The 53,720-nt window shown below is 72.5% G+C and carries 54 protein-coding genes, 6 tRNA genes and 1 pseudogene (2 of these 61 running past the window's edge); 35 read left to right on the forward strand and 26 right to left on the reverse strand.

What is annotated here, in order from left to right; translation table 11 throughout:
• A protein-coding gene (locus ACIRRH_RS25150) for a DUF350 domain-containing protein (RefSeq protein ID WP_403071479.1) crosses the window boundary here: on the forward strand, positions 1 to 164 show its 3' end. 259 nt of this gene lie to the left of the window's left edge; 164 of the gene's 423 nt are visible here — the last part of the coding sequence; its start codon lies beyond the left edge, outside the window; it ends in the stop codon at positions 162 to 164.
• Positions 165 to 224: 60 nt separating this feature from the next.
• On the opposite strand, the gene ACIRRH_RS25155 is transcribed toward ACIRRH_RS25150, so the two are convergent.
• Positions 225 to 572 carry a helix-turn-helix domain-containing protein gene (locus ACIRRH_RS25155; protein ID WP_224284731.1) on the reverse strand — a complete coding sequence of 116 codons (348 nt, stop codon included), beginning with the start codon at positions 570 to 572 and terminating at the stop codon, positions 225 to 227.
• Between the two features lie 106 nt (positions 573 to 678).
• Here ACIRRH_RS25155 and ACIRRH_RS25160 point away from each other — a divergent pair, with 106 nt between their 5' ends.
• The 5 genes from ACIRRH_RS25160 to ACIRRH_RS25180 all read left to right on the forward strand — a co-directional run bounded on the left by ACIRRH_RS25160 (position 679) and on the right by ACIRRH_RS25180 (position 5,379).
• On the forward strand, positions 679 to 1,569 hold the full coding sequence (locus ACIRRH_RS25160) for an NAD(P)-dependent oxidoreductase (RefSeq protein WP_403071482.1): 891 nt from the start codon (positions 679 to 681) through the stop codon (positions 1,567 to 1,569).
• 23 nt (positions 1,570 to 1,592) lie between these two features.
• A complete protein-coding gene (locus tag ACIRRH_RS25165; protein ID WP_403071485.1) occupies positions 1,593 to 2,162 on the forward strand; it encodes a GNAT family N-acetyltransferase in 570 nt (189 codons plus the stop codon).
• Positions 2,163 to 2,342: 180 nt separating this feature from the next.
• Entirely contained in the window at positions 2,343 to 3,305 is a 963-nt protein-coding gene (locus ACIRRH_RS25170) for a hypothetical protein (RefSeq protein WP_403071488.1), read from the forward strand.
• 127 nt (positions 3,306 to 3,432) lie between these two features.
• Positions 3,433 to 4,443, forward strand: a complete 1,011-nt coding sequence (locus tag ACIRRH_RS25175) for an NAD(P)/FAD-dependent oxidoreductase (protein ID WP_403071491.1) — start codon at positions 3,433 to 3,435, stop codon at positions 4,441 to 4,443.
• A 39-nt stretch (positions 4,444 to 4,482) separates the two neighbouring features.
• Positions 4,483 to 5,379 carry a class I SAM-dependent methyltransferase gene (locus ACIRRH_RS25180; RefSeq protein WP_403071494.1) on the forward strand — a complete coding sequence of 299 codons (897 nt, stop codon included), beginning with the start codon at positions 4,483 to 4,485 and terminating at the stop codon, positions 5,377 to 5,379.
• A 67-nt stretch (positions 5,380 to 5,446) separates the two neighbouring features.
• Here ACIRRH_RS25180 and ACIRRH_RS25185 read toward each other — a convergent pair whose 3' ends face one another.
• Positions 5,447 to 5,776, reverse strand: coding sequence for an alpha/beta fold hydrolase (locus ACIRRH_RS25185; protein WP_403071497.1), 330 nt, complete (start codon positions 5,774 to 5,776; stop codon positions 5,447 to 5,449).
• Between the two features lie 248 nt (positions 5,777 to 6,024).
• Between ACIRRH_RS25185 and cutA the strand changes: the two genes are divergently transcribed.
• Positions 6,025 to 6,381, forward strand: a complete 357-nt coding sequence (gene cutA, locus ACIRRH_RS25190) for a divalent-cation tolerance protein CutA (RefSeq protein WP_403071500.1) — start codon at positions 6,025 to 6,027, stop codon at positions 6,379 to 6,381.
• A gap of 1 nt (position 6,382) precedes the next feature.
• Here the strand turns inward: cutA and ACIRRH_RS25195 are convergent.
• Positions 6,383 to 6,868, reverse strand: a pseudogene (locus ACIRRH_RS25195) (LuxR C-terminal-related transcriptional regulator); the annotation flags it as partial.
• A gap of 17 nt (positions 6,869 to 6,885) precedes the next feature.
• Here ACIRRH_RS25195 and ACIRRH_RS25200 point away from each other — a divergent pair.
• Positions 6,886 to 7,086 carry a hypothetical protein gene (locus tag ACIRRH_RS25200; protein ID WP_403071502.1) on the forward strand — a complete coding sequence of 67 codons (201 nt, stop codon included), beginning with the start codon at positions 6,886 to 6,888 and terminating at the stop codon, positions 7,084 to 7,086.
• 73 nt (positions 7,087 to 7,159) lie between these two features.
• On the opposite strand, the gene metG is transcribed toward ACIRRH_RS25200, so the two are convergent.
• From metG to ACIRRH_RS25215, 3 genes are all read right to left on the reverse strand, one after another.
• Positions 7,160 to 8,893, reverse strand: coding sequence for a methionine--tRNA ligase (gene metG, locus ACIRRH_RS25205; protein ID WP_403071505.1), 1,734 nt, complete (start codon positions 8,891 to 8,893; stop codon positions 7,160 to 7,162).
• A 131-nt stretch (positions 8,894 to 9,024) separates the two neighbouring features.
• The gene (locus tag ACIRRH_RS25210) at positions 9,025 to 9,225 is read right to left on the reverse strand and encodes a DUF397 domain-containing protein (RefSeq protein WP_224280987.1); all 201 of its coding nucleotides are present in this window, start codon (positions 9,223 to 9,225) and stop codon (positions 9,025 to 9,027) included.
• Positions 9,222 to 10,070, reverse strand: a complete 849-nt coding sequence (locus ACIRRH_RS25215) for a helix-turn-helix domain-containing protein (RefSeq protein WP_403071508.1) — start codon at positions 10,068 to 10,070, stop codon at positions 9,222 to 9,224. The genes ACIRRH_RS25210 and ACIRRH_RS25215 overlap by 4 nt, the downstream gene beginning before the upstream one ends.
• Positions 10,071 to 10,416: 346 nt before the next feature.
• Here ACIRRH_RS25215 and ACIRRH_RS25220 point away from each other — a divergent pair, with 346 nt between their 5' ends.
• Entirely contained in the window at positions 10,417 to 10,572 is a 156-nt protein-coding gene (locus ACIRRH_RS25220; protein ID WP_403071511.1) for a hypothetical protein, read from the forward strand.
• Positions 10,573 to 10,597: 25 nt separating this feature from the next.
• Here ACIRRH_RS25220 and ACIRRH_RS25225 read toward each other — a convergent pair whose 3' ends face one another.
• Both ACIRRH_RS25225 and ACIRRH_RS25230 read right to left on the reverse strand, forming a co-directional pair.
• Positions 10,598 to 11,200 (reverse strand): GNAT family N-acetyltransferase, encoded by a 603-nt coding sequence (locus ACIRRH_RS25225; protein ID WP_403071514.1) that lies wholly within the window; start codon positions 11,198 to 11,200, stop codon positions 10,598 to 10,600.
• 127 nt (positions 11,201 to 11,327) lie between these two features.
• Positions 11,328 to 12,611, reverse strand: coding sequence for an adenylosuccinate synthase (locus tag ACIRRH_RS25230; RefSeq protein WP_363386656.1), 1,284 nt, complete (start codon positions 12,609 to 12,611; stop codon positions 11,328 to 11,330).
• Between the two features lie 126 nt (positions 12,612 to 12,737).
• Between ACIRRH_RS25230 and ACIRRH_RS25235 the strand changes: the two genes are divergently transcribed.
• From ACIRRH_RS25235 to purM, 3 genes are all read left to right on the forward strand, one after another.
• Entirely contained in the window at positions 12,738 to 13,583 is an 846-nt protein-coding gene (locus ACIRRH_RS25235) for a diacylglycerol kinase (protein WP_363386653.1), read from the forward strand.
• Between the two features lie 295 nt (positions 13,584 to 13,878).
• Entirely contained in the window at positions 13,879 to 15,462 is a 1,584-nt protein-coding gene (gene purF, locus ACIRRH_RS25240) for an amidophosphoribosyltransferase (protein ID WP_403071518.1), read from the forward strand.
• An 81-nt stretch (positions 15,463 to 15,543) separates the two neighbouring features.
• Positions 15,544 to 16,677: a phosphoribosylformylglycinamidine cyclo-ligase gene (gene purM, locus ACIRRH_RS25245; RefSeq protein ID WP_403071521.1), complete on the forward strand. Its 1,134-nt coding sequence runs from the start codon at positions 15,544 to 15,546 to the stop codon at positions 16,675 to 16,677.
• Between the two features lie 162 nt (positions 16,678 to 16,839).
• Here purM and ACIRRH_RS25250 read toward each other — a convergent pair whose 3' ends face one another.
• On the reverse strand, positions 16,840 to 17,097 hold the full coding sequence (locus ACIRRH_RS25250) for a DUF3073 domain-containing protein (protein WP_403071524.1): 258 nt from the start codon (positions 17,095 to 17,097) through the stop codon (positions 16,840 to 16,842).
• A gap of 384 nt (positions 17,098 to 17,481) precedes the next feature.
• Positions 17,482 to 18,639, reverse strand: coding sequence for a Glu/Leu/Phe/Val dehydrogenase dimerization domain-containing protein (locus tag ACIRRH_RS25255; RefSeq protein ID WP_403071527.1), 1,158 nt, complete (start codon positions 18,637 to 18,639; stop codon positions 17,482 to 17,484).
• Between the two features lie 198 nt (positions 18,640 to 18,837).
• On the opposite strand from ACIRRH_RS25255, the gene ACIRRH_RS25260 reads away from it, so the two are divergent.
• Both ACIRRH_RS25260 and bldC read left to right on the forward strand, forming a co-directional pair.
• On the forward strand, positions 18,838 to 19,770 hold the full coding sequence (locus tag ACIRRH_RS25260) for a hypothetical protein (protein ID WP_403071529.1): 933 nt from the start codon (positions 18,838 to 18,840) through the stop codon (positions 19,768 to 19,770).
• A 486-nt stretch (positions 19,771 to 20,256) separates the two neighbouring features.
• Positions 20,257 to 20,463, forward strand: a complete 207-nt coding sequence (bldC, locus tag ACIRRH_RS25265) for a developmental transcriptional regulator BldC (RefSeq protein ID WP_014137253.1) — start codon at positions 20,257 to 20,259, stop codon at positions 20,461 to 20,463.
• 358 nt (positions 20,464 to 20,821) lie between these two features.
• On the opposite strand, the gene ACIRRH_RS25270 is transcribed toward bldC, so the two are convergent.
• Together ACIRRH_RS25270 and hrpA are read right to left on the reverse strand one after the other, a co-directional pair.
• A tRNA-Asp gene (locus ACIRRH_RS25270) sits at positions 20,822 to 20,895 on the reverse strand.
• Positions 20,896 to 21,018: 123 nt separating this feature from the next.
• Entirely contained in the window at positions 21,019 to 25,023 is a 4,005-nt protein-coding gene (hrpA, locus tag ACIRRH_RS25275; RefSeq protein ID WP_403071531.1) for an ATP-dependent RNA helicase HrpA, read from the reverse strand.
• Between the two features lie 141 nt (positions 25,024 to 25,164).
• Between hrpA and ACIRRH_RS25280 the strand changes: the two genes are divergently transcribed.
• Both ACIRRH_RS25280 and ACIRRH_RS25285 read left to right on the forward strand, forming a co-directional pair.
• Positions 25,165 to 25,683 carry a SigE family RNA polymerase sigma factor gene (locus ACIRRH_RS25280; RefSeq protein WP_403071534.1) on the forward strand — a complete coding sequence of 173 codons (519 nt, stop codon included), beginning with the start codon at positions 25,165 to 25,167 and terminating at the stop codon, positions 25,681 to 25,683.
• Positions 25,680 to 26,582: a hypothetical protein gene (locus ACIRRH_RS25285; RefSeq protein ID WP_403071537.1), complete on the forward strand. Its 903-nt coding sequence runs from the start codon at positions 25,680 to 25,682 to the stop codon at positions 26,580 to 26,582. The genes ACIRRH_RS25280 and ACIRRH_RS25285 overlap by 4 nt, the downstream gene beginning before the upstream one ends.
• A 63-nt stretch (positions 26,583 to 26,645) precedes the next feature.
• On the opposite strand, the gene ACIRRH_RS25290 is transcribed toward ACIRRH_RS25285, so the two are convergent.
• Positions 26,646 to 27,602, reverse strand: coding sequence for a LysR family transcriptional regulator (locus ACIRRH_RS25290; RefSeq protein ID WP_403071540.1), 957 nt, complete (start codon positions 27,600 to 27,602; stop codon positions 26,646 to 26,648).
• A 212-nt stretch (positions 27,603 to 27,814) separates the two neighbouring features.
• Between ACIRRH_RS25290 and ACIRRH_RS25295 the strand changes: the two genes are divergently transcribed.
• Together ACIRRH_RS25295 and ACIRRH_RS25300 are read left to right on the forward strand one after the other, a co-directional pair.
• Positions 27,815 to 28,885 carry a zinc-binding dehydrogenase gene (locus tag ACIRRH_RS25295; protein ID WP_403071543.1) on the forward strand — a complete coding sequence of 357 codons (1,071 nt, stop codon included), beginning with the start codon at positions 27,815 to 27,817 and terminating at the stop codon, positions 28,883 to 28,885.
• On the forward strand, positions 28,774 to 29,856 hold the full coding sequence (locus tag ACIRRH_RS25300; RefSeq protein WP_403071546.1) for an alpha/beta hydrolase family protein: 1,083 nt from the start codon (positions 28,774 to 28,776) through the stop codon (positions 29,854 to 29,856). The genes ACIRRH_RS25295 and ACIRRH_RS25300 overlap by 112 nt, the downstream gene beginning before the upstream one ends.
• On the opposite strand, the gene ACIRRH_RS25305 is transcribed toward ACIRRH_RS25300, so the two are convergent.
• Both ACIRRH_RS25305 and ACIRRH_RS25310 read right to left on the reverse strand, forming a co-directional pair.
• Positions 29,810 to 30,295 (reverse strand): DUF3995 domain-containing protein, encoded by a 486-nt coding sequence (locus tag ACIRRH_RS25305; protein ID WP_403071548.1) that lies wholly within the window; start codon positions 30,293 to 30,295, stop codon positions 29,810 to 29,812. The two genes, ACIRRH_RS25300 and ACIRRH_RS25305, sit on opposite strands and share 47 nt — an antisense overlap.
• A gap of 226 nt (positions 30,296 to 30,521) precedes the next feature.
• Positions 30,522 to 30,598, reverse strand: a tRNA-Phe gene (locus tag ACIRRH_RS25310).
• A 172-nt stretch (positions 30,599 to 30,770) separates the two neighbouring features.
• Between ACIRRH_RS25310 and ACIRRH_RS25315 the strand changes: the two genes are divergently transcribed.
• Complete coding sequence (locus tag ACIRRH_RS25315; RefSeq protein WP_403071551.1) at positions 30,771 to 31,355, forward strand: hypothetical protein; 585 nt, start codon at positions 30,771 to 30,773, stop codon at positions 31,353 to 31,355.
• 83 nt (positions 31,356 to 31,438) lie between these two features.
• Here ACIRRH_RS25315 and ACIRRH_RS25320 read toward each other — a convergent pair whose 3' ends face one another.
• Positions 31,439 to 32,122 carry an HAD family hydrolase gene (locus ACIRRH_RS25320; protein WP_403071552.1) on the reverse strand — a complete coding sequence of 228 codons (684 nt, stop codon included), beginning with the start codon at positions 32,120 to 32,122 and terminating at the stop codon, positions 31,439 to 31,441.
• Positions 32,119 to 32,967: a GntR family transcriptional regulator gene (locus ACIRRH_RS25325; RefSeq protein ID WP_403071555.1), complete on the reverse strand. Its 849-nt coding sequence runs from the start codon at positions 32,965 to 32,967 to the stop codon at positions 32,119 to 32,121. The genes ACIRRH_RS25320 and ACIRRH_RS25325 overlap by 4 nt, the downstream gene beginning before the upstream one ends.
• A 216-nt stretch (positions 32,968 to 33,183) precedes the next feature.
• Between ACIRRH_RS25325 and ACIRRH_RS25330 the strand changes: the two genes are divergently transcribed.
• The 5 genes from ACIRRH_RS25330 to xerC all read left to right on the forward strand — a co-directional run bounded on the left by ACIRRH_RS25330 (position 33,184) and on the right by xerC (position 39,286).
• Entirely contained in the window at positions 33,184 to 34,071 is an 888-nt protein-coding gene (locus tag ACIRRH_RS25330; protein ID WP_403071558.1) for a hypothetical protein, read from the forward strand.
• A 617-nt stretch (positions 34,072 to 34,688) separates the two neighbouring features.
• Positions 34,689 to 35,360: a hypothetical protein gene (locus ACIRRH_RS25335; RefSeq protein WP_403071561.1), complete on the forward strand. Its 672-nt coding sequence runs from the start codon at positions 34,689 to 34,691 to the stop codon at positions 35,358 to 35,360.
• Positions 35,360 to 36,673, forward strand: coding sequence for a DUF3987 domain-containing protein (locus tag ACIRRH_RS25340; RefSeq protein ID WP_403071564.1), 1,314 nt, complete (start codon positions 35,360 to 35,362; stop codon positions 36,671 to 36,673). Before ACIRRH_RS25335 ends, ACIRRH_RS25340 begins: the two co-directional genes overlap by 1 nt.
• Before the next feature lie 1,222 nt (positions 36,674 to 37,895).
• Complete coding sequence (locus ACIRRH_RS25345) at positions 37,896 to 38,081, forward strand: helix-turn-helix domain-containing protein (RefSeq protein ID WP_403071566.1); 186 nt, start codon at positions 37,896 to 37,898, stop codon at positions 38,079 to 38,081.
• Positions 38,081 to 39,286 (forward strand): tyrosine recombinase XerC, encoded by a 1,206-nt coding sequence (xerC, locus tag ACIRRH_RS25350; protein WP_403071569.1) that lies wholly within the window; start codon positions 38,081 to 38,083, stop codon positions 39,284 to 39,286. Before ACIRRH_RS25345 ends, xerC begins: the two co-directional genes overlap by 1 nt.
• Before the next feature lie 88 nt (positions 39,287 to 39,374).
• On the opposite strand, the gene ACIRRH_RS25355 is transcribed toward xerC, so the two are convergent.
• The 4 genes from ACIRRH_RS25355 to ACIRRH_RS25370 all read right to left on the reverse strand — a co-directional run bounded on the left by ACIRRH_RS25355 (position 39,375) and on the right by ACIRRH_RS25370 (position 40,143).
• Positions 39,375 to 39,448: transfer RNA gene (locus ACIRRH_RS25355), tRNA-Phe, on the reverse strand.
• A 27-nt stretch (positions 39,449 to 39,475) separates the two neighbouring features.
• Positions 39,476 to 39,549: transfer RNA gene (locus tag ACIRRH_RS25360), tRNA-Asp, on the reverse strand.
• A gap of 54 nt (positions 39,550 to 39,603) precedes the next feature.
• Positions 39,604 to 39,676 (reverse strand) — tRNA-Glu (locus ACIRRH_RS25365).
• Between the two features lie 125 nt (positions 39,677 to 39,801).
• Complete coding sequence (locus tag ACIRRH_RS25370; protein ID WP_316523923.1) at positions 39,802 to 40,143, reverse strand: metallopeptidase family protein; 342 nt, start codon at positions 40,141 to 40,143, stop codon at positions 39,802 to 39,804.
• A 70-nt stretch (positions 40,144 to 40,213) separates the two neighbouring features.
• On the opposite strand from ACIRRH_RS25370, the gene crcB (ACIRRH_RS25375) reads away from it, so the two are divergent.
• From crcB (ACIRRH_RS25375) to ACIRRH_RS25400, 6 genes are all read left to right on the forward strand, one after another.
• Positions 40,214 to 40,732, forward strand: a complete 519-nt coding sequence (crcB, locus tag ACIRRH_RS25375; RefSeq protein ID WP_403071572.1) for a fluoride efflux transporter CrcB — start codon at positions 40,214 to 40,216, stop codon at positions 40,730 to 40,732.
• Positions 40,729 to 41,112, forward strand: coding sequence for a DUF190 domain-containing protein (locus ACIRRH_RS25380; protein ID WP_403071575.1), 384 nt, complete (start codon positions 40,729 to 40,731; stop codon positions 41,110 to 41,112). The genes crcB (ACIRRH_RS25375) and ACIRRH_RS25380 overlap by 4 nt, the downstream gene beginning before the upstream one ends.
• A complete protein-coding gene (gene crcB / locus ACIRRH_RS25385; protein WP_403071578.1) occupies positions 41,109 to 41,483 on the forward strand; it encodes a fluoride efflux transporter CrcB in 375 nt (124 codons plus the stop codon). Before ACIRRH_RS25380 ends, crcB (ACIRRH_RS25385) begins: the two co-directional genes overlap by 4 nt.
• A 136-nt stretch (positions 41,484 to 41,619) precedes the next feature.
• Entirely contained in the window at positions 41,620 to 42,342 is a 723-nt protein-coding gene (locus tag ACIRRH_RS25390) for a hypothetical protein (RefSeq protein ID WP_403071581.1), read from the forward strand.
• A 195-nt stretch (positions 42,343 to 42,537) separates the two neighbouring features.
• Positions 42,538 to 44,787 (forward strand): DEAD/DEAH box helicase, encoded by a 2,250-nt coding sequence (locus ACIRRH_RS25395; protein ID WP_403071584.1) that lies wholly within the window; start codon positions 42,538 to 42,540, stop codon positions 44,785 to 44,787.
• A gap of 187 nt (positions 44,788 to 44,974) precedes the next feature.
• On the forward strand, positions 44,975 to 45,808 hold the full coding sequence (locus tag ACIRRH_RS25400; RefSeq protein WP_403071587.1) for a TIGR02452 family protein: 834 nt from the start codon (positions 44,975 to 44,977) through the stop codon (positions 45,806 to 45,808).
• Positions 45,809 to 45,862: 54 nt separating this feature from the next.
• Here the strand turns inward: ACIRRH_RS25400 and ACIRRH_RS25405 are convergent, their stop codons facing one another.
• The gene (locus tag ACIRRH_RS25405; RefSeq protein ID WP_403071590.1) at positions 45,863 to 46,198 is read right to left on the reverse strand and encodes a hypothetical protein; all 336 of its coding nucleotides are present in this window, start codon (positions 46,196 to 46,198) and stop codon (positions 45,863 to 45,865) included.
• A 73-nt stretch (positions 46,199 to 46,271) separates the two neighbouring features.
• On the reverse strand, positions 46,272 to 47,366 hold the full coding sequence (locus tag ACIRRH_RS25410) for a hypothetical protein (protein ID WP_403071593.1): 1,095 nt from the start codon (positions 47,364 to 47,366) through the stop codon (positions 46,272 to 46,274).
• Positions 47,367 to 47,434: 68 nt separating this feature from the next.
• Between ACIRRH_RS25410 and ACIRRH_RS25415 the strand changes: the two genes are divergently transcribed.
• Positions 47,435 to 47,953, forward strand: a complete 519-nt coding sequence (locus tag ACIRRH_RS25415; protein ID WP_403071596.1) for an RICIN domain-containing protein — start codon at positions 47,435 to 47,437, stop codon at positions 47,951 to 47,953.
• Positions 47,954 to 47,960: 7 nt separating this feature from the next.
• On the opposite strand, the gene ACIRRH_RS25420 is transcribed toward ACIRRH_RS25415, so the two are convergent.
• Together ACIRRH_RS25420 and ACIRRH_RS25425 are read right to left on the reverse strand one after the other, a co-directional pair.
• A complete protein-coding gene (locus ACIRRH_RS25420) occupies positions 47,961 to 48,656 on the reverse strand; it encodes a tyrosine-protein phosphatase (protein WP_403071598.1) in 696 nt (231 codons plus the stop codon).
• A 204-nt stretch (positions 48,657 to 48,860) separates the two neighbouring features.
• A complete protein-coding gene (locus tag ACIRRH_RS25425) occupies positions 48,861 to 49,622 on the reverse strand; it encodes an SDR family oxidoreductase (protein ID WP_403071600.1) in 762 nt (253 codons plus the stop codon).
• 203 nt (positions 49,623 to 49,825) lie between these two features.
• On the opposite strand from ACIRRH_RS25425, the gene ACIRRH_RS25430 reads away from it, so the two are divergent.
• The 3 genes from ACIRRH_RS25430 to ACIRRH_RS25440 all read left to right on the forward strand — a co-directional run bounded on the left by ACIRRH_RS25430 (position 49,826) and on the right by ACIRRH_RS25440 (position 51,454).
• Positions 49,826 to 50,623, forward strand: coding sequence for a DNA polymerase beta superfamily protein (locus tag ACIRRH_RS25430; RefSeq protein ID WP_403071602.1), 798 nt, complete (start codon positions 49,826 to 49,828; stop codon positions 50,621 to 50,623).
• 45 nt (positions 50,624 to 50,668) lie between these two features.
• Positions 50,669 to 50,741, forward strand: a tRNA-Lys gene (locus tag ACIRRH_RS25435).
• A 329-nt stretch (positions 50,742 to 51,070) separates the two neighbouring features.
• The gene (locus tag ACIRRH_RS25440) at positions 51,071 to 51,454 is read left to right on the forward strand and encodes a hypothetical protein (RefSeq protein ID WP_403071604.1); all 384 of its coding nucleotides are present in this window, start codon (positions 51,071 to 51,073) and stop codon (positions 51,452 to 51,454) included.
• 25 nt (positions 51,455 to 51,479) lie between these two features.
• Here ACIRRH_RS25440 and ACIRRH_RS25445 read toward each other — a convergent pair whose 3' ends face one another.
• Positions 51,480 to 52,181 carry a hypothetical protein gene (locus tag ACIRRH_RS25445; protein ID WP_403071606.1) on the reverse strand — a complete coding sequence of 234 codons (702 nt, stop codon included), beginning with the start codon at positions 52,179 to 52,181 and terminating at the stop codon, positions 51,480 to 51,482.
• Positions 52,182 to 53,390: 1,209 nt separating this feature from the next.
• Between ACIRRH_RS25445 and ACIRRH_RS25450 the strand changes: the two genes are divergently transcribed.
• Positions 53,391 to 53,720, forward strand: the 5' portion of a protein-coding gene (locus ACIRRH_RS25450) for a family 1 glycosylhydrolase (protein WP_403071609.1). 1,065 nt of this gene lie beyond the right edge of the window; the window shows 330 of its 1,395 coding nt (coding positions 1-330); its start codon is at positions 53,391 to 53,393; the stop codon falls past the right edge of the window.

The raw sequence follows: 53,720 nt of genomic DNA on the forward strand, positions 1-53,720 counted from the left end.
TGCTCGGGCTGGTGCTGATGGCCGTCGCGTTCTGGCTGGTGGACCTGCTGACGCCGGGCAAGCTCGGCGAGATCCTGGTCGAGCCGGAGCCGCATCCGGCGGTGTGGGTGTCGGCCGCCTGCAACATCGCGGTGGCCGCGGTGGTGTCGGCCGCGATCGCCTAGGACGGTCCTCGGGGCACGGGTCGGCGGCGCTCGGGCCGGGCGTCGTCGGGTGGGGGCGCGCTACGCCGGGTACGGCGCCTTGCCCAGGACGTGCTCCCGCCCCCAGTCCCCCAGCGGCCCCAGCGCCGTGTTGAGGCGGCGCCCCGCCTCGGTCAGCGCGTACTCGACCCGCGGCGGCACCTCGTCGTACGCCTCCCGGTGCACGATGCCGTGCGCCTCCATCTCGCGCAGGTGCGCGGCCAGCACCTTCTCGGTGATCCCCGGCAGCAGCCTGCGCAGCTCGCCGAAGCGGCAGCGCGGGCGTTCGCCCAGGGCCCAGAGGATCGACACCTTCCACTTGCCGCCGATCACGTCCATCGCGGCGTCCGTCCCGCAGACGTACGCCCCCGGCCTCGGCACGATCGCCATGCCCACCCCTTCCGGCCCCGCCGACCTCGATGCTCACCCCAGGGTAACCACCCACTTCGAAGTGCGTACTTGATCGTTTCCGGGGCCGGCGCGGAGGCTGACTGCCATGGCAACCAACCCCGTTGAGAACACGTCCAAGACCCCGCTCACCCTGCTCGGCCTCGGCGCGATGGGCACCGCGCTGGCCGAGGCCTGGCTCGCCGCCGGGCACCCGCTGACCGTCTGGAACCGCACCGCCGCCCGCGCCGACGGGCTCGCCGCCCGCGGTGCCACCGTCGCCGCCACCGTCGCGCAGGCCGTCGCGGCGAACCGGCTGGTCGTCGTCTGCCTGCTCGACGACGCCTCCGTGCTGGAGGCGCTGGACGGCGTGGACCTGACCGGCAAGGACCTGGTCAACCTGGTCACCAGCACCCCCGGGCAGGCCCGCGCCCGCGCCGCCTGGGCGGAGCAGCGCGGGGCCCGCTACCTGGACGGCGGGATCATGGCCGTCCCGCCGATGATCGGCGTCCCGGCGGCAGGGGCGTACGTGTTCTACAGCGGCTCGGCCGAGCTGTTCGAGGAGCACGGGGGCACCCTGGCCGCCCCGGCCGGCACCCGGTACGTGGGCGCGGACGCCGGCTACGCGGCGCTGCACGACGTGGCGCTGCTCAGCGGGATGTACGGGATGTTCGCCGGGATCGCGCACGCCTTCGCGCTGGTCCGCGGCGAGGCCGTGGCGCCGAGCGAGCTGGCGCCGCTGCTGGGCGGCTGGCTCGCCGCGATGTCCGGCTCGGTGGCCAGGACGGCGGAGCAGCTGGAGAGCGGCGACTACGCCCAGGACGTGGTGTCCAACCTGGCTATGCAGGTGGCCGGCCAGGAGACGCTGCTGCGCACCGCCGAGGAGCAGCGGGTGAGCGCCGAACTCCTTCGGCCCTACTTCCGGCTGATGGAGCGTCGACTGGAGATCGGCGGTGGTGAGGAGGACCTGACCGGGGTCGTCGACCTGCTGCGACGGTGAGGTCCGGCCGGTAACGTACCGGCATGGAAGACCTCGAAGAACGCGCCACCGTCGTCGCGTCCGACTCGCGGCAGGCCGGGGCGGGGGTGGTGGTCCGACCGCGCCGCGCCGACGACCTCGCCGACTGCGTCCGGGTGCTGGGCGACGTCCACGCCGCCGACGGCTATCCCGCCGACTGGCCCGACCACCCCGCCGCCTGGCTGACCCCGGACGGCCTGCTCGCCGCCTGGATCGCCGAGGCGGACGGCCGGCTCGCCGGACACGTCGGCCTCGCCCGCAGCGCCCCGGGCGACCTCGCCCCCGCGCTGTGGAGCCACCGCACCGGAGGCCCCCCGGAGCTCACCACCACGGTCGGCCGCCTCTACGTCGCCCCCAGGGCGCGCGGCCACCTCATCGGCGCCCGGCTGCTGGCCTGTGCCGTGGCGCACGCGCGGGCGCTCGGCCTGCACCCGGTGCTCGACGTCCTCGCCACCGACACCGCCGCCGTGGCCCTCTACCGCCGCCTCGGCTGGACCAACCTCGGCAGCGGGGACCAGCAGTGGGCCTCCGGGCGCACCGTCACCGTCCACTGCTTCGCCGCCCCGAGGGGGTGAACCGCTGCCCCGCCCGGCCGAACCAGGCCGGGCGGCCTGCGCCTTGCCGGCGATCTCCTCGGGCGAGACCAGGAGCCGGAGCGTGCTCCAGCGCGAGTGGTGCCGGGTTCCCCCGGGCGGGGGAGCCGGATCACCGCACCGGGGGAGGAGTGGTGCGGGCGTGCGGGCGAGCCTGGCGGCATGGTGCGAAACGGGTGGGCGGTGACCGGCTGGGGCCTCGGGTGCGTGGGGTTCGGACTGGGGTGTGCGCTGAGCGGGACGGAACTGTTCGGCGCGGTCTGGCCGGGGTGGGTGGTCGCCGGCGTGGGGGCGGTCTCGGCCGCCGCCGGCCTGGCGGTGGTGCGGCGGAAGCCGGTGCGCCGGCTGCTGTGGCTGTTGTGCGGGTCGGCCGCGGTGGGGGCCTGGGGCCTGCTGATGGACGTGGTGACGCTGCTGTTCGGGCAGCGGGTGGACAGTGTCCCCGACACGGTGGAGCGCGCCCTGGCGGTGGTGGGGGCGGTGCTGCTGGCCTGCACCGCCCTGGGCCCGCGGCCGGGCGCCGGCGGAGGGCCGGACCGCCGGGCCGGACGGGCCGCGCCGGCGCCCACGGCGGCTCCGCCGATCGTCCAACTCGCCGCCTGGGCGGGGACCCTGGCGTTCGTGCCGTACGTGCTGATGAAGCTGGTCTGGGCGCTCGGCGGCAGCTTTGCCGGGATCGGTGGCGACCAGATGTACGCGAGCTACGTGCACAACGGCTCCTCCGGGCTCTGGCTCGCCCTGGAGCGCTGGGGGCTCGACGCCACCATGCTGCTGGCGCTGCTCGGGGTGTTCCTGCTCTGGGGGCTGGTCCGTCCGTGGGGGCAGGTCTTCCCGCGCTGGACCCTGCCGCTGAGCGGCCGTCGGGTGCCGCGCTGGCTGCCGCTCACCCCGGCCCTGCTGGGGGCGGCCACGCTGGCGCCGTACGGGCTGTTCGGGATGGGCTACCTGACGCTGTGCACCGCCGGGGTGACGCGGATCAGGCTGGGCGAGCTCGCCGGCGAGCAGAGCGCGCTGGAGATCGCCTGGGTCGGCATGTGCGGGTTCGCCGGGTACGGGGTCGCGCTGATGGTGGCCGCCCGGTCGTACTGGCGGCGGACGGGGGTGCGAGCCGCGGAGGCCCGCTGAGGCCGGGGTCTGCGGAGGCCGGGGTCTGCCGAGGTCGAGGTTTGCCGAGGTCGCGGTTTGCTGGGATGGCAACAAAGCTTGCCGATGTGGTGGAGCGGGTCGCATCCTGGCGGTGGAGGTGAGCGCCATGGGCGAGATGACCGGGACGACCGGGACCAGGAAGAGCGAGCGTTACGACGTGGTGGTGGTCGGCGCCGGAGCGGCGGGACTGAACGCCGCGCTGGTGCTGGGCCGGGCCCGGCGCCGGGTCGCGGTGGTGGATGCCGGGGAGCCGCGCAACGCGCCCGCCGCCCACATGCACGGCTACCTGAGCCGGGACGGCATGCCCCCGGCGGCGCTGCTGGCGGTCGGGCGGGAGGAGGTCGCCCGCTACGGGGTGGACCTGATCGACGCCCGGGTCGAGCACGTCGAGCACGTCGAGCACGTCGAGTCCGGCGAGGCCGGGCCTGCGGCGCCCGGTTTCGTGGTCCACCTGGCCGGCGGGCCGGTGCTGCACGCGCGCCGGGTGGTCATCGCCACCGGGCTGCGGGACGGACTGCCGGAGCTGCCCGGCCTGGCCGAGCGGTGGGGCCACGACGTGCTGCACTGCCCGTACTGCCACGCCTGGGAGGTCCGCGACCGGCCGCTCGGGGTGCTCGGCACCGCCCCGGGGGCGGTCAACCAGGCGCTGCTGCTGCGGCAGTGGTCGGCGGACGTGGTGCTGCTCGCGCACACCCTGGTGCTGACCGACGCCGAGCGGGAACGGCTCGCCGCCCGGGACGTCCGGGTGGTCGAGGGCCGGATCGTCCGCCTGGTGTCCGACGACGGGCGCCTGCGCGGGGTCGAGCTCGCCACCGGGCAGGTGGTGCCGCGCGAGGCGGTGTTCGTCTTCCCGCAGCCGGTGCCCCGGGACGCGCTGCTCTTCGGCCTCGACTGCGCCCGGGACGACAACGGCTGGGTCACCACCGACCGGACCGGCCGTACCAGCCACCCCGGCGTCTGGGCGGTCGGCAACGTCGCCGACCCGCGCGCCCAGGTGGTCACCGCCGCCGGGACGGGCGCGGCGGCCGCCTTCGCGCTCGACCACGACCTCGCGGCGGAGGAGGTCGACCGGGCGGTCGAGCGCTACCGCGCGTCCGGCGCCGCCCTGCCCGCCTGAGCGGGGAAGTTTTCGTCAACCCACGATCGGAGAATCCGGATGTCAGCGCACCAGCACGGCCACTCCCACTCCCACTCCCACGCCCACTCCCACGGGCATGTCCCCGCCGCCGACTTCGACTGGGACGCGCTCGCCGCGCACCTGGAGGTGGAGGCCGACCTGCGGGCCGACGCCGTCACCGAGGCCGGGCGGTGGCTGCTCGGCCTGCACGGCGAGGGCGCGGTACGGCGGGTCCTCGACGTCGGCAGCGGGCCCGGGGTGATCGCCGGACTGCTGGCGGAGGTCTTCCCCGCGGCCGAGGTGGTGGCCGTCGACCAGTCGGCCGCCCTGCTGGAGCGAGCCCGGACCCGCTCCGGCGGCCGACTCGACACCCGACAGGCCGACCTGCCCGCCGAGTTCGACAAGCTCGGCGAGGCCGACCTGATCTGGTCCGGCAACGCCATCCACCACCTGGGCGACCAGCAGGCCGCGCTCACCTCGCTCGCCGGGGTGCTGCGGCCCGGAGGCCTGCTCGCCGTCGCCGAACGCGGCCTTCCGGCGCGCTACCTGCCACGCGACTTCGGCCTCGGCCGGCCCGGCTTCCAGGCCCGGATGGACGCCGCCCACGAGGACGGCTTCAGCACCATGCGGGCCGAACTGCCCGACAGCACAGCGGAGATCGAGGACTGGCCGGCCATGCTCGCGCGGGCCGGGCTGACCCCGGCCGGCACCCGCACCTTCCTGGTCGACCACCCCGCCCCGCTCGCCGGCCCCATCCGCGGCTACCTGCACACCCGGCTGACCCGCCTGCGCGACCAGCTCGCCGACCAGCTCGACGCCGAGGACCGGGCCACGCTGGAAGCCCTGCTCGCCGAGGACGCCCCCACCGGCATCCTGCACCGCCCGGACGCCTTCTACCTCTCCGCGATGACCGTCCACACGGCCCGCCGGGACTGACCCGGCGGCTCCGTCGGCGTACGGCGGAAGGACAACGGCCCCTGTGACCGCCCCGGCGGGCGCCGGGTCAGGGCGCGAGGAAGTCGGCCACCGCGCGGGTGAAGGCGGCCGGGTCGTCCAGCCACGGGTAGTGGCCGGCCGCTGGCTGGAAGACGGCACGGGCGCGGCGGAACAGCGCGGCCGTGGCGCGGACCGCCCCGGGCCGCGGGTCGGGATCGTACTCGCCGGCCAACAGGAGGGCCGGGGAGGGGAGTTCGGCGACGCCGGCGCGGACGGCGGCGGGCCGGAAACCGCCGCCGTGGTACGCCGCCGCGGCCTCCGGGTGGCTCTGGGCGGCGCGGCCGGCCCCGTGGGCGCGGGCGGTGGCGTTCCAGTCGCCGTGGAAGAGCGGCGCCACGGCGCCGGGGTCGGCGGCGCCCCCGGTGAAGGCGGTGCGGACGGCGGCCAGGGCGGCCGGGTACCACTCCTCCCCGGCGGGGCCGCGGGCCTCGGCCGCCTCGCGGTGGTCGTCCTCGGTGGCGGTGCCGTTGAAGATCCGGAGGCTGGGGGTGACCAGTACCAGCCGCCCGGTGCGCCCGGGGTGCCGCAGATCGCCGATGTGAGCCGCAGCGGGTTCGCCGTCCGGCCCCGGGATACCGTCGGGGCATGACAGCGAGCGAGCAGCGCTTCGTCGTGGTGACCACGACCCACGAGAGCGAGGATCAGGCCCGGGCCCTGGCGTCCGCCGTGGTGCGGGAGCGGCTGGCGGCCTGCGCCCAGGTGTACCCCGTACGGTCGGTGTACTGGTGGGACGGCGAGGTGCAGGATGCCGGGGAGTGGCGGATCGACCTCAAGACCAGGGCCGAACTCGTGGACCGGCTGGGTGCGTTCGTGGCCGGGCTGCACTCCTACGGGACGCCCGAGCTGATCGCCGTACCGGTGACGGGCGGCAGCCCGGGCTACCTCGCCTGGGTGGCCGAGGAGACGGCGGCGGCAGCGCGCGCGGCGGATCCGGCGGAGTAGCTCAGGGCGCGACCTCCAGGAAGGCCAGCACGGCCAGCACCCGCCGGTGGTCCTCCTCCGAGGGCGGCAGGTCGAGCTTGAGGAAGATGTTGGCGGTGTGCTTCTTCACCGCCCGCTCGGTGATCACCATCCGCTCGGCGATCGCCGCGTTGGAGCGGCCCTCCGCCATCAGCTCCAGCACCTCGCGCTCACGCGGCGTCAGGCGGTCCAGCGGCTTGTTGCGTTCGGTGTTGCTGACCAGCATGGCGATCACCTGCGGGTCGAGCGCGGTGCCGCCGGACGCCACCCGGCGGACGGTCTCCACGAACTCGTCGGGGTCGAAGACCCGGTCCTTCAGCAGGTAGCCGATCGCACCGCTGCCGTCGGCGAGCAGTTCCTTGGCGTAGAGCTGCTCGACGTACTGGGAGAGCACGAGCACCGGCAGCCCGGGTATCCGCTTCCGTGCCTCCAGCGCCGCCTGGAGTCCCTCGTCGGCGCCTCCGGCGGGGGTGGGCCACCCCGCAGGTGCTCGGCGCCTTCCTCGACCGCTTCCTGCCCGCTGCCCCGGCGACGGCGGTCTGCACGGTGCTGGCCTGGCGCGGGCGCTGGTGGAACCTGTTCGGGCGGCTGCACTACACCGGGCTGACGCTGGCGGTGCTGCTCTTCCTGGTCCTCGCCGGGGCGTACGACCTCACCGGGACGGGCGCGCTGGACCTGATCGGCTGAGGGCGGGGGCACAACGGAGGCGGGGCCCGGGTTCACTCCCGGGCCCCGCCTCCTCACGTCCGCAGCGCGACCGCTACGCCGCCGAGCCGCCGAAGCGCGCCGTCCAGGCCGCCAGGTCCTCGTCCGTGATCTTGGCGAACAGCACCGGCGGCACCGTGAACGCCGTCCCGGCCGGCACCAGGTCCAGCGTCCGCGCCTCCTGCGGGCCGATCCAGTCGCGGGTGGCGGCCGGCGAGTCCTCGGGCAGCGCGAAGGCCCCGCGCATCGCCGCCGCCGTGGCCGGGATGAACGGTTCGGAGACCACCGCGTACAGGTGGATCAGGTTCATCGCGGTGCGCAGGGTCAGCGCCGCCGCTTCCGGGTCGGTCTTCACCTGGAGCCAGGGCGCCTTCTCGTCCAGGTACGCGTTGCCCGCACTCCACAGCGCGCGCAGGGCCTGCGCCGCCTTGCGGAAGTTGAGCGCGTCCAGCTGGCCCTCGTACTCGGCGAGCAGGGCGGCGATCTGCTCGCCGAGCCGCTGCTCGGCCTCGCCCGGCGCGTGACCGCCCGGGACGTCGTCGCCGAAGCGCCTGCGGCTGAAGGAGAGCACCCGGTTGACGAAGTTGCCGAGGGTGTCGGCGAGGTCCTTGTTGACCACCGAGGCGAAGAGGTCCCAGGTGAAGCTGGAGTCGTCCGACTCGGGCGCGTGCGCCATCATGAAGTAGCGCCAGTAGTCGGCGGGCAGCAGTTCCAGCGCGTCGTTGCCGAAGACGCCGCGCCTCTGGCTGGTGGAGAACTTCCCGCCGTAGTACGTCAGCCAGTTGAAGGCCTTGACGTAGTCGACCTTCTTCCACGGGCGGCGCGAGCCGAGCAGCGTGGCCGGGAACATCACGGTGTGGAACGGGACGTTGTCCTTGCCCATGAACTCGGTGTACCGGACGGTCTCGTCGGCCTCGTACCACCAGGACTTCCAGTCCCGCAGCTGCCCGGCCGGGGCCGCGTCCGCCCACTCCTTGGTGGCGCCGATGTACTCGATCGGGGCGTCGAACCAGACGTAGAACACCTTGCCCTCGGCGGCCAGTTCGGGCCACACGTCGGCCGGCACCGGGACGCCCCACTCCAGGTCGCGGGTGATCGAGCGGTCCTGGAGGCCCTCCGTCAGCCACTTGCGGGCGATCGAGGAGGCCAGCACCGGCCAGTCGTCGGCGTGGGTGGCGATCCAGTCCTCGACCTCCTCGGTGAGCTTGGACTGGAGCAGGAACAGGTGGCGGGTCTCGCGGACCTCCAGGTCGGAGCTGCCGCTGATCGCCGAGCGCGGCTCCAGCAGGTCCGTCGGGTCCAGCACCCGGGTGCAGTTCTCGCACTGGTCGCCACGGGCCTTGTCGTAACCGCAGTGCGGGCAGGTGCCGACGATGTAGCGGTCCGGCAGGAAGCGGCCGTCGGCGTTGGAGTACACCTGGCGGATCGCGCGCTCCTCGATGAAGCCGTTGCGCTGGAGCTCGCGGGCGATCTCCTGGGTGATCTCCCGGTTCTGCGGCGAGGAGCTGCGGCCGAAGTGGTCGAAGGAGAGCCCGAAGCCGTCGTACACCGCCCGCTGCGCGTCGTGCGCCCGGGCGCAGAACTCCGCGATCGGCAACCCGGCTTCCTGGGCAGCCAGTTCGGCGGGCGTGCCGTGCTCGTCGGTGGCGCAGATGAACAGCACCTCGTGCCCTCGTCGGCGCATGTAGCGGGCGTAGACGTCCGCCGGGAGCATGGACCCGACCATGTTGCCCAGGTGCTTGATCCCGTTGATGTAGGGAAGGGCGCTGGTGATCAGGTGCCGAGCCATCCTCGGATGCTCCGATTTCTCCCGCACGCGCACCCACCCGGAGTGCCGTGCCAGGCGCAGGGGTCCACTGTGGGCTGCAAGCCTAGGGCAAAGAGAAGGGCCCCGGCGTCCGCGGCGGGCCGGTCCGGAGGTCACGGCCGGGAGAAGTCACCGTACCGGTCGAACTCCCCGGACTTCACCCCGCGGACGAAGGCGGCCCACTTGCGCGGCGTGGTCTGCACGATGACCTCGGGCCGGTCCGACTCCCGGATCTCCACCAGCCCGCCCGCCGCTCTGACCTCGACGCAGTCGGTGCTCTCGCCGCTCGCCGAGGCCTTGCGCCACGTACTCATGCGAAGTCTTTCAGTAAGGCCCGGATGAAGTCCCGGGACTCGTCCGGGCCGAGCGAGATCGCCGCGGTCTCCTCCTTGATCCGGCGGTAGGAGGCCAGTTCGGCCTGGGTGTGCACGAATTTCGGCCCGTGGGAGAGATCGATCTGGACGGTGTCGAGCTCCGGAACCGGCCCGCGGGCGAGGTACAGGCTCTCCCCGGAGCCGGTGTAGGTGGGCACGCTGAACGGGATCACCCGGATCTCCACGCCGGGCCGTTCGGAATTCGCCAGCAGGCTCCGCAACTGGTCGCGCAGCACGTCCGGACCGCCGAACTGCATGCGCAGCGCGGACTCGTGCAGGAACGCGCTGTAGGGCTTCGGGTGGTCGACGAAGATCTGCTGGCGCCGGATCCGGAACGCCTTCCGGACGTCCGCCTCCTGCCGGTACTGCGGGGGCAGCCGCTCGAACACCGCGGCGGCGTACTCCGGGGTCTGCAGCAGACCGGGGATGAAGGTGCTGTTCAGGATGGATAGGGAGGCCGCGTGGTGCTCCATCTCCGCGATGTCGATGATCCCGTTCGGCAGCCGGCCGCGGTAGCCGTCCCACCAGTACTTGCGCCGGTCCTGCGTCATCGCCAACAGCGCGTCCAGGTAGGGGCCGTCCTCGCAGCCGCAGGTGCGCGCCCAGATCCGGAGCCGCTCGGCGCTGATCCCCGACTTCCCGTTCTCCATCTGGGAGATCTTGGGCAGATCGGTGCCGATGGTGGCGGCCAGGCTCTTGGGCGTGACGCCCACGCGTTCGCGCATCCTGCGCAGCTCGATCCCGAGGCGCTGCTGGCGGACGGTCGGCGACAGGCGGGGTGGCATGACTCTCTTCTCCGGGTCGCGGCTGGGTCGATGCTTCCGGTGAAGTGTGCCGCGCACACCTGGCCCTAGCTACCGAAACGGGGGATACACCACGATGGAGTGAACGTTCTCCCGCTCGGTAGCAACTCTGGCACCCTGACCCTATGGTCGTCCGTGTCACTCACTGACTTGTTGCCGCCTAAACAGTCGTCAAACAGTCGTCAATCGGCCGTCGATCGGCCGTAATGACACGCCAGATGCATGGTCGCGGCGCCCGAAATCACCGACCGGAGACAGCCATGCCCCTCTCCTCGCCCCTCGGCCCTCCGCGCCGGCCCCACCCTGCCCAGCGCATTTCCGCATCCCGGTGAATGCGCTTCTCGTCGCCGGATTGTCGGTGCTCCTGCTCGCCGTCCTGTTCGTCGGCTGGCTGGTCTGGCTGGTGAACGTCCAGGCGTACGAACCACGCCCGGCGAAGCAGGAGTTCGCGGTCGGCCGTTCCGCCCCCGGCGAGCGGAAGTAGCCGCCGCACTGCGCCGGTCCGCGGCTCAGCCCCGTGAAAGCCGCTCCGCCAGACGGGACTTGGCCGCCGGCCACTCGTCGGTGAGCATCGAGAAGTAGGCGCTGTCCCGCCAGGTGCCGTCGGGCCGGAGGCGGTCGCGGCGGTGGATGCCCTCGAACTGCGCGCCGAGGCGCTGGATGGCGGTGCGGGAGCGCTCGTTGCGGGCGTCGGTCTTCCAGAAGACGCGGCCCATGCCCAGGTCCTCGAAGGCGTGGGTGAGCAGCAGCAGCTTGGCCTCGGTGTTGACCGCCGTGCGCCAGACCGAGCGGGCGTACCAGGTGCCGCCGATCTCCAGGTACTCGTTCTCCGCGCTGAAGTCGTGGTATCCGGTGACGCCGACCGCCGTGCCGCTCGCGAGGTCGACGGCGGCGAAGTACACCGACTCCCCGCTCGCCGCCTCGGCGAGGCGGACGTCGAGCAGCGCGCCGAGGTCCTCCTTCGAGGCGGGCACGTGGACGGGGACCCAGCGCCAGACCTCGGGGTCGTGGCCGATGGAGTCCCAGAGGCCGGAGAGGTGGCGGCGCTCCAGCGGCTCCAGGCGGATGTGGCGGCCGGTGAGGGTGACGGGTGAGGGCAGCTTCGCGGTCATGATCCGAACGTAGCGGGGCTCTGCACTAGATGCAATAGATGCCTGTACTAGTGCAAACTGCCGCGCCGGGTACGGCGAAGGGCCCCGCGGAACGGATCCGCGGGGCCCTCGGAACGCGAGCTCGGGCTCAGATGAACGAGTTGATCTGGATCGTCTCGTCGCGGCCCGGGCCGACGCCGATGGCCGAGATCGGCGCGCCCGACATCTCCTCCAGCGCCTTCACGTAGGCCTGGGCGTTCTTCGGCAGCTCGGCGAAGGACTTCGCCTTGCTGATGTCCTCGTTCCAGCCCGGCAGGGTCTCGTAGACCGGCTTGGCGTGGTGGAAGTCCGACTGGTTGTAGGGGAGCTCCTCGACCCGCTTGCCGTCGATCTCGTACGCGACGCAGACCGGGATCTGCTCCCAGCCGGTCAGCACGTCCAGCTTGGTGAGGAAGAAGTCGGTGAGGCCGTTGACCCGGGTCGCGTAGCGCGCGATGACGGCGTCGAACCAGCCGCAGCGGCGGTCGCGGCCGGTGGTGACACCGCGCTCGCCACCGATCCGGCGCAGCGCCTCGCCGTCCGCGTCGAACAGCTCGGTCGGGAACGGGCCCGAGCCGACGCGGGTGGTGTAGGCCTTGAGGATGCCGATGACCCGGTCGATCTTGGTCGGGCCGATGCCGGCGCCGGTGCAGGCGCCGCCCGCGGTCGGGTTCGACGAGGTCACGAAGGGGTACGTGCCGTGGTCGACGTCGAGCAGGGTGCCCTGGCCGCCCTCCAGCAGGACGACCTTGTTCGCCTTCAGCGCCTCGTCCAGGACGAGGGTGGTGTCGGCGAGGAAGGGCCTGATCTTCTCCGCGTAGCCCAGGTACTCCTCGACCACCAGGTCGGCCGGGATGGTGCGGCGGTTGTACAGCTTGACCAGGATCTGGTTCTTGTCGTGCAGCGCCGCCTCGATCTTCTGGCGCAGGATCGACTCGTCGAACAGGTCCTGGACCCGGATGCCGACGCGGTTGATCTTGTCCGCGTAGGTCGGGCCGATGCCGCGGCCGGTGGTGCCGATCCGGCGCTTGCCGAGGAAGCGCTCGGTGACCTTGTCCAGGGTGCGGTGGTACGGCGTGATCAGGTGGGCGTTGCCCGAGACCAGCAGCTTGGAGGTGTCGATGCCGCGCTCGTTCAGGCCGGCCAGCTCGGAGAGCAGCACGGCCGGGTCGATCACGACGCCGTTGCCGATCACCGGCGTCACGTTCGGGCTGAGGATTCCGGAAGGCAGCAGGTGCAGGGCGTACTTCTGGTCGCCGATGACCACCGTGTGACCGGCGTTGTTGCCGCCCTGGTAGCGGACCACGTAGTCGACGGAGCCACCGAGGAGGTCGGTGGCCTTCCCCTTGCCCTCGTCTCCCCACTGAGCGCCAACGAGCACGAGTGCCGGCACAGGCGTACACCCCTTCCGGTTGGGGCATCCTGCGTAGGCCGCAGTCTGCCCCGAGATAGACGAAGCCCCTGGCGCAACGGCGCAAGGGGCTCTTGCACCGAGAGATTACCTGAGGAAGGACCGGTCGTGTCGTCCCTGTCCACGCCTGCTACCGGCGGCCCGGAGCCGCTCCTGCTGCTCCTCGACCCGGTGGCCCGGCAGACCGACGGCGAGTCGGTGCGGATCGCGAAGGACGTGCTCTGCGGGGGCGCGGACGCCAAGGTGGCCTTTCCGGAGAGTCCTTCCGAGCTCGACCGGGTGCTTTCGCACCGGGGCCGGAGGCGACCGGTGGTGATCGGTTCCGACCTTGCGCTGCAGCGGGTGCTCCAGGCCCTGCATCGGCAGCGTGAGCTGGGCGCAGAACCGGTGGGCATGGTTCCGGTCGGTCGCTCGGAGGAGCTGGCGGCGGCCCGCGCGCTCGGCGTGCCGGGGGAGCCGGTCCGGGCCGCGCGGGCCGTGCTGTCGGGCGCGCCGCGCCGGCTGGACCTGCTGGTGGACGACGGCGGCGGAGTGGCGCTGGGAGGGGTGCGGATCACCGGTGGGGGTGCGCGCAGGCCGGTGGGCCGTACGGGTGGCTGGCGTTCGCTATGGGCGAAACTGGCTGCGGCCGAGCAGGCGAACGCACTCACCCCGGACGGCGCCGACCACAGCTCCCGGGTCCGGGTCGAGGCCGACGGCCGGCTGCTCGCGGACGTCCACCGGCCGGTCCGGCTGGTCCAGGTCACGCTCCCGTCCGGCGCCTCGGACGGGACGGGCGAGATGGAGGTCGTGGTCGCCGCCTCCGGCGCCCTGGTGCGCGCCCGGGCGGCGAGCGTCTCGGTGGTCGGGCGCGGCTTCGGCTACGAGGCGGACGGCCACCCGGTCGGCCCGGTCCGGGCCCGGACCTGGACGGTGCACCCGGGGGCCTGGGGCCTGCTGCTGCCGGCGGCGTAGCGGCCCCCGGCGGCGTGGAACGGGCCGGGTCGCCGCGCAACCGTCCGCGTGACGGCCCGGTGAACGCCCGGGTGAGCAGGCTCACGTTCGTCCGCGCGCCGACCCCCGCCGCTGCGCACACGGAACTCCCCAACAGGCGCGAACCACAAGGCCAACCGCCACCCGCCGGAATTCCCCCCACGCGAAATCCCGGCCCCGTAAGGGGTTTTGTCTACGCGCGTTAACTCGTGATCAGCGGACAAACCCGCAGTCCCGGGTTCCGGAAGCCCGAGTCAGCTGCCCTAGACTCGAAGACGTGCCACGTGGTGACGGAAGACTCAACCACGATCTTCTTCCCGGTGAGAAAGGCCCCCAGGACGCGTGTGGCGTCTTCGGTGTCTGGGCTCCCGGCGAGGAGGTCGCCAAGCTCACGTTCTTCGGCCTTTACGCCCTGCAGCACCGCGGTCAGGAATCCGCGGGCATCGCAGTGAGCAACGGCTCCCAGATTCTCGTCTTCAAGGACATGGGACTCGTCTCCCAGGTCTTCGACGAGGCCTCGCTGGGGTCGTTGCACGGGCATATCGCCGTCGGACACGCCCGCTACTCGACCACCGGGTCCTCGGTCTGGGAGAACGCCCAGCCGACCTTCCGGGCGACCGTGAACGGTTCGCTGGCCCTCGGGCACAACGGAAACCTGGTGAACACCGCCGAACTGGCGGCCATGGTCGCCGAACTTCCCGGCGAGGAGCACGTCTCGCGCTCCGGCCGGACCGCCGCGACCAACGACACCGACCTGGTGACGGCCCTGCTCGCCGGCCACCCGGACCTCTCCATCGAGGAGACGGCCAAGGTCGTGCTGCCCAAGGTCAAGGGCGCGTTCTCGCTCGTCTTCATGGACGAGCACACCCTCTACGCCGCCCGCGACCCGCAGGGCATCCGCCCGCTGGTGCTCGGCCGGCTGGAGCGCGGCTGGGTGGTCGCCTCCGAGACGGCGGCGCTGGACATCTGCGGCGCCTCCTTCATCCGCGAGGTCGAGCCCGGCGAGCTCATCGCCATCGACGAGAACGGCATGCGCACCTCCCGGTTCGCCGAGGCCAAGCCCAAGGGCTGCGTCTTCGAGTACGTCTACCTGGCCCGCCCCGACACCACCATCGCCGGCCGCAACGTGCACCTCTCCCGTGTGGAGATGGGCCGCCGGCTCGCCAAGGAGGCCCCGGTCGAGGCCGACCTGGTGATAGCGACGCCCGAGTCCGGCACCCCCGCCGCGATCGGCTACGCCGAGGCCAGCGGCATCCCGTACGGCTCCGGCCTGGTGAAGAACGCCTACGTGGGCCGCACCTTCATCCAGCCCAGCCAGACGATCCGCCAGCTCGGCATCCGGCTCAAGCTCAACCCGCTGCGCGAGGTCATCCAGGGCAAGCGCCTGGTGGTCGTGGACGACTCGATCGTGCGCGGCAACACCCAGCGCGCGCTGGTGAAGATGCTGCGCGAGGCGGGCGCCGCCGAGGTGCACATCCGGATCTCCTCGCCGCCGGTGAAGTGGCCCTGCTTCTTCGGCATCGACTTCGCCACCCGCGCGGAGCTGATCGCCAACGGCATGACCATCGAGGAGATCGGCCGCACGCTCGGTGCCGACTCGCTCGCCTACATCTCGATCGACGGCATGATCGAGGCCACCAAGCAGCCCAAGGACAAGCTCTGCCGGGCCTGCTTCGACGGCGAGTACCCGATGGAGCTGCCGGACCCGGCGCTGCTCGGCAAGCTCCTGCTGGAGGCCGAGATCAAGGGCGGCCAGCAGCAGCCGGCCGTCCGTGGCAAGCCGACCAGTGGCAGTGACCTGGACGGCGTCCAGGCGCTGCTCGGCGGGGCGGGCGCGGCCGACGCGCTGCGCCGCCCGTAACGAACCCACGGTGGGGTCCCGCGAACCGGGGCCCCACCGCTGTTCCAACACCCCCACCTGACCCGAAAGGGCCGCACCGCAGTGACCAGCTCCCACCCGTCGCCCACCACCACCCACAACGGTGACGCTGCGCGTCGCCCCTCCGACGGCGCCACCTACGCCGCCGCCGGTGTCGACATCGAGGCGGGCGACCGCGCCGTCGAGCTCATGAAGCAGTGGGTGAAGAAGGCCAACCGCCCCGAGGTGGTCGGCGGTCTCGGCGGCTTCGCCGGCCTCTTCGACGTGTCCGCCTTCAAGGACTACGAGCGGCCGCTGCTGGCCTCGGCCACCGACGGCGTGGGGACCAAGGTGGCCATCGCCGCCGCCATGGACAAGCACGACACCATCGGCCACGATCTCGTCGGCATGGTCGTCGACGACCTGGTGGTGTGCGGCGCCGAGCCGCTGTTCATGACCGACTACATCTGCGTCGGCAAGGTCGTCCCGGAGCGGGTCGCCGCGATCGTCAAGGGCATCGCCGAGGGCTGCGCGCTGGCCGGCTGCGCCCTGGTGGGTGGCGAGACGGCCGAGCACCCGGGCCTGCTGGGCCCGGACGAGTACGACGTCGCGGGCGCCGGCACCGGTGTGGTGGAGGCCGACGCGCTGCTCGGCGCGGACCGGGTCCGGGCCGGCGACGTGGTGATCGCGATGGCCGCCTCCGGCCTGCACTCCAACGGCTACTCGCTGGTCCGCCACGTGCTGCTGAACGAGGCCGGCTGGAAGCTGGACCGCAAGGTCGAGGAGTTCGGCCGCACCCTCGGCGAGGAGCTGCTGGAGCCGACCCGGATCTACTCGCTGGACTGCCTGGCGCTCACCCGCGCCACCGAGGTGCACGCCTTCTCGCACGTCACCGGCGGCGGCCTGGCGGCCAACCTGGCCCGGGTGATCCCGGACGGCCTGCACGCCCGCCTGGACCGCGGTACCTGGACCCCGCTGCCGGTCTTCCGGACCGTCGCCGAGGTCGGCCGGGTAGCCACCCTGGAGATCGAGAAGACGCTGAACATGGGCGTCGGCATGGTCGCGGTCGTCCCGTCGCACTCGGTGGACGTCGTGCTGTCGATCCTGGAGGACCGCGGCGTGGAGGCCTGGCTGCTCGGCGACATCGTCGAGCGCACCGACGAGCACGAGGGCGGCGCGGCCCTCTACAACGCCTACGAGGGCTTCCGGGCGAACTGACCCGGACCGTGACGACGAGAGGGCCCCTCCGGTGCGCCGGAGGGGCCCTCTCGCGTGCGATGGAGGCCGTCGGCGGGCCGTGTGGAGCAACGCCGTCCGAGGGAACGCCGAAGACCGGCCCGGCGCACTGGGCGCCCGGACCGGCCGGCAGGACTGCTGTGGTTACGAGCGGCGGGAGGCCTGCGACGGCCCGGTGCCTGGCTCGTTGTCGTCCTCGTCATCGAGGTCGCCGTAGCGGGCTGCGTACTCCGCGTACGGGTCGTCGTCGTCCTCTTCCTCGATCGGCTCCGGCTCGATCGAGGCGGTGGACGGAGATACGCCCAGCTCGTTGGACAGACGGTTAGCGTCGAAGCCGCCGCTGTTGTACTTCAGCTGGCGGGCGACCTTCGTCTGCTTGGCCTTGGCCCGGCCGCGCCCCATGGGTCGACCCCCTCAACGGCGGGGCTCACGGCCCCGAGTCTGACACGTGTTCATGTTCGGGATCGGCCTGCCCGAAGTGGAGAAGCCGTCCCCTGAAGCATTAACGGTACCTGTTTCCGCCGCCGGACGGTACGTCGTCGGTGTGACGTGGCGCGCACCAACCGCGTCCGCGACCGGGTCTTCCCAGGTCAGCGGAGGTTTTGCGGCGGTTTGCGCGCTGTTCGGTGGTGGCTCGGCTCCGTCGTTCCGGGATCGATTATCCCCCCTACGGGGACCTCGGATCACCCGTTCGGGCGGAGAAGTGAGAATCCGGTTCCACATCGTGATGCGCGAGGGGCCGCTGTGGAGGCCCCCCGCGCATCACGAGGTCGGTTACCGGCCCGGTCAGGCGCGGCGGGCGCCGGGCAGCAGCACCGTGCGCAGGGCGCTGATCTCGCGCATCCGCTTCTCGGCCAGGCGGTCGGCGGCGACCGCCGGCGGGACGCCGTCGGTGGCGGCCCGGGTGAAGATCTCCAGGGTGGTGTCGAAGATCTTGGTCGCCTTGTTCTTGGCCCGCTCGAAGTTGAAGCCGTCGATCTCGTCGGCGACCTGGATGACGCCGCCGGAGTTCACCAGGTAGTCCGGCGCGTAGAGGATGCCGCGGTCGGCCAGGTCCTTCTCGACGCCCGGGTGGGCCAGCTGGTTGTTGGCCGCACCGCAGACGATCGAGGTGCCGAGCTCGCCCAGCGCCGCCACCGTGGCGTCGGTCAGTGCGCCGCCGAGGGCGCAGGGGGCGTAGACGTCCAGCTTGGCCTGGATCAGGGCGGCGGTGTCGGCGACCACCTCGACCTCCGGGTGAGCCGCGCGCACGCGGTTGACGGCGGCCTCGGAGACGTCGGTGACGACGACCGTGGCGCCGTCCGCGACCAGGTGGCCGACCAGGTAGTGGCCGACCTTGCCGACGCCCGCGACGCCGACCCGCTTGCCGCGCAGGGTCGGCTGGCCCCAGCGCGCCTGGGCGGTGGCGCGCATGCCCTGGAAGACGCCGAAGGCGGTCAGGATGGACGAGTCGCCGGCCCCGCCGTGCTCGGGCGAGCGGCCCGTCACGAACTCGGTCTCGCGGGCGATCACGTCCATGTCCTGGACGTAGGTGCCCACGTCGCAGGCGGTGATGTAGCGGCCGCGCAGGGACTCGACGAAGCGGCCGTAGGCCCGGAGCATCGCCTCGTTCTTGTCCTTGTTCGGGTCGCCGATGATGACGGCCTTGCCGCCGCCGAGGTCCAGTCCGGCCAGCGCGTTCTTGTAGGACATTCCGCGGGACAGGTTCAGCGCGTCCTCCAGCGCCGCCTCCTCGGAGGCGTACGGGAAGAAGCGCGTGCCGCCGAGGGCCGGGCCCAGGGCGGTCGAGTGGATGGCGATGATCGCCTTCAGGCCCGAGCTGCGGTCGTGGCAGAGGACGACCTGCTCGTGACCGTCGCCGGGGGCGCCGTCCTGTTCGGTACGGAAGATCCTGCTGAGCACGCCGGGTGCGGGGTGCGTGGCGGGGGTCTGTACGTCGGTCACTGTGGTGACTCCAGTATCGAAGGCCCGCTGCTGTGGTGCGGGCGCCTAAGGCGAAGCGTAGCCGCGTGCGCGCCGCCGATCCGCCGTCTCGTCCGAGCTGGGGCCAGTCGTCCGAAGGGTGAGACGGGAAGGGGTGCGGGGTGCGGGTGCGAACGGTTCGGGGGCGCGCTCTCCCGGGGCCCGGCGGCGCGTGCGACCATGCAGGACGTGACCGTCGTACGCACTTCCGTACAGCCGCCCTACGCCGCCCACCTGCGGGTGTACGAGCCGCTGGCCGCCTACCCGGAGGCCGAGCGGGCGCGCTGGCAGGCCTACGCGGCGGAGCACGGGCCGGACGCCGCGGAACCGGCGCAACCGGTGGCGGCGGCGGTGCTGGAGGAGCAGCGGGAGGCGCTCGCCGGGCTGGCCGCCCGCACGCCCCGGGCGCTGCCCGAGCGGGAGAGCGGACGGGCGTACCTGCGGGTGGTGGACGGCGTGCTGTACGTCTGCCCGTGGGCGACCAGACTGCGCAGCTGGCAGGCGCTGGAGGAGCTGCGGGCCGGGGCGCCGGTGGCGCTGCTGGACACCGCGCTGCCGCCGGCGACCCGGGAGGCCGCCGAGGCGGACCGGGAGCGCTGGCGGTCCGAGCACCCGGACGCCCGGCCGTGGATCCTGACCAGCAGGTGGGAGGTGCCGGTCCACTGGTTCCTGCCGTTCGGGGACGAGGACCGCTGCTTCGTGCCGGGCGGGGCCGGTCCGGTGGACGGACGGGGAGAGGGAGAGGAAGGGGAGGAGCGGGGGGACCGGCCGGCGGCGCTGTTCTACCTGGTGCCGATGGCGCAGGCGCGCCGGCGGGTGGCGCGGGCCTTCCGGGCGCTGCGCGAGGCGGTGCCGGACGGGGAGTTGACGCAGGGGGCGGAGCTGGTCGGGCGCTGGCTGGAGGAGTTCCACCCGCGCTCGCTGGTGGAACTGGACTACGGGGGCCTGGTGCATCTGCTGGGCCCGGAGCGGCTGCTGGCGGACCGTTCGGCGGGGGAGCTGGAGGAGGGGCTGCGCGCGCTGCGGGCGGGGGACACCGCGGAGGCGCTGCGCGTGTACGGGGAACTGACGGTGCGGTGGCGCCGGGTGCTGGCGCTGCGGCACGCGAACTGACGTCGGACCGCGCGTGTATGACTGTAAGAGTCCTAAGCACTGCGGGCCGATGACCAAGGTCCTGGTTCGGGTCAATAGCTGTCGAACGTGACACTACTCACCGTTGACGCGAACTTACCCCTATGTGCAAAAATGGGACAACCAGCCCAACTTCACGTGAGCGTGCCCACTTTTGGGTGGTTCTGGAGTCGATGCGTGCTTTGCGGGGAAACGGAGGGTCTGGTCCCCTCGTAACCGGATGTCATCGCTTTGTGACTGTCCGCTATGAGGTGGTCCATCGCCATCCGTCGGCCTTGAGCCCGTGAGGGGTCAATTTTGGCGGTTTGGTCGATAGGGCTGGACGGATGGTGTAGTTGTAGACACCAGGACAAGCCGTTCGTCCTATAACCGACTCGGCCCGTCTATGCCATTTCGGGCATCGCGGGCCAAGGTGCAGAATTTGAAGGATAGAACCGCCCTGGTTCGGTTCTCCCGAGGAGGCCGCTCATGACCGCTCGTACCCCTGATGCTGAGCCGCTGCTGACGCCGGCAGAGGTTGCCACCATGTTCCGCGTGGACCCGAAGACGGTCACCCGTTGGGCCAAGGCAGGCAAGCTGACGTCGATTCGCACGCTCGGCGGTCACCGCCGTTACCGTGAGGCGGAGGTGCGTGCTCTGCTGGCCGGGATTCCCGCCCAGCGCACTGAGGCCTGATAGGCCAAAGGCTCTTTAAAGGGGCCGCTTACCGGACTCCGCCGGGTCCGGTAAGCGGCCCCTTTGTCGTGCTCGCCCGAGGGTGTTCAGTACCGGCCGGCCGGTCGGAATGTTGAACTCCGGATAACGATTTGATGCGCGTGGGGCGGGGGGGATTTACAGTGAATACCTGTACAATTTTACATATTAAATTAGCAAGGTTCTGGAGGGGGTTCCGAGGGGTCGGCTTCCGGAGAAGGCCGCGTGACGACCGTCACGCGGTCTGTCACTTGTGGTCTAGACCTAGCCGGGGTAAGGGGGCTGACGGTCAAAAGCGAGAGGCCCGGAACCTGACGGTTCCGGGCCTCTCGCACTACGGCGATCCCGACGGGACTTGAACCCGCGACCTCCACCTTGACAGGGTGGCGAGCTAACCAACTGCTCCACGGGACCAGATTCTTCTGATCTCGTTCACTCGCTTGCCGCGCTGCGAACAAGACAGATCGTAGCCCATGGTGGGCCCCCAGGTCGAACTGGCTCCTGAAGGCCCACCCGCAGCTCAGCGTGCCGCCCCGGTCAGAGGGTCGCCCGCGCCGCCTCCATCGCCTTCACGATCCGCTTCTCCGAGACCGGGCTCGGCGTGCCCAGCGACTGGGCGAAGAAGCTGACCCGCAGCTCCTCGACCATCCAGCGGATCGCCCGCACCTCCGCGGACGGCTGGTGCCCGGCCGGCACCGCCGCCAGCAGCTCCCCGTACGCCTGCTGCACCTGCTGCACCTTCAGCAGCTGCTGGGCGTCCCGCTGCGGGTGGTTGGGCAGCGCCTCCAGGCGGCGGTCCACCGCCAGCAGGTAGCGCTTGAGGTCCGGCAGCCGCTGCCAGCCGGCGGCCGTCACGAAGCCCGGGTGCACCAGCGAGGCCAGGTGCAGCCGGATGTCGTTCACCGCGTTCAGCAGCACCGGGCTGCTCACCGTCTTCAGCCGGGTCGAGGCCTTGTGGAAGGCGATCAGCGCGGTGGCCGTCTTCAACGTGGTGTCCGCGGACAGGTCGTACAGGTCCGCGCGCACCTTGTCGTGCAGCTTGCCGAAGGCCGCCTCGTCCCAGGCCGGGCCGCCGGCCAGGGTCATCAGCCGGTCCGTCGCGGCGGCCACGACGTCCTCGAACAGGGCGCCGATCGAGCCGTGCGGGCTGTGCGAGAGCGCCAGCTTCGCCTGGTTGCCCAGCCGGCCCTGGATCGACTTGGCCGGGGAGTTGGTGGTCAGCATCAGCAGCCGCCGCGTCCCCTCCCACATCGACCGGGCCTGCGCCTGCGGGGTGTCGAACAGCTTGACGCCGACCGACTGGCCCTCGTCCACCAGGGCCGGGTAGGCGCGCATCGAGTGGCCGCGCGAGCGCTGCTCGAAGGTGCGCTGGAGCACCGGCAGCGAGGCCGGCCAGGCGGTCAGCCCGCTCTGCTCGATGCCCTGGCCGGAGGCGGCCGAGGAGAGCGTCTCCTTGAGCTTGGGCTTGAGCTTCAGCCGCAGCTCCTCCAGGTCCTTGGACTCGGCGAGCCTGCGGCGCCCGTCCACCACCCGGAAGGTCACCTTGAGGTGGTCCGGCACCCGCTCGTCGTCCCAGGCCTCCGGAGGCACGGTGACGGCCGTCAGGCGCTTCAGGGCGTGCTCCAGGGCTGGGAGCAGCCCCTCGGCGGAGCCGAATGTGTCTGGAGACTGGCGGTCCTTCACCGCACGCAGCGCCGCCCGGGCGAAGTCCGGCGCCGGGACGAAGTTGCGCCGGATCGCCTTCGGCAGCGACTTGATGTACGCGGTGACCAGCTCCTCCCGCAGACCGGGGATCTGCCAGTCGAAGCCCTCCGCGGTGACCTGGTTGAGCACCGGCAGCGGGATGTGGACGGTCACGCCGTCCGCGTCGCTGCCCGGCTCGAACTGGTAGGTCAGCTTGAAGCTGAGCTTGCCCTGCTGCCAGTGGTCCGGGTAGTCGGCCTCCGTGACGCCGTCCGCGGCGTCGTTGATCAGCATCGACTTCTCGAAGTTCAGCAGGTCCGGCTGCTCGTGCCGGGCCTTCTTCCACCAGGAGTCGAAGTGCCGGGTGGAGACGATCTCGTCGGGCAGCCGGGCGTCGTAGAAGTCGAACAGGGTCTGGTCGTCCACCAGGATGTCCCGGCGGCGGGCCCGGTTCTCCAGCTCCTCGACCTCGCCGAGCAGCTTGCGGTTCTCCGCGAAGAACCTGTGGTGGGTCTCCCAGTCTCCCTCGACCAGCGCGTTGCGGATGAACAGCTCGCGACAGAGTTCCGGGTCGATCCTCCCGTAGTTGACCTTGCGCTGGGCGACGACCGGCATCCCGTAGAGGGTCACCTTCTCGTACGCCAGCACCGCGCCGGCCTTCTTCTCCCAGTGCGGCTCGCTGTAGCTGCGCTTGATCAGGTGGCCGGCCAGCGGCTCGACCCACTCCGGCTCGATCTTGGCGTTGATCCGCGCCCAGAGCCGGGAGGTCTCCACCAGCTCGGCCGACATCACCCAGCGCGGCGGCTTCTTGAACAGGCCGGAGCCGGGGAAGACCGCGAACCGGGCGCCGCGCGCGCCGCCGTACTCACGCTTCTCCACGTCGTACAGGCCGATGTGGGAGAGCAGGCCGGCCAGCAGCGACTGGTGGATCCGGTCGGCATCCGGTTCGGCGTCGGGGTGCGGCTCCTCGATCGTCACGCCCAACTGCTTCGCCACGGTGCGCAGCTGGGTGTAGATGTCCTGCCACTCCCGTATCCGCAGGTAGTTGAGGAACTCCGACTTGCACATCCGGCGGAAGGCCGAGGAGGAGAGCTCCCGCTGCTGCTCCCGGACGTAGCGCCACATCGCCAGGTAGGAGAGGAAGTCGGAGGTCTCCGAGGTGAACCGGCGGTGCCGGTCGTCGGCGGCCTGGCGCTTCTCGGCCGGGCGTTCGCGCGGGTCCTGGATGGAGAGCGCGGCGGCGATCACCATGACGTCGCGGACGCAGCCGTTGCGGTCCGCCTCCAGCACCATGCGCGCCATCCGCGGGTCCACCGGGAGCTGGGCGAGCTTGCGGCCGAGCTGGGTCAGGCGCTTGCGCGGGTCCTTCTCGTCCGGGTCGAGCGCGCCCAGCTCGTGCAGCAGGTGGATGCCGTCCTTGATGTTGCGCGAGTCCGGCGGGTCCAGGAACGGGAAGGCGGCGATGTCGCCGAGGCCGGCCGCGGTCATCTGGAGGATCACCGAGGCCAGGTTGGTGCGCAGGATCTCGGCGTCGGTGAACTCGGGGCGGGAGAGGAAGTCCTCCTCCGAGTAGAGCCGGATGCAGATGCCGTCCGAGGTGCGACCGCAGCGGCCCTTGCGCTGGTTGGCGCTGGCCTGGCTGATCGCCTCGATCGGCAGCCGCTGCACCTTGGTGCGGTGGCTGTAGCGGGAGATCCGGGCGGTGCCCGGGTCGATCACGTACTTGATGCCGGGGACGGTCAGCGAGGTCTCGGCCACGTTGGTGGCCAGCACGATCCGACGGCTGCGCGAGCGCTGGAAGACCTTGTGCTGCTCGGCCGAGCTGAGCCGGGCGTACAGCGGCAGGATCTCGGTGTTCTTCAGCTTCAGCCGGCCGAGGGCGTCGGCGGTGTCGCGGATCTCGCGCTCGCCGGAGAGGAAGACCAGGATGTCGCCCGGGCCCTCGGCCTGGAGCTCCTCGGCGGCGTCGCAGATCGCCTGGATCTGGTCCCGGTCGCGGTCGGCCTCGTCCGCCTCGTCGTCGAGGTCGTCGACGACCGGCCGGTAGCGGACCTCCACCGGGTAGGTGCGGCCGGAGACCTCGACGATCGGGGCGTCGCCGAAGTGCCGGGCGAAGCGCTCCGGGTCGATGGTCGCGGAGGTGATCACGACCTTGAGGTCCGGGCGGCGGGGGAGCAGCTGCTTGACGTAGCCGAGGATGAAGTCGATGTTGAGGCTGCGCTCGTGCGCCTCGTCGATGATCAGGGTGTCGTACTGGTGCAGGTCGCGGTCGGTCTGGATCTCCGCGAGCAGGATGCCGTCCGTCATCAGCTTGACCAGGGTGTCCTGGCCGACCTGGTCGGTGAACCGGACCTTCCAGCCGACCGCCTCGCCGAGCGGGCTGTCCAGCTCCTCGGCGACCCGCTCGGCCACCGTGCGGGCGGCGATCCGGCGCGGCTGGGTGTGGCCGACCAGGCCGCGCACGCCCCGGCCGAGCTCCAGGCAGATCTTCGGGATCTGGGTGGTCTTGCCGGAGCCGGTCTCGCCCGCGACGATCACCACCTGGTGGTCCCGGATCGCCGCCAGGATCTCGTCCTTCTTCTGGCTGACCGGGAGCTCGGCGGGATAGCCGATCCTCGGGACGGCCTGCCGGCGCCGCTCGACGGCCAGCTCGGCGCGGTCGATGTCGGCGGCGATCTCGGCGGCGATCTTCTGCCGGGCCTCGGGCTTGCGGACCCGACGGGCCCCCTCCAGCCGGCGCCCGATCCGCACCTGGTCGCGCAGGGTCAGCTCGGGCAGGCGGGCGGCCAGCTCACCGATTCCGGGACCCTCGGTGGGGGCGGTGGCGGACTGGACTGCGGGAGAACTCACTGCGGGCATCCCTCTAGGTTCGCAAGGAGGCACGGCGGAGCGCACCTCGGTTTTCGAGCCCCTCCAGTGTCACAGCCGTCGGCGGCGAATCGCGAACGACGGGCAACGGTTCGCGGCCCTCCCGGGCTCCGGGAGGTTGAGGAGGTGCTCATGGGAGCCCACAAGACCGCCCGGGACGAGGAGTTCCGGACGTTCGTCGGCAGCGCGTGGTCACGGCTGTTCAGGACGGCGTACCTGCTCGCGGGTGACCGGCACGGCGCCGAGGACCTGGTCCAGCAGGCGCTGGAGCGGGCGTACGCGGCCTGGAACAGGGTGCGTACGGCGGACGACCCGTACGCCTACGTGCGCCGGATCGTGATCAACGAGCACGCCAGACGGTTCCGGCGGCGGCTGGTCGAGTACCCGGTCACCGTGTTCCCGGACCGGCCCGCGCCGGACGGCGCCGACCCGGACGACCGGGCCGTGCTGCTCGCCGCGCTCGCCACCCTGCCGCCGCGCCAGCGCCAGGCCGTGGTGCTGCGGTACTGGGAGGACCTCAGCGAGACCCAGACCGCGGCGGCGATGGGCTGCTCGGTCGGCACGGTGAAGAGCCAGGCGGCCAGGGGTCTGGCCAAGCTCCGCGGGGCCTCCTCACTCATCGGACTGACGAGCATCGGAGGGGCGAGATGAACCACGACTTCCTGCCCGGGGGCACGGCGACCGGCGACGAGCCGGCGACCGTGCGGGCCCTGGACGAACTGGCCTGGAGCGTCGACACCGGAGCGGTCCCGTACGACCGGCTGGTCGCCGGAGGCCGGCGGCGGCTGCGTCGCCGGTGGCTGCTGACCGCCGGGGCGGCGGCGGTGCTGGTCGCCGGAGTCGCCGGCGGTACGGCGGTGCTCGGCGAGCGCGGCCGGGCGGCTGTCTCGACCGTGGTGGCGGCTTCGGCTTCGGCGTCCGTGGTGGCCGTGCCCGCCGCTCCGGCCGCCGCTTCAGCCACCGCGAGCGCGCCCGCCGCCCGGGACCCGTTCAACCCTGTCCGGGTCAAGGTCGCCGAAGGTACGGCGAACGGCCACACCTGGCAGGCCTGGACCGCGCTGTGGCCGGCCCCCTCCAGCAAGGAGGACTTCGCCCGGCAGGTGCAGCTGGTCCGGGCGGAGCGGTACGCCGCCAACCCGGACGTGAAGCCGGTCACCAAGGAGGACATCGACATCAACTGGGTGCCGAGCCTGGACCGGGTGAACTACTACTACACCGTGGACGGGAAGCGGCAGGTGGACGACGCCCTGCCCGCGGTCTCCGGGCCGGGCGGGTTCCCGAGCGCCGTCGGCGGCGCGTCGCTCGGCCTCCACCACGAGTCGGGCGTCCCGCCGGTGGTGATCGAGGGGGTCCAGGCCGAGGTCGCGAAGGTCGTGGTCACCTGGAAGACCGGCGGCACCGCCGAGGCGGTGCCGGTCGCGGTCGGGGACTCCCCGTTCCGCTACTACGCCGTCGGCGTGAAGCAGGGCACCGACGCCGCGACCGTCACCTACTACGCGGCGGACGGCTCGGTGGTGGGCACCCCCGACGAGTGGCATTGGACGTCCTGACCGTTCCGGGACCACGGCGGGGACTCCACGGCTGGGACTCCGAGGCTGTTACCGCGGCGGGGACTACGGCTGGAGCGCGGCCTGGTCGACGTCCGGGAGCCAGTCGCGGGCCGGGTCGTACTCCAGCCACCGGTTGCGGGCCGCCTCGGTGGTGAACGCCCGCAGCAGATCGTCGAGTCGGGGGTGCTGGTCGGTGGCCGGGCCGGTGCGCCAGAGGAGCGACCAGGCGTAGAGGGGGGTCGGGTCCGCCAGCGGGACGGCGCGCACGCCCGGGCGCCCGGGGAGCGGGCCGTCGGCGGGGACGAGGGAGAAGCAGGCCGGGTCGGTGCGGACCTGCTCCACGAAGTGCTCCAGGCCCAGGTTGGTCGAGCCGACCCGGTGGGAGATCCCGAACCGGGTGGCGAAGCGGGTGAGGAAGTCCAGCCGGTCCACCGCGGCCGGGTAGCGCAGCACACTGCCCCGCAGTTCGTCCGGGCGCAGGGCGTCCCGGCCGGCCAGCGGATGGTCGGTGCTCAGCAGCGCGTCCACGGGCTCCAGCCGGACCAGCCGGTGCGTCAACTCGCCCTCGTTGCCGGGGAGCCGGTGCACCCGGCCGAAACCGGCGTCCGCCTCCCCGCGCAGCACGGCCGCCGCGACGGACGGCAGGTCCCGGCCGGGCACCGGCTCCACCTGGAGTCCCGGCGCCGCGTCCACCGCCTGCGCGAGCGTACGCATCGGGGCGTACAAGTGCCCCCACACGTCGATCCGCAGCGGACGGGCGGCGCACCCCACGGCGGCGACCGCCCGCTCCCCCTGCGCCAGCAACCGCCGGGCCGGTTCCAGGAACCGCTGCCCGGCCTCGGTCAGCCCCACCCCGCGCGCGTCCCGGTCCAGCAGCCGGACCCCCAGCGCCGCCTCCAGCCGCGCCACCCGCTTCGACAGCCCCTGCTGGCTGATCCCCAACCGCCCGGCCGTCCGCCCGAAGTGCAACTCCTCGGCCGCGACGGCGAAGGCCCGCACCTGCGCCAGATCCAGATCCACCCCGGCACCCTAGGGCCTGGCTTCGGCCTCCCGTCGGCGGGGCGCTTCGGGCACGCAGGTCGCCGCATCGCCCGGGGCCGCATCGCCCGCGGCCGCCTCCGGCGCATCGCTTCTCGCTGCACAACCGGTGGTTGTCCTTGCGCTCCTCCGGTTGTTGGACCGGGTGGTGCGGCGCGGGGTGAGGTGAGCGGGTGTCCGACGGAGGAGTGGGGATGAAGGCACTGGTGGCGACGGGGCGGGCGGCGGAGCCGGTGCGGTTCGCGGAGGTGGAGCAGCCGCGGCCGGGGCCGGGGGAGGCGCTGGTGAAGGTGGAGGCGTTCTCGGTGAACCGGGGCGAGACCTTCCAGCTGGAGGCGCCCCCGGCCGGGTGGCGGCCGGGGAAGGACGTGGCCGGGCTGGTGGTGCAGGCCGCCGCCGACGGGTCGGGGCCCGCCGTGTGCCGCCGGGTGGTGGGGCATCCGCCGGCCGGGGGGTGGGCCGAGTACGTGTGCGTCCCGACGTCCTCCCTCGCCGAGCTGCCCGACTGCCTGGACGCCGTGCGGGCGGCCGCGCTGCCGCTGGCCGGCCTCACCGCGCTGCGGCTGCTCCGGGCGGCGGGGCCGCTGGCCGGACGGCGGGTGCTGCTGACCGGGGCCTCCGGGGGCGTCGGACACTACGTGACCGAGCTGGCCGCCGCGGCCGGGGCCGAGCTGACCGCCGTCACCGCCTCCCCGGAGCGCGGGCGGCGGCTGGTCGAGCTGGGAGCGGCCGAGGTGGCCCACGAGCCGGGCGCGGCCCGCGGGCCGTACGACCTGGTACTGGAGTCCACCGGCGGCGCCGCGCTGCCGCTCGCACTGGCCCGGCTGGCCCGGCGCGGCACCCTGATCTGGTTCGGCCAGGCCTCCCGGACGCCCGTCACGCTCGACTTCTTCGACTTCTTCAGGGGCCCGGAGTCGGCGGTCGTCCGGCACTTCCACTACGCGGACTCGGACGTCTCCGACGGCGCCGACCTGGCCACCCTGGTGCGGCTGACCGGGGAGGGGCGGCTGAGCCCGGAGCTCGGCCGGGTCGCGCCCTGGGCGGAGACCGCCGCCGTGCTCACCGACCTGCGCGAGCGCCGGATCCGCGGCAAGGCCGTCCTGACCCTCGCCTGCCCCCCCCGCCTCCGACCGATTCGAAGGGAACTCCCGCCATGTCCGACCTCTCCTTCCTCGACACCCCCGGCCTGCTGCCCGCCTTCGTCGAGGAGAACCGCCCGCGCGCCCACGGCGCCGGCCTGGACCCGTACGAGTACGCCCGGGTGACCGCCCCGCTGACCTCGCTGCGCGACTGGCCGGCCGCCTGCCGGGCCGCCGGCCGCCGGTACGCCGAGGCGGCGGAGCGGGCCGCCGCCGGGGGCCTCACCGTCACCGCCGGTGAGGAGTACCGGAGCGCCGCCCGCTGGTACCACTTCGCCGGGCTGCTCCCGCACCCCGACCGGGCCGCCGCGGCCGAGGCCGCCGCCGAGGCCGACGAGGCGATGCGGCGGGCGCTGGCGCTGCTCGACCCGGGGGCGCAGCGGGTCGAGGGCGAGGGCTTCGCGGGCTGGCTGCGCCGCCCGGCGGCCGGCGGGGGAGCGGCCCCGGTGGTCGTGGTGGTGCCGGGGATGGACTCGGCCAAGGAGGAGTTCCACGCGGTGGCCGAGGCCCTGCTCGCCCGGGGCGTCGCGGTGCTCGCCGTCGACGGGCCCGGGCAGGGCGTGCTGGCTGCCGGCAGCGTGCCGGAGCCGGAGTACCACCGGGTGGTCGGCCGCGCCCTCGACGCGCTGGCCGGCCGCGCGGGGCTGGACCTCGCTCGGACCGCCGTGATCGGCCTCAGCCTGGGCGGCTACTACGCGGCCGAGGCCGCCGCCCGCGAGCCGCGGCTGTGCGCGGCCGCCGTGGTCAGCGGCCCGTACCGGCTGGACTGGGACGGCCTGGTCCCGTTCGTCACCGCGACCCTGGCCCAGCGCTGCGGCGGGGAGGAGGCGGCCCGCGCCTTCGCCGACCGGGTGGACCTGACCGCCCTCGCGCCGGCGATCACCGTCCCGCTGCTGGTGGTCGAGGGCGGCGAGGACCGCATCCCGGGCGTCACCGGCGCCGCTGCCCTGGCCGAGCACGCCCCGGACGCCCGGCTGCTGCTCGTCCCGCACGGCAACCACCTGCTCGGCACCGCCCTGCCGGACTGGCTCCCCGCCACCGCCGACTGGCTCACCGCGCGGCTGACCGGCGCACCGCGTGGCGGCCGAGCGAGGTGACCGCGAACAGCAGGCCGCCGACCAGGAAGAACGGCTCGTAGCCGAAGGTCGCGAACCGTGCCATCGCATCCAGCTCGGCACTCGACCGGCTGCCGGTGGCCAGCGCGATCCAGTCCGGCACGGACGGCGCGGCGTGCAGCACCAGCAGCGCGGTGGTGCCCCACAGCGCGAAGCCCAGCAGCCGGGGCGGCACCCGAGAGCCCCACCGACGCAGCGGCGCCAGCGCCACCGCCGCGGCCACCGCGCACAGCGGGATCGCGATCGCGTCGATCACCAGCAGCGGGGCGCTGCTCCACACCGACCGGCCGTCCGGCAGCCCCAGCCGCCCGTCCGCCAGCCAGTACACGTGCACCAGCGCGAAGGCCACCGCCCACCCCGCCGCAGCCCGTCCCGCCGCCGGCATCACCCGGTTCCAGCCCGTGTCCCGTGTCGTCTCCATGCCGCCCACGGTCCCGTGCCACCCCGCCCCGCCGGATCGTCCCGCGGGCGGTACCCCCTCCCCCTCCAGGGGGAACCCGGGCTGCCGGAGGGTCAGTACGGCAGCAGCTCGTCGGTGACCAGGTCGAACCCGAAGGGCGCCGGGACGTGCAGCGTCTCGCCGAAGGCGACGTCCGGTGGAACGACGAAGCCCCCGTAGCGAATTCGCTACGGGGGCTTCCCGGTTGTGGCCAGGGCCGGGGTCGAACCGGCGACCTTCCGCTTTTCAGGCCGGATCTGGGCCCTCGATTGCCTAGGTCTGGCCGGGCGCGGAGTCCGCCGTTGTACTGCGTCGTCCGCCCTTGTGCGCTGCTGTTGGCGTACGGGTTGGAGTACGCCAACAGCCGGTTCAGCCTGCTGTCGCCCGCGCATCCCAGCTCACCGCCTTCTTGGCCGTTTGCGCCCCTGGCGACGCGCACTAGGGTTTCATACGCAGCATGTCTGAACTTGCCGCAACGCTTATTGGAGCCGGCGGAGCGCTGGCGGGAGTCGCCATTTCTGGCATGTTCTCCATGATGCAAGCTCGCCGAGCCTCGGAGGAGCGGCAGCTCGATCGTCTTGAGCAGCGCCGGGCTTCGGATCGCGAGGCGCGCCGTGACCTCTACGCACAGTTGGTGTCCGTCGCGCGCCGTGCTGTGGCTGCAAATGAAGTGCTTTGGAGGGCAAGTCCGGCGGAGCTTGAGGGGACGGATGCTCAAGCGGTTGCCGATGCGGAAGAACTAGTTGCAGAGTTTGAGCACGCAGCCAACCTGGTCATGCTGGCGGGCCCTCCCCAGCTTGCTGAACAGGCCAAACAGCTGCTCTGGGTGTATGAGGACTCGCTTGCCACCGCCAAGGCGATCGCCAAGGAGAACCCTGGCTCGGCTGGGAGGGTGTGGCAGCTTGCGACCCCTGGCCAGGCAAGGATCGATGAGGCGTTGGGAGAGGCCCGAATGGCGTTCATTGCCGACGCTCGGAAGGCTCTCGGGGGTGACGACTTGCTCTCTAGCTCAGCACAGGAGGTGGCCGGCTCGGCGCAATGAGCCGGGTTGGCTGCGGTGGATCGTCCTAGGTGCGTCCCGCAGGCAGTCTGGCCAGCGGGGCGCACCGTCGTTCCAGCGGCCTGTTAGGCGAGGGCCTCCGCGATCGACTCCATTGATCCAACGATGGCCACGGCCCCGGCGGCGGCCAGCTTGGCGTCCTTGCCCGGCTTGTTGGCGTAGCCGATCGTGGGGACGCCAGCCGCTTCCCCGGCCTCGACATCGCGGGCTGCGTCGCCGATGAAGATGCAGTGCTCCGGCTTGGTGCCCGCGGCTTCCATGGCTTCGAGGAGAAGGCGCGGGTTCGGCTTCATGGATGAGGGGTCGCCTGGGACGCGCCCGAAGACACCCGCCACGTAGCCGTTGAGGCCATGCTCTGAGAGGTATGTCTCGATGGCCGTGCCCGCGTTGTTGCTGACGACCGAGACCGTCCGACCGGAGCGGGCACAGGCCCGGAGAACCGATTCTCCGCCTGGGGTCGGCCGACCGACCCGGACAGCTTCGGTCTCCAGAACAGCCAGCGCGGCGTCCGTGCTCTCTGTGAGGTCGGGCCGGGCGTCCGAAAGCAACCGGAGAAGAGCGAGAGGATCGCTCTCATCCTTGGCCCCGGCCGGGGCCTGCTCGCCGGTGGCGAGCAGGCCCTCACGGAGTCGACGCGCAACCTCCGGGGCGGGGAGACCAGCGAAGACCGAGCACACCGGGCCGTCGAAGTCGAGGAGCACATGCTTCACCGGCCGGAGCACGTCGGCGAGTTGCTGATGGGTGGTCACGGCTGCCGCTCGTAGGCGATCGTGCTCCACACGCTGTCGAACCACATCTGGGCCTGCTGGACATACTGCGATCCGAGCGAGGCGTCATCGGGGCCGGCGGCGTGGTGAAACAGGGTGGTGTCCTTGCCGGTCACGTCGTAGAAGGTGTGGGCGGCGGCGTCGATCGTTACGGTGCGCTCGCGGAGCGGGTAGAAGCCGAAGAACGCCTCCGACCGGTTCAGGATGTACAGCTTGAAGAGGCTGGACGCCCGGTGGACCTTGACCTGCACGCTCGCCTTTTGGACGAGGCCCAGCTCTGCCAGCATCTCCACCGAGTGAGCGATGCCGCCGGCGTTCGTGAGGGCGATGTTCCGGGCGCGCTCTCGAAGGGCGATCTCGTCCTTGAGCCCGTCGACCAGCACGGGGACGGCCATGGGCTCCGTGGTGTCCGGCAGCAGCAGGCGCACGGTGATGGACTCCGGGGTCAGCCGGCCTGAGCGGACCTTATCCAGCGGCTCCTGCAAGGCGTTATGCAGCGTCTCGCTGGAGAACCCGGCGAAGTCCAGAGTCACCTGCGGCTGCTCGAAGGCCGCTTCGAGGTGGGGCCGGAGGCCGACCGGCCGAGAGGTGCGCTCGCGGACGAACGAGCCGCTTCCCTGGCGGGTCACGATCAGGCCTTCGGTCCGGAGCAGGTCGAGCGCCTTGTCGACGGTGCCACGCGCCACGCCGAAGTGCTTCGCCAACTCGGGTCCGGAAGGAAGTTTGTCGCCGGTCTCGAAGCCCGGCTTCTTGGTGAGGATCGAGGCCCGCAGAGAGCTGCTGACCTGCTGATATGGGGGGCGCGAGTCATCCGGGTCTAGGGCCATGCGCCAATGCTAAGGCAGATGCCCAACAGACGCGAGAAACCCAGCTCTCTTGACCTGCTTAGGCAGGTTGTCTATGTTGTGGATGTCGGAAGCGACGGAAGGTCGCAGACGGCAAGGGCCTTCCTTGGCCTGCTCTGACCTGCGGAAATGCCTGAAGCGGCGCTCAAACCGCCAAGTCCGTACGCCGCTTCAGGCCCCACTGAGGGGAGTTCCATCATGCCTGCAACGCTCACCGTTTCCCGAGTCGCCGCCGTCGAGGTCCCGGTGTCGGGTGGGGTGTCGGTCGTTGACCGGCGTCTGCCGGGCCAGCGCTTCCCGCGTGTGGCGGTGGAGGGTGTGGAGCTGAACCGGCTCCAGGTCGCGACGGCGCTGTTCGAGATGAAGGACGTGCTCGGCTACCGGCCGTCGGTCGACGTCCTGACGCTGACGCTGGCCAAGGCCGTGGAGGCCTACGGTCTGGAGGGCATCCAGGACGCCGCGCGGGACATGGTGCACCTCGACCCGACCGTGTGGCGCAACCACGACGTGGCGCACGCCTGGGCCCTGGCGCACCAGGTGGTCATGGCCCACTGGTACACCAACGCCGAGTCGCGGCCGATGACGCGCTTCGAGCGCGCGGTGGCCCTGCACCTGGTCGGTGAGGACGCGTTCCCGACCGTGCGCCAGGACGACTACCGGGCCGCTCCGCTGGCGCCGGAGGAGCTGTCGGCCCTGATTGCGCAGGGCGCGGCCATGGTGCCGGTGGCAGTGCTGGAGTCGCTGGGCGAGGAGCTGGCCCGCGAGCAGCGCGCGTTCGCGGAGCCGCCGTCCGTGCCCGAGGACCGTATCCGGCGGGCGGAGCTGAAGCGGGTCCTGCCGAACTTCCGGCGCCGTCGCCTGTGCGACATGGTGACCGAGTCGGCCGGGTTCAGGTATGACCTGGCCACGCCGCTGGTCGTGCTGACCGACTCCGGGGAGCGCTTCCTGGGCGCCGTCGTCCCGGACAGCCCGGAGCTGCGGCTGCGGCACCTCGTCACTGTCGGCCGCATCGCCGAGGCACCGACCTACACCCGCCGCGTCGTGGTTCCGGCTGGTGTCCTGCCGGCCGACGGCTCCCCGGTCTGAGCGCTCACCGCCGCTCACCGGTGTTCAGCACCCGCTCACCGGGTGCTCGCCGAGTCGGCCGACCGGCCGCCCGACTGGGCCGGTTTCAACCGCAGTCGGCCGACTTTCAGGCGCCCTCGCCAAGCGGTGAACGCCCGACTGTTCACCGCCGCTCACGGGAGCGTTTCCGGCGTTACCCGCCGACCGTTCCCGCGTTCCGGGAAGCGTTTCCCGCCCTTTACCCCCAAGCATCGGTCGCCCACTGACCAGGCGTCACGGGCCGACCGTTACCCGGCCCGCTCACCGGTGAACATCCCGGCCGTTCACCGGTGAGCGCCCCGACTCCAGCCCGACTCCCGACCCTTGCAGGAGTAGCTGTGACCAGCCAGAACGGGGCCGACTCCCGCGCCCCTGAACCTCCACCAACCGGGGCTGAAGCCCCGGCCCGCGCCGCTGAAACGGCCGCCCGTCGAGCTGAAACCGGCCCGGCCGTGAGCGCCGTTTCCCCCGGTGTTCACCGCCCCGTTCACCCCGGCGCTGAAGCGTTCACCGGTGCGGTTGAAGCCCCGGCCCGTGTCCTTGAAGCGGTGTCCGGCGGACCTGAAACGGGCCCCGCCGTGAGCGGTGAACACGGCGCCGTGAGCGCCAGTGAGCGCCCGGTGAACACCCCCGCCGCCCGTGCCGCTGAAACGCTCTGCCGTGGGGTTGAAACGGACCTGGACGTGGTTGAAACGGTGCTGCCCGACCCGATCCTGCTCCCGGCGCCGATCCGGGACGCGCACCGCTCGACCGCCCGGTGGGCCGCCGACCGGTTCGTGAGCACGCTCCGCCGGATCAGCCCGGCCGTGATGCTCGACCGGTGGGGACAGCCCGTCGGCATCCCCGACTACGGCTCCCCCGCCTTCGCCGCCCTTCCGCCGGCCGACCCGCGCCGCGAAGCCGCGCTCATCACCGCCGCCGAGGCCTGGCGCCAGCAGAGCGAGGAAGTCCCGCTCCACCTCCACGCCGGGATGCGCACGGACATGGTGCTCGGCGAGCAGGCCCGCGCCGAGTGGGTGGCCGAGGACGAAGCCTCCTGGAAAGAGCTGGTGCGCACGGTGCGGGCCTGGTCGAACCACCCGACCGCGCTGGAGCTGGCCGAGCACCGCACCCGCGCCGCCGAAGCCGCCCGCCGTCCCGTGAGCGCTTCTCCGGGATGGCCGCCGGTGGCGATCCCCGGACAGCCCGGCTGGCACCGCCACCACCTCCCCGACGGCCGCCAGGCCGACCTCCCCGACACCACCACCCCCCGACTCGCGGAGAGCGCCTGATGCCCGTAGAAGTCCACCTCGCTACCACCGCCGACGGTCGACCACAGAGCCAGCAGGACCCGCTGTACGACCCGGCGCCCGGGATCGACCGCCCCACCCGGCCGGGCCCGGTCCCGGACCCGGAGGTGTTCTGCGGCTGGGTCGGGTCCACCGTCCGCGACCTCGACCCGACCACCGAGGCCGACCCGGTCGGCGTCTTGGTGAACCTCCTCTCGGCTGGCGGGGCTGCGATCGGCCCGGGGCCGTTCATGTGGATCGGCAACGACCGCCACCCCGCCCTGATCTGGGCCCTCACGGTCGGCGCCACAGCCGCGGGCAGGAAGGGCGCGGGGACGAACACCGCGCGGCGCCTGCTGAAGGCGGCCGTGCCGGACTTCATCGGCTGCAACACCCGCTCCGGCCTGTCCTCCGGCGAAGGACTGATCGAGATGGTCCGCGACGGCGACGGAGACAAGGACCCCGGCGTCCTCGACAAGCGCCTGTGGGTGGTCGAGTCCGAGTACGGCGTCACCATGGCCCGAGGCCGCCGGGAAGGCTCCTCTCTGAGCGGCATCCTGCGGCAGGCCTGGAACGGCGAAGACCTGGGCGTGATGAACCGGGACGCGCTGCACGCCACTGCCCCGCACATCGCCGTCATCGGCCACATCTCCCCGCGTGAGCTGCGGGCCAAGATGCAGGACGCCGAGATGGCCGGCGGCACCTACAACCGCTTCCTGCCGGTCTTCGTCCACCGAAACCTGCTCGACCCCGACGGCGAAGGCGCCCCCGACGGCCTGATCGACAACCTCGCCACCGTGTGGAAGACCGTCCTCGCCGACGCGCGCCAGGTCGGCGAAGTCCGGCTCACGGACCAAGCCGCCCAGCTCTGGCGGGAAGAGGTCTACCCGGCCCTGTGCGGAGACGAAGCCGACGAAGGCCCGATCGCCGAGTTCACCGCCCGCGCCGCCCCCTACGCCAAGCGCACGGCCATGGTCTACGCCCTGCTCGACCACACCGACCGCATCAACGAAACCCACCTCCGCGCCGCCTGGGCCCTGGTCCGGTACGCCCGCGCCAGCGCCGCACACATCCTCGGCCCCACCGCCGCCGCCAGCACCGGTGACCTGCACCTGGACAAGCTGCTCAACGCAGTGAAGACCGCCGGGCCCTCCGGGATGACCCAGTCGCAGGTGCAGGTGCTCCTGAAGCGGCTCAACGCCACCCAGCGCGCAGACGTCACCGCCCGCCTGGTGCAGCTGCCCGGCTTCGCCGCCGCCCAGCTCTCCACCGGCGGACGCCACCAGACCGTCTACCTCTACGCCCCGCCCGACTGAGCGGCGGTCCGGAAAGGCCGGAAAGGCCGGAAGGCCCTCTGACCAGCGAAAACACCTGGCGGAAAGTGGTCCGGAATGGTCCGCGAAGGGGTCCGCGGACCCCCGGCCCCGAACCTCCCGGACCCTTTCCGGACCATTCCGGACGGCTTTCCGCCACACAAAACCCCAGCTCAGACCCCTTTCCAGCCTTTCCGGCCTTTCCGGACCGCTCCCGGGCCCGAACGGAGACCACTCCATGCCCCGCACAACCGCCACCAGCCCCGCCCGACCGTCCAGAAAACTGGACACCCCACCGGCCACCCCGGCGCCCCGGGCCCGCTCCCCACCACGCTCCGGCCCGGCAGGAGAAGCCGCCCCCGTCCCGGCGGGCGGGTGGCCTCTTCAACCCGCGCCAGACGGCCACCGGCCCCGCTGGCCGAACGCCCCCGGCACCGACCCCGCAACGGTCCGTCACCTCCCCCCACCCACCCCCCACCCGAGAAAAACCCTCCCCACCCGCTCAGGGGCCCGGGAGGACGCTCTCAGGCCGGGTGGGAGGTGGGTGGGAGGTCACGCTCCGCGCTCATCATCACCGCCCGCTCCGTAAATCCGGGGCCCCAACCGTACGCGTGCACGCGTACGCGCGAGGAAGCCCCCGGCCGCCACACAGCGTGACTCCCGGAGTCCCACACAGGGCCACACGCGAAGGGCCACACAGGGCCACACACGGCCGTGTGCCCCACACGCGCCGTGTGCCCCGCAGACCTGCCCGTGTGACCCGTGTGGGGCACACACCCAGCCCCACACAGCCCCACTCCCCGAGCCCCAGAGCCCGGCCCAGGGCCACACGCCGAGCCCCCTGTGTGCCTCACACGGCCGACCCGCCCACCACCACCCACCGCGACGAAAGAAGCCACCCGACCGCCGGACCGTCAGAAGCCTGACACCCCTGACACCTGACGGCCCTGACACCCAACCCCCTAGGCGCACGCGGTGTCAGACCGCCCCTGACAGGCGCTGACACCCACCCCGCTGCCACCACCGCCCAGACCGCTTGTCGCTTGTCGCCTGTCGCTTGTCGCCTGTCGCCTCACCCCCTCCAACCCGCCCGCAGACCCCGGAAACCCCCCTCCGACCTGCGGGGCGACAGGCGACAAGACAGGCGACACGACAGGCAGACGACAAGCGAGACGACAGGCCACACGACAGGCAAGACAACAGCCCGATCACTCAGGAGGAGACCTTGGCCAGCCCGGCCGCCGAAGCGCTCACCGTCCCCGAAGTCATGGCCGCGCTCCGGCTCGGCCGCAGCAAGGTCTACGACCTCATCCGCTCCGGCACCCTGCCGAGCTTCACCATCGGCCGCGCCCGCCGCATCGCGGCCGACGACCTCACCACCTACATCCGCACCCAGAGCAGGAGCCTCTAATGGCCAAGCGCGCCAACGGCGACGGCAGCATCAGTCGCATGAAGAACCGCGACCTCTTCCACGGTCGCGTCTACGTGACCACGACCTCCGGGGTCATCAAGCGCATCTCCGTGTACGGGAAGACTCGCGACGAGGTGCGCGACAAGATGAGGGATCTTCAGGTCCAGAACAGCCAGGGCATTCCCGTGCCCGACACCAACGCCAAGGTGGAGGAGTACCTGACCTACTGGCTGGCCACGGTCGTGAAGGTGAACCGCCGGCCGAAGACCTACCAGGGGTACGAGAGCGTGGTCCGGGTGCACCTGGTCCCCGGGCTCGGTACCAAGAAGCTCCGGACCCTCCGGGCCGCCGACGTCCGGAAGTGGCTGGCTGGCGTCGCCAGCGCCTGCCAGTGCTGCAAGAACGGGTGGGACGCGGCCCGGCCGAAGCCGGAGTGCTGTGCTGCGGGGGAGTGCTGCGAGACCAAGCTCTCCCGCCGCATGGTGCAGTCGATCCACGCCGTTCTCAGGAACGCCTTGGAGAGCGCCGTCCGGGAGGAGCTGATCCTGCGGAACGTCGCCAAGCTGGTGCAGGTGCCCACACCCGACTACAGCGCCGGGAGGGGGCTCACGGTCCCGCAGGCCCGCCTCCTCCTGAAGACAGCCGGTACGGACCGCCTGCACGCCCTCTACGTCCTCGCCCTGGCTATGGGCCTGCGGCGCGGGGAGCTGTTGGGCCTGCACTGGGCGGCGGTCGACCTGGAGCGCGGGACGCTCATCGTGTCCAGCAACCTCCAGCGGGTGGACGGAGCGCTCCAGCTCGGCCCGACCAAGACGGCGTCCTCGCTCCGGACGCTGCCGCTCCCGCCGTTGGTCCTGGAAGCTCTGCGGGCCCACCGGGAGCGGCAGGCTCAGGAGCGGGTGGCGGCCGGCGACCGGTGGACGGAGACGGGGCTGGTGTTCGCGAGCCGGGTCGGGACGCCGATCGAGCCGGACAACCTCCGGCGGAGCTGGTACCCGCTCCGGGACCGGCTCGGGCTCTCGCTCCGGTTCCATGACCTCCGCCACACCTGCGTGACCCTGCTGCTGGACCTCGGCGTCCCGCCGCACATCGTCCGGCAGATCGCCGGTCACAGCGACATTGGCGTGACGATGAAGGTCTACGCCCATGCGTCCCTGGACGAGCAGCGGAAGGCCCTCGGGTCGCTGAGTGACAAGCTCGGCTGAGCCGTTGGCGTACCGGTTGGCGTACGGGACATGAAAACGGCCCCGGAGAGTGATCTCTCCGGGGCCGTTTTGCCTTTTCAGGCGCCTGTGGCCAGGGCCGGGGTCGAACCGGCGACCTTCCGCTTTTCAGGCGGACGCTCGTACCAACTGAGCTACCTGGCCGTACTACACCGTCTCTTGCGAGACGAGCGATCCCGACGGGACTTGAACCCGCGACCTCCACCTTGACAGGGTGGCGAGCTAACCAACTGCTCCACGGGACCTAGAAGTGGCGAACCACTCAGGTCTTGCGCACTGCACTTTACTACGGTACTGCGTGCCCCCAACGGGATTCGAACCCGTGCTACCGCCTTGAAAGGGCGGCGTCCTGGGCCACTAGACGATGAGGGCTTGTGGCCTGTCCCGCTGTTCCCAGCGCTCGGGGACGTCGAGAAGCATATGGGATGCAGGGCGGATCGCCAAAACGGGTTTGGGCCGGGTGGGGGGTGTGGCGTGGTGGGGCCGGTTGCGGGGGGTCAGGACCAGCCGAGCTCGTCCAGCTCGTGGTCGTCGAAGCCGAAGTGGTGGGCGACCTCGTGGATGACCGTGGTGCGGACCTCCTCGACCACCTGCTCGCGGGTCTCGCAGTGGCGCAAGGTGGGGCCGCGGTAGATCAGGATGCGGTCGGGCAGGACGCCGGCGTACCACTCGCCGCGCTCCGTGAGCGGGGTGCCCTCGTACAGGCCGAGGAGTTCCGGGTCGCTCGGGTCGGGCTCGTCCTCGACGAAGATCGCGACGTTGTCCATCATGGCCGCGAGCTGCGGGGGGATCTGGTCGAGGGCGTCGCTGACCAGCGTCTCGAACTCTTCCCGGGTCATCTCCACCGGATCATTGTCCGGTGTCGGATGACGGTGTGCCAGGTGGCGGAGGCCGGTGTTTGATGGGGCTATGACGACCTCGGAGGACACCGTGGACGACGCCGCGGGCGGCACCGCGGCGGACGGCCCGGCCCGCAACCGGCCGCCGGTGCTGCGCGGGCAGGGGCGGGCGGTGGCCGTGGTCGCGGCGGGCGGGGCGATCGGGGCGACCGCGCGGTACGCGGCCGGGCTCGGCTGGCAGACCGGGCCGACGGCCTTCCCGTGGACGACGCTGCTGGTCAACGTGGTGGGCTGCGCGGTGATCGGGGTGTTCCTGGTGGTGATCACCGAGGGGCGTCAGGCGCATCCGCTGATGCGGCCGTTCTTCGGCACCGGTGTGCTGGGCGGGTTCACCACCTTCTCGACGTACGCGGTGGACATCCGACGCCTGCTGGAGGGCGGCCGGCCCGGGCCCGCGCTGGCGTACCTCGGGCTGACGCTGGTGGGCGCGCTGTTCGCGGTGTGGGCGGCGGCCGGGCTGACCCGGCGTCTGATCCACCGGGCCGTCCGCCGCGGGGCCGGGCGAGGCGCTGCCGGGGGTGCGCGGTGAACCGGCTGGGCGGGCCGGCGCTGCGGCTGACCGTGCTGATCGGGGAGAGCGACCGGTGGCACCACCGCCCGCTGTACAGCGAGATCGTGCACCGGGCCCGGGAGGCCGGGCTGGCCGGGGCGAGCGTGTTCCGGGGGATCGAGGGGTTCGGTGCCTCGTCGTTGGTGCACACCACGCGGCTGCTGTCGCTGAGCGAGGACCTGCCGGTGGCGGTGGTGATCGTGGACGAGGAGGAACGGGTGCGGGCGTTCCTGCCGCAGCTGGACGGGGTGGTGGCGGAGGGGCTGGTGCTGCTGGACCGCTGCGAGGTCGTGACCTACGCGGGCCGGGATTCGGGCCGTCCGGGCCGGGGTCCGGGCCGAGGGGAGACGGCGGAGTGAACTGGCTGCTGGTGGTGGCCGGCGCGGTGGTCGGCGCGCCGCTGCGGTACCTGACCGACCGGGCGGTGCAGTCCCGGCACGACTCGGTGTTCCCGTGGGGGACGTTCACCGTCAACGTGGTCGGCTGCCTGATCCTCGGGCTGGTGACCGGCGCGGTGGCGGCGGGTGCGGCCTCCTCGAAGGTCCAGCTGCTGCTGGGGACGGGGCTGTGCGGGGCGCTGACCACCTACTCGACCTTCTCGTACGAGACCCTGCGGCTGGCCGAGACCGGCGCCGGCCGGTACGCGCTGGCCAACGTGGCCGGCAGCGTGGTGGCAGGCCTGGCCGCGGTGTACGCGGGCGCGGAGCTGGCCTCGGCGCTCTGGGGCTGAGCGGACGCCGGAGTGCCGGGCCCGCCGGGCGAGCTTGCGCGCTGCCCGTGTCCCGCCGGGCCGGGCGCGCGTTGGGCACCGAAAGCGGTCGCGCGCGAATGGGCGGCCCGGGTGGGGCGGTAGAGAGGGACCTTCAGTGGCTTCGGTACGGGCGGCACGGGCGGTGCGGGCGGTGCGGGTGCGGATGGCCGCGGTGCGTACGGCTCCGGGGCGGGAGGTGGCGGTCCCGCGCGCGGTACGCGCGGCGGCGCTGCTGACGGTGGCCGGGCTCGGGCTGACCGGGTGCATGTCGGTCGGTCCGGCGGCGGAGGAGAAGCACGGCGTGGCGCCGGTCGGGCAGGCCGGTCCGGCGGCCCGGCCGGGGGCGACGGGCGGGCCCTCGGCCTCGCCGGGCGCCGGGCACCCGGGCGGGGCCTCGGGGCACCCGGAGCGGTCGGGGGGCCTCCAGGGCGAGGGCGGGGCGAACGGGGCCACCGCCACGGTGCCCGGCGATGCGGCCGCAGGGGCGAACGGCGCGGTGGCCGGGGTGGTCCCGGTGCCGGGGTCTGGCGCTCCCGACGGCGGGCCTGGCGGCGATTCGGCGGGCGGTGCGAACACCAGCCCCGTGCCGCACCCGGGTGGCGGGCCGGGAGGGTCCGGCGGCACGGCGGGCTCCGGCGGCGCCGGTGGGGCGGGCGGCACCGGGGAGGGCCGCTCCGGCGGTTCGGCCGGGACGCCCTCGGTCACCCCGAGCAGCCGCCCGTCGAGCACCCCCGCGCCCGAGCACAGCTCGCCCGCCGCGACCGTCCCACCGGCCCCGGACCCGTCCCCCGGCAGCTCCGGTTCCTCGGCCCCGAGTCCTCGCGCGGCCGGGCATTAGCGGGTTGAGCAGGGGGTTTGCCTCCGATCCCGAGGCTCGTCTATGGTGGTAGATCGTTCGTTTGATCCATTTGACTGGCGCCCTAATCCCACCTGGCGCCCTTGGCGCGTTCCGGCGATCCGTGGCTGACCGCATAGAGGCGGTTGTGAAACAGAACCCCGGACTTTGGCGCGTGCCACTTCCGGAAGGTTTTGCATGTCTCTCGTTGACGACGCCCGCTTCGCCATGCCCGCGAACGAGGCCGCCGCCGATGTCACCGACACCACCGACACCATCGACACCGCCCCGGACGAGGTGATCGCCGAGGCCGTGGAGGCCACCGAGGAGGCGGCCGCCGAGCCCACCGTCACCTTCGGCGACCTGGGCCTGCACGACGACGTCGTGCGCGCCCTCGCCAAGCGCGGCGTCACCACCCCGTTCCCGATCCAGGCCGCGACCATCCCGGACGCCCTGGCCGGCAAGGACGTGCTGGGCCGTGGCCGCACCGGCTCCGGCAAGACCCTCAGCTTCGGCCTGCCGCTGCTGACCCGTCTCGCCGACGGCGAGCGCACCAAGCCGAAGCACCCGCGCGGCCTGATCCTGGTCCCGACCCGTGAGCTGGCCATGCAGGTCGCCGACGCCCTGGAGCCGTTCGGCTCGGTGCTCGGCCTGCGCCTCAAGGTGGTCTGCGGCGGCACCTCGATGTCGAACCAGATCTACGCGCTGGAGCGCGGCGTCGACATCCTCGTCGCCACCCCCGGCCGTCTGCGCGACCTTCTGAACCGCGGCTCCGCGAAGCTGGACGACGTCAAGACCGTCGTGCTCGACGAGGCCGACCAGATGGCCGACATGGGCTTCCTGCCCGAGGTCACCGAGATCCTCGACCAGGTGCCGGCCGGCGGCCAGCGCCTGCTGTTCTCCGCCACCCTGGAGAACGAGATCGACACTCTGGTCAAGCGCTACCTGAAGAACCCGGTCACCCACGAGGTCGACCCGTCGGCCGGCGCCGTCACCACCATGACCCACCACATCCTCGTGGTGAAGCCCAAGGACAAGGCGCCGATCACCAACGCGATCGCCGCCCGCAAGGGCCGCACGATCATCTTCGTCCGCACCCAGATGGGCGCCGACCGCGTCGCCGAGCAGCTGATCGAGGCCGGCGTGAAGGCCGACGCGCTGCACGGCGGCATGACCCAGGGCGCCCGCACCCGCGTCCTCGGCGACTTCAAGGACGGCTACACCAACGTCGTCGTCGCCACCGACGTCGCCGCCCGCGGCATCCACGTCGACGGCATCGACCTGGTCCTGAACGTGGACCCGGCCGGCGACCACAAGGACTACCTGCACCGCTCCGGCCGCACCGCGCGGGCCGGCCGCTCCGGCGCCGTCGTCACCCTGGTGCTGCCGCACCAGCGCCGCGGCGTCTTCCGCCTGATGGAGGACGCGGGCGTCGACGCCTCGCGCCACATCCTGGACCACGCCTTCGACGCGGAGGTCGCCAAGATCACCGGCGCCCGTTCGCTGACCGAGGTCCAGGCGGAGAGCGCCGCCAACATCGCCGGTGCCGCCGAGCGCGAGATCGCCGACATGACCCGCCAGCTGGAGCGCGCGCAGCGCCGCGCCACCGAGCTGCGCGAGGAGGCCGACCGTCTGGCCGCCCGGGCGGCGCGCGAGCGGGCCGAGCTGGGCATCGAGGACGAGGCGCCGGCCGCCGAGGCCGAGTCCGGCGAGTCGGCCGCGACCGAGGCCGCTCCGGCCGCCGAGGCCGTCGCCGCGCCGCAGACCGAGGAGCGCGCCCCGTCGTACCGCGAGGCGCGCAGCGAGCGTCCGGCCTTCGGCCGTGACCGTGACCGCGACCGTGACCGTGACCGTGACGACCGTCGTTCGGGCGGCTTCGGCCGCGACCGTGACCGGGACCGCGACCGCGACGACCGCCGTTCGGGTGGCTTCGGCGGTGGCCGTGACCGTGACCGCGACGACCACCGCTCCGGCGGCCGTCCGCAGTCCGACCGCGGTGGCTTCAACCGTGACCGTGGCGGCTTCGGCGGCGGCCGTGACCGCGACGACCGTCGCTCGGGTGGCTTCGACCGTGACCGCGGTGGCTTCAACCGTGACCGTGGCGGCTTCGCCGGCGGCCGTGACCGCGACGACCGCCGCTCGGGTGGCTTCGACCGTGACCGCGGTGGCTTCAACCGTGACCGCGACGACCGCGGCGGCCGCTCCTTCGGCGACCGTCCGGCCCGCACCTTCGGTGACCGCCCGTCCTTCGGCCGGGACCGTGACGAGCGCGGCGGCAGCAGCCGTCCGTTCTCGCGCCGCGACGACCACCGCTCCGGCGGCCGTCCGCAGTCCGACCGCGGTGGCTTCAACCGTGACCGTGGCGGCTTCGGCGGCGGCCGCGACCGCGACGACCGCCGCTCCGGTGGCTTCGACCGCGACGACCGCAAGCCGCGCTGGAAGAACTGACGCCGTTCGGGCGGTAGTCGACCGCCGACCCGGCTGAACGTACGAAGGGCCCGCTCCGTCCCCCGGAGCGGGCCCTTCGCGTTCCCCCGACACCCCTCGACACCTGGCGGTGCCCCCCAGAGGTGTTGTTCTGGGAGTGAGAATAACCTGTGGCGCGCGGGCGCGGTAGTCCCGTAGCGTCGCGGCCATGAGCAGCAGACTGCACGACGTGGCACGGGTGAACGAGGAGATCGTCGAGCGGGGGAGCTACCGGACGACCGGGGGCGAACTCGTGCGGGTGGGGGAGGAGCTGACGGCGTCGAAGGCCGGCACGGTGTCGTACGCGCCGGAGCGGCTGGACGCGCTGCTGGCCGCGGGGGACCGCGGGCCGGGGCCCGCGGACGGGCGGATCGAGGTGACGGCCGAGGGGAGCATCCAGGCCGCCCGCCGGCTGGTCGAGGCCGGGGCGGGGCCGGTCGGGGTGCTGAACTTCGCCTCCGCGCGCAACCCCGGCGGCGGCTACCTGCGCGGCGCCCGCGCCCAGGAGGAGGACCTGTGCCGCAGCGCGCTGCTGTACAGCTGCCTGCTGGAGGCGCCGGACTACTACGAGGCGCACCGGGCCTCCACCGACCTCCGGTACAGCCACCGGGTGATCGTCTCCCCGGCGGTGCCGGTGATCCGGGACGGGCGCGGCGAGCTGCTGGCGCAGCCGTACCCGGTCACCTTCCTGACCTCCCCCGCGCCCAACGCCGGTCAGCTGGAACGGCGTTCGCCCGGTACGGACGTCCGGGGCGTGCTCGCCGAGCGGGCCGTGCGGGTGCTCGCGGCGGCCGCCCGGCACGAGGTGCGCACGCTGGTGCTCGGAGCCTGGGGCTGCGGGGTGTTCCGCAACGACCCCGCGCAGGTCGCCGAGGCCTTCGAGGGGGCACTGGCCCGGTACGGGGCGGCCTTCGAGCGGGTGGTGTTCGCGCTCTGGGACCGTTCGCCCGTCTCGGCGAACCGGGCCGCCTTCGAGGCCCGGTTCGGTGCGGCGGTCCGGTAGCCGGCTGCCTCCCCCAGGTCCGCCAGCCGGCTGCTCCTCCCGCCCGGCAGCCGGTTACCTCCTGCGGGCGGAGAGCGCCGTCGCGGCCGTGGAGGCCGCCGCGACCACGCCGGTCACGGCGAAGACGGACGGCCAGGCGCCGATCCGCTTCGCCAGCGGGTGCGAGCCGCCGAACGCGGCGACGTACAGGCCGGTCAGTGCCGCCGCGGTGCCCGTGCCCGAGCTCCGGCGCCATTGCACGGCCGCTCCGGCGCCGGCCACCGCCAGCACCGCGCCGCCCAGTTCGCGCCGGCCGCTCCAGCGGGCGGCGCCGTAGCCGCCGACCAGACCGCTCGCCGCGGTCAGCGCGGCGGGCGCGGCGGCCGCGAGCACGTTCGGGACCTTCGCCATCGTCGACTCCACTCCTCGGGGCTGTGTCCGTTTCCGACCATAACCCGGCGAACGGACGGGGCCGCCGGGGCCTCTACCGGAACGCCTCGGCGGGCGTCTGCCCCGGCACCGTGGCGGCCAGCCGGCGGGCGGCCTCCGCCGGGTCGAGCACCCGCTCCAGCCGCAGGTCGCCCGGGACCTCCTGGATGAACCGCCCGGCCGACCAGCTCCGCTCGTACGGCAGCGGCTCCAGCACCAGGGTGCGCACGCCGTCCACCACCGGGACGTCGCTCGGCGTCCCCTCGTTCCAGATCCAGGAGCCGTCCGGAGCGACCAGGTTGAAGGCGCCGGTGGCGATCACCCGGCGGCCGTCCAGGAACGCCGTCCGGGCCAGCGCCACCACCTCCCGGTCCTGCGGGGTACCGGGCAGGTGGCCGCCGCCGATCAGCACGTCGGCGAGCAGGGTGTGCAGCTGGAAGGTGTCGCTCAGGCCGCTCATCCGCAGCAGGTAGCCGGTGCCGGTGGGGCGGTCGAGCACCAGCAGCGGCTCGTCGTCCAGCATCAGCGCCAGGTGGACCAGGCCCTTGAAGTCGTGCTGCTCGCCCTGGTAGCGGTCGAACAGCTCCAGGATCACCTCGGTCACGCCCGAGGCGCGGGCCTCGGCCCGGACCTCCGCGTGCGCGTACACCGCCCAGGCCGCCTGCTGCCACAGGTGCAGCGTCCACCAGGCGACCACGGCGAGGTGGGCGTGCCACTCGTCCAGGTGCGCCGGGTCGGCGATCCGCTCGTGCGCCTCGGCGGGATCGTCCTCCTCCGCGCTGGGCAGCGGGCCGCCGCCGGTGGAGACCCAGCGCCGCACCAGCAGCTGCGCGCCGGTCAGCGCCCCGCGCAGCCCGGCCAGCACCGGGCCGGAGCAGGCGACCGGGTCGGCGCCGTGCTCCACGCAGGCGCCCACCACCATGGCCAGGTGCGCGCGGGGGAACGGCGGGGCGTCCGGCAGCAGCGCGGCCAGCCGGGGACCGGCCGCCACCCGCTCCGCCGGGTCGGCCGCGCCGAACAGCCCGCCGACCAGCCCGAGGGCGGGCCCGAACTGCTCGTCGTCCCCGGCCGCGACCACGGCCTCCAGGGCGGCCACGGCTTCGGAGAACGTGGGCTGTTGACGGTGCGACGGTATCTGCTCGGTGGACATTCGCCGCAGCATAGGGGGCGGAACCGGTCCGGTGGAAAACGCCTCCGTTTCCCGGCCGGGGCGGCCCGGTGGGGGCGGCGTCGGCGGCGGCGACCGGGACCGGCCCTGTCGGTGCCCGGTGGCAGACTTCGACCGTGACCAACTCCGCGATCACCGACGGCAGCTACCTCGTCCGCAACGTCGGCAGCGGCCTGCTGCTGCAGGTCGCCGACGCCTCCCGCCGCAGCGGCGCCCGGATCGTCCTCGGCACGGACGACGGCAGCGACGCCCAGCTCTGGCGCCTCACCGCCGTCCACCCGGGCGGCGCGCTGTTCCACATCGAGAACGCCGGCAGCGGCAAGCGCCTGGACGTCACCGGCGCCTCGACGGACGACGGCGTCCGGATCCAGCAGTGGTCGGCCAACGCCTTCGGTGCCCAGGAGTGGCTGCTGGAGGCCCACGTCGATGCCCCGGGCACCTACACGGTCACCAGCTTCGTCAGCGGCAAGCCCCTGACGGCGGGCGACACCCCGGAGGCCGACGTCCACCAGCGCGAGGACGTCGACGCCCCGACCCAGTGGTGGCGCTTCGAGCGCCGGGAGAGCTGAAGCCCAGTCAGTTCGCGAGGTTGGCGCGGACGGCTTCGACTTCGGCCTCCGTCGCGCCGTGGTGGTGGAGGTAGCCGGGGATCGTGCCGTGGCGGTCGTGGATCCAGGCGAGGGAGGAGACGAGGAGTTCGGCGTCGACCGGACGGGAGAGGCGCTCGGTGCCGGTCTCGTCGACGTACGGGGTGGGGCCCTTGTCGAGGCCGAGGCCGATGTTGGAGAGCAGGAAGTCGGCGGTGATCTCGGCTTCGGAGGCGCCCAGCAGGGACTGGAGGACGGCGATGGTGAGCCCGGTGCGGTCCTTGCCGACGGCGCAGTGGACGACGGCGGCCAGCGACTGCGGTGCGGCGAGGCGGCGGACGACGGCGGCGAGCGAGGGGCCGGCGGTCGAGGCCATGAAGGGGTAGAGGGCGGCCTGGTCCTCGGGCCACGGCCGGTCGCTGCCCTTGGGGTGCGGGGGCAGGGTCGGCAGACCGAGGGTCTCGTGGTCGAGGTCGTACCGCTGGTCCGGCCAGACGTCCAGCTCGAACTCGCTGCGCAGGTCGATCACCGTCCGCAGCCCGAGGGACTTGAGCCGCCGGGCGCCCTCCTCGGTGAGGGTGTGGAAGGACCCGGAGCGGTACAGCACGCCCCGGCGGAGGGCGCCGATCCCGCCCGCGTCACGGAAGTTGCGCACACCGGGGATGTCGATGAAGGCGTCGGTCATGGCCACCACCGTACGGGCGGGGACGGGCGGGCGGAAGGAAAGATGCGACGTCGGCCGCCCGGCGGGGCGACACCGTCCGGAACCCGCCCCCGGCGGGGCGACACCGTCCGGAACCCGCCCCCGGCGGGGCGACACCGTCCGGAACCCGCCCCCGCCGGGGCGACACCGTCCGGAACCCGCCCGCGCCGGGGCGGAACCGGCTGCTCAGCGCCCGCCCGAGACCTCCAGGAACGCCCCGGTGGTGTACGAGGCCGCCGGGGAGAGCAGGAAGAGGATCGCCTCGGCGACCTCCTCCGGCTGCCCGCCGCGGCCCATCGGCAGGCCGGGCGCGACCCGGTCGACCCGGCCGGGCTCCCCGCCGAGCGCGTGGATGCCGGTGTGGATCAGCCCCGGCCGCACCGCGTTGACCCGGATGCCCTCGGCGGCGACCTCCAGGGCGAGGCCGCGGGTCATCGAGTCGACGGCGCCCTTGGCGGCCGCGTAGTCGACGTACTCGTTCGGCGAGCCGATCCGGGAGGCGGCCGAGCCGACGTTGACGATGGCGCCGCCGCGCCCGCCGTGCCGGGTGGACATCCGGCGGACGGCCTGGGCCGCGCACAGGAACGGGCCGGTGATGTTGGCGGCCCAGATCCGGTTCAGCCGGTCCTCGTCGATCTCCTCCAGCCGGCACTGCTTCTCCAGCGTGCCGGCGTTGTTCACCAGCCCGGTGAGCGGGCCGAGTTCGTCGTCCACGGTACTGAACAGCCGTTCCACCTCGGCGGTGCGGGTGACGTCGGCGCGGACCGCGAGTGCGGTGCCGCCCCCGGCCCGGATCTCGTCGACGACGGAGGACGCCGCGGCTTCGTCCGTACGGTAGTTGACACAGACCCGGTAGCCGCGGCGGGCGGCCAGCAGGGCGGTGGCGGCACCGATGCCGCGCCCGGCGCCGGTGACGATCAGGACCTCGTCGGTGGGAGTGGTCGACATGCCCGGTACGCTACCCGGCGGTCCGGCCGTGGACGCCCGCGGCGGCCGCCCGCAGGGCCGCGGTCAGGGTCGTGCCTCATGGCCCGGTACCGGCGGCCGGGCCGGCCCCGGAGCGGAATTCGCTCGCCCGGCGCGGCCCGCTCCGGCGAGGATGCCCGGACGAGGATGCGGTGCCCGCCCGTCCGTACGAGAGGAGTCCGCCGATGTCCACGGTTCCCGCCGTTCCCGCCGTAGCTTCCGTTCCTCCTGTTCCTCCCGTTCCCGGCACGGTCCTGCTCTCGGGCATCGTCGGCTCCACCGCGTACGGCTTCGCCCACGCCGGCTCCGACCTCGACCGGCTGGGCCTGTTCGCCACCCCCACGGAGGAGTTGCACGGCCTGCACCGCCCGGCCGAGTCCCACGTCAGCGCCGCGCCCGACCTCACCCTGCACGAGGCCGCCAAGTGGTGCCGGCTGGCGCTGAGCTGCAACCCGACCGCCTCCGAACTGGTCTGGCTGCCGGACGAGCTGTACGAGGTCCGCACCCCGCTCGGCGACGAACTGGTCGGCCTGCGTGCGGCCTTCCTCAGCGCGCCGGCCGTCCGGAAGGCGTACCTCGGCTACGCCGACCAGCAGTTCCGCAAGCTGCTGACCCGCGACACCACCGACCCGGCCACCCGTCGCCGGGCCGCCAAGCACGCCCGGCACCTGGTCCGGCTGGTCGAGCAGGCCGTCCGCCTGCACGAGACCGGCCGCAACCTGATCCGGCTGCCCGACCCCGAACGCATCCGCGAACTCGGCGAACGCATCGCCGACCGCCCCGCCCTCGCGGAGGGCCTGCTCGCCGACGCCGCCGACCGCCTCACCGGCCCCGGCGTCCTGCCCGCCGCCCCCGACCCGCGCCCCGTCGAGGCCTGGCTCCGCCGCGTCCGCGCCGCCCACTACACCCCGCCTCAAGGCCCGCTCCACACGCCCGGTGCGCCCGCGCAATCCACTGGCGGAGCCCTGGGTCCCACCGGGTAGGATCGCCGTGGTCCTTCCACCCGGCACCGCGGGCGCAAGGGCCGCGGGCCACTAGCTCAATTGGCAGAGCTGCGGACTTTTAATCCGTAGGTTCAGGGTTCGAGCCCCTGGTGGCCCACTCTTTCGGAGGCGGTCCTCCCCCCGCTGACCTGCGACTCAGCGCCCCGACTCGGTTCTGCCGGGCGGGGCGCTCTCGCTTTCCCGGGTGCAGGTGAGCCCGAAGTGAGCCCGACGGCTCGGACGTGAGCGTGACCGTGGAGTGCCGCGGCGTCCCAAGGGGCGAGACCCTTCGAGTGAAGAAGCGGAGCAAGGCTGCCTGATCGGCGGTTTGCCGACTGCCGGGGAGTTTTCCAGACCATACGTTCAACTCCGGCGCTCACAGCAGCGGCATTCGTGCGCAGAGTCCGTCCACACCTGCCACAGACCACAAAGCCAGGAGGAACAGTCATGCGCCTGACCCGCTGCGCTCTCGTTGCTGCAACGGTCGCGGCTTGCGCCTCGGCCTTCGGCCTGCCCCTCTTCTTCATGGACCGGATGTCCCACGGTTCCGATGCCACGCGGGTCCGCATGGTCAGCGCCTCCGGCACCTCGTGGAGCAAGGCCGGATCGTCCTGGCCACTCTCCACGAATCCGGGCCCGCAGGGCTCAGTGCGCCCCTGTCAGAGCTACGGTGGCCCCTACTGTGGCTGGGTGGAAATCTACTGGGGCGGCTGTGACAAGGAGTGGGGCCTGAGCTTCGGGATCAAGAACCCTGACCGGATCTGCCCCCACGACCCCCGCCCGAGCTCCTCGGCCACGCCGGAACCCACCGAAAGCAGCAGTTCCTCCTGACCGGTTCCGCCGGGAGGACTGCGTTCTACGGCTGGGTCGGCGGCGTGTCAGGCTCCTGAGGTGACGCGACGTCAGTGGCCGAAGGTGTCGTCGGTTCCTGCTCCGGCCGAGTGGCACGCTGCCGGCGACGCCGGTGGAGCCAGGCCGTGGCCGGCACTCCCAGAAGCATCAACAGGCCGCCGGCCGCGATCCCGACGCGCTTCGCGCTCGGACGACCGGCGCTGCTGCCGGCAGCCGCACCGTCAGGCGGAAGAGGGAGGCCGGTGCCCCCGGAGGCGGGAGTCTCCGGCGCAGGCCGGCCGTTTCCATGCTGGTCGCCTCCCTCGGGCGACGGGGCGCCGGACGCCTGGGGTGACGGGGTGCCGGACGAGCCATCCCCCTCGGCAGCTTCACCATCGTGCGGACGGGCATGGTCACCGCGGTCACCGTCGGGGTGGTCGTAGTCGTCGATGCAGTGGGTGGCCGGGAAGGGGAAGACCCGCTCGTGGCGGTCGAAGGCCTTCACCACGAAGACCGGGTGCTTCCTGAAAAAGCCGCGAATCTTGAGTTGATACCGGTCGGTGGTCTGGGTGGGGTAATTCACGTCCAGGTAGGTCGAAACAGTGAAGCTGTTCCATACGGCTTCCGGCGGCGCGGTCGGGGATGACTGGTCCCCCTGGAGAACGAGAGCCTCCGGCCCGTGCCGGCCGTTGATCAGAATCGCCCTGAGGTTCTTGTCGATGAGCACGACACGGCGGGCACTGTGGCAGCGGCGCCACGGATTGTGGCGGTCGCGGTCGCGGTCGCGGTCGCGGTCCCGGTCCCCGTCCTCGTCCCCCTCCCGGAGCCATGGGGAGCCGGACGCGTGCCGTGTGGACGCCTGCGCAGCGACGCCCGAAGGCGGAGGCGCAAGGGCGATAGCCGCGCCTGCCAGCGACGCTGCAACCCAGGGTCGAAGATTCATCCGATGACCTCCATGGGCGGCGGACGCAGGCATCCGCCTGCTGTGCGACACAGCCGAGTGCCAGAAGAAGTTAAGAGGAGTCGGCTCATCACATCGCGAACATCCTCGGGGAGCCGCACCCTTGTCACTCAGCCGCAGGAGTTTCGTGCCCTGCCTGACCAGGGCGGCGTGGTTCGGACACCCGGCCGGTGCCGGTGCGTCGGCCCGCCGCGGATTCGGCTCCGGGACCGCCTGCGCAGGTTCGTCGATCCGCCGCACCACCTGCCCGGGCCGGGCGATCCGAGGCCGGATCCGGAGCCGCCGGGTTCCGGGTGGGTGCTCATGGATGATCCGCGCGTCGAATGTCCGGATCCCATTCCGTGACGCCGGGCGTGCCCGATCGAAATCCCGCCGGCGGCCCGCGGAAGGAGACCGGGAATCGGGTTGGCGGTGGTGTCCGACCGGCATTGACGGAATCGGGATCTCAGGCCTGTAGTCGGTGCGACGGGCTTTCCCCTGAAGGCGTTCGATCGGGCCGGCCGGCTGTGAAATCGATTATTCGGGAGGTTGTCGGAGGCCAGTGCTTGACTGGGTGAAGGAGCTGGGCTTAGCCTCTCGCGAGCCGGTCGGTAAGGGGGGCCGACCATGGGGGCAGTTGTCATGAATGCGGCCAAGCCGGGCCGGGCTTCGGCGTCCCCCGGGCGGATGGCGGTGGCCGGGGCGCGGTGCAGGGCCTCGGGCGGGCTCGTCGGCGCGATGGTGGACCTCTCGGTCAGGGGCTGTGTGCCCGGTCCCGTCGTGCCGGCCGGAGGAGTCGACCGGACCGGTCCGCGCCGAGGTTCCGAACGTGATTCAAATTTCAACGTTTCGCCGATGGCCGAAACCAGTTCGTCCCCAACCCGCGCCAAGGCTCAGGGGATGCTCAAGTAGCAGTATCTACTTGACAGTGAGTTGATCATATCGTGAGATGAAGTGAACTCCTCGGGGGGGCTTGCGTCATGATCGGGGGCCGGGATGAATGAGCTTGTCAATGCGGGACGCCTGCGAGAGTTGAGCTGGGGATGCGCGACGTGGCGCACTCTCGCGACTGCCGATAATCGCGAGAACGGCAGTTTCCGTCCCGGGCGTTGGGTCGACGACATACGCGAGGTCGTCGGCGCGCCGGTGTTATCGCGACGAGTCTCGCTCGGCTGGCCCGAAATTCAACCGGATGGACCGGGAAGCTGGGATGCCGCGGCCCTGAGCCGGTGCGACCGCGCTCTCGACGAGCTTCTGGAGCGCGGATTCAAGCCGTGCGTGAACCTGTCGCACATGGATCTGCCCGCCTGGCTCGACGATCAGCAG

It is taken from the genome of Kitasatospora sp. NPDC101235 (assembly GCF_044767505.1).
Classification (GTDB): domain Bacteria; phylum Actinomycetota; class Actinomycetes; order Streptomycetales; family Streptomycetaceae; genus Kitasatospora.

What these genes read in the sequence shown, in the direction of transcription:
- ACIRRH_RS25155 (WP_224284731.1), bottom strand. Translation starts at nt 572, where the DNA reads ATGGCGATCGTGCCGAGGCCGGGGGCGTACGTCTGCGGGACGGACGCC.
- ACIRRH_RS25160 (WP_403071482.1), top strand. Translation starts at nt 679, where the DNA reads ATGGCAACCAACCCCGTTGAGAACACGTCCAAGACCCCGCTCACCCTG.
- ACIRRH_RS25165 (WP_403071485.1), top strand. Translation starts at nt 1,593, where the DNA reads ATGGAAGACCTCGAAGAACGCGCCACCGTCGTCGCGTCCGACTCGCGG.
- ACIRRH_RS25170 (WP_403071488.1), top strand. Translation starts at nt 2,343, where the DNA reads ATGGTGCGAAACGGGTGGGCGGTGACCGGCTGGGGCCTCGGGTGCGTG.
- ACIRRH_RS25175 (WP_403071491.1), top strand. Translation starts at nt 3,433, where the DNA reads ATGGGCGAGATGACCGGGACGACCGGGACCAGGAAGAGCGAGCGTTAC.
- ACIRRH_RS25180 (WP_403071494.1), top strand. Translation starts at nt 4,483, where the DNA reads ATGTCAGCGCACCAGCACGGCCACTCCCACTCCCACTCCCACGCCCAC.
- cutA (WP_403071500.1), top strand. Translation starts at nt 6,025, where the DNA reads ATGACAGCGAGCGAGCAGCGCTTCGTCGTGGTGACCACGACCCACGAG.
- metG (WP_403071505.1), bottom strand. Translation starts at nt 8,893, where the DNA reads ATGGCTCGGCACCTGATCACCAGCGCCCTTCCCTACATCAACGGGATC.
- ACIRRH_RS25210 (WP_224280987.1), bottom strand. Translation starts at nt 9,225, where the DNA reads ATGAGTACGTGGCGCAAGGCCTCGGCGAGCGGCGAGAGCACCGACTGC.
- ACIRRH_RS25215 (WP_403071508.1), bottom strand. Translation starts at nt 10,070, where the DNA reads ATGCCACCCCGCCTGTCGCCGACCGTCCGCCAGCAGCGCCTCGGGATC.
- ACIRRH_RS25225 (WP_403071514.1), bottom strand. Translation starts at nt 11,200, where the DNA reads ATGACCGCGAAGCTGCCCTCACCCGTCACCCTCACCGGCCGCCACATC.
- ACIRRH_RS25250 (WP_403071524.1), bottom strand. Translation starts at nt 17,097, where the DNA reads ATGGGGCGCGGCCGGGCCAAGGCCAAGCAGACGAAGGTCGCCCGCCAG.
- ACIRRH_RS25260 (WP_403071529.1), top strand. Translation starts at nt 18,838, where the DNA reads ATGCAGGACGTGACCGTCGTACGCACTTCCGTACAGCCGCCCTACGCC.
- bldC (WP_014137253.1), top strand. Translation starts at nt 20,257, where the DNA reads ATGACCGCTCGTACCCCTGATGCTGAGCCGCTGCTGACGCCGGCAGAG.
- hrpA (WP_403071531.1), bottom strand. Translation starts at nt 25,023, where the DNA reads ATGCCCGCAGTGAGTTCTCCCGCAGTCCAGTCCGCCACCGCCCCCACC.
- ACIRRH_RS25280 (WP_403071534.1), top strand. Translation starts at nt 25,165, where the DNA reads ATGGGAGCCCACAAGACCGCCCGGGACGAGGAGTTCCGGACGTTCGTC.
- ACIRRH_RS25285 (WP_403071537.1), top strand. Translation starts at nt 25,680, where the DNA reads ATGAACCACGACTTCCTGCCCGGGGGCACGGCGACCGGCGACGAGCCG.
- ACIRRH_RS25295 (WP_403071543.1), top strand. Translation starts at nt 27,815, where the DNA reads ATGAAGGCACTGGTGGCGACGGGGCGGGCGGCGGAGCCGGTGCGGTTC.
- ACIRRH_RS25300 (WP_403071546.1), top strand. Translation starts at nt 28,774, where the DNA reads ATGTCCGACCTCTCCTTCCTCGACACCCCCGGCCTGCTGCCCGCCTTC.
- ACIRRH_RS25305 (WP_403071548.1), bottom strand. Translation starts at nt 30,295, where the DNA reads ATGGAGACGACACGGGACACGGGCTGGAACCGGGTGATGCCGGCGGCG.
- ACIRRH_RS25315 (WP_403071551.1), top strand. Translation starts at nt 30,771, where the DNA reads ATGTCTGAACTTGCCGCAACGCTTATTGGAGCCGGCGGAGCGCTGGCG.
- ACIRRH_RS25325 (WP_403071555.1), bottom strand. Translation starts at nt 32,967, where the DNA reads ATGGCCCTAGACCCGGATGACTCGCGCCCCCCATATCAGCAGGTCAGC.
- ACIRRH_RS25330 (WP_403071558.1), top strand. Translation starts at nt 33,184, where the DNA reads ATGCCTGCAACGCTCACCGTTTCCCGAGTCGCCGCCGTCGAGGTCCCG.
- ACIRRH_RS25340 (WP_403071564.1), top strand. Translation starts at nt 35,360, where the DNA reads ATGCCCGTAGAAGTCCACCTCGCTACCACCGCCGACGGTCGACCACAG.
- xerC (WP_403071569.1), top strand. Translation starts at nt 38,081, where the DNA reads ATGGCCAAGCGCGCCAACGGCGACGGCAGCATCAGTCGCATGAAGAAC.
- ACIRRH_RS25370 (WP_316523923.1), bottom strand. Translation starts at nt 40,143, where the DNA reads ATGACCCGGGAAGAGTTCGAGACGCTGGTCAGCGACGCCCTCGACCAG.
- crcB (WP_403071572.1), top strand. Translation starts at nt 40,214, where the DNA reads ATGACGACCTCGGAGGACACCGTGGACGACGCCGCGGGCGGCACCGCG.
- ACIRRH_RS25395 (WP_403071584.1), top strand. Translation starts at nt 42,538, where the DNA reads ATGTCTCTCGTTGACGACGCCCGCTTCGCCATGCCCGCGAACGAGGCC.
- ACIRRH_RS25400 (WP_403071587.1), top strand. Translation starts at nt 44,975, where the DNA reads ATGAGCAGCAGACTGCACGACGTGGCACGGGTGAACGAGGAGATCGTC.
- ACIRRH_RS25405 (WP_403071590.1), bottom strand. Translation starts at nt 46,198, where the DNA reads ATGGCGAAGGTCCCGAACGTGCTCGCGGCCGCCGCGCCCGCCGCGCTG.
- ACIRRH_RS25410 (WP_403071593.1), bottom strand. Translation starts at nt 47,366, where the DNA reads ATGTCCACCGAGCAGATACCGTCGCACCGTCAACAGCCCACGTTCTCC.
- ACIRRH_RS25420 (WP_403071598.1), bottom strand. Translation starts at nt 48,656, where the DNA reads ATGACCGACGCCTTCATCGACATCCCCGGTGTGCGCAACTTCCGTGAC.
- ACIRRH_RS25425 (WP_403071600.1), bottom strand. Translation starts at nt 49,622, where the DNA reads ATGTCGACCACTCCCACCGACGAGGTCCTGATCGTCACCGGCGCCGGG.
- ACIRRH_RS25430 (WP_403071602.1), top strand. Translation starts at nt 49,826, where the DNA reads ATGTCCACGGTTCCCGCCGTTCCCGCCGTAGCTTCCGTTCCTCCTGTT.
- ACIRRH_RS25440 (WP_403071604.1), top strand. Translation starts at nt 51,071, where the DNA reads ATGCGCCTGACCCGCTGCGCTCTCGTTGCTGCAACGGTCGCGGCTTGC.